The organism is Acinetobacter sp. TYF_19 (assembly GCF_043105125.1).
GTDB lineage: Bacteria > Pseudomonadota > Gammaproteobacteria > Pseudomonadales > Moraxellaceae > Acinetobacter > Acinetobacter johnsonii.
Map to the genome: position 1 here is coordinate 115,343 of NZ_JBICLH010000087.1, position 44,557 is coordinate 159,899.

Sequence of the window (44,557 nt, forward strand, 5' to 3'; positions counted from 1 at the left end):
TTGCTTTGATGCTAATCTGCGTGATTTCAACATCAAGAACGTCTGCAATGCTTTGGCGCATCGCTAAATTATGCGGTGCCAACTTCGGTCGTTCGCATGCCACAGTAATGTCTGCATTATTTAACTGATAACCACGATCTAGAATGAGCTGATAGACATGTTTGAGTAATACTCGACTGTCTGCTCCTTTAAAGCGAGGATCGGTATCAGGAAAATGCTGACCAATATCCCCTAAAGCCAACGCACCCAATAATGCATCTGTTAAAGCATGCAAAACCACATCACCATCTGAATGTGCTTTTAAGCCGTGTGTATGTGGAATTTGAATACCTGCCAGTGTGACAAATTCACCCTCTTCAAAAGCATGTACATCAAGTCCCTGTCCAATTCGAATATGTGCAACCATGCTCAGTTTCCTTTAAGAAATAAATGATTGAAATCTTGTATTCACGCTTTCTCTTTCGCTATAGTTACAAGCAGCGCAACATAGTGAAAGTATAAGCGATCATGCTGTTGAAAACCGACATAAAACTTATGAAAAAATTTAGTATTTTAGTGTGTCTAAGTTGTCTTTGTACCAGCTTTAGTTATGCTCAAGTCATTGACTGTGATGATCCGACTTCATCTAGCCTTAAAAAGATCTGTAGCGATCAATTCAAAGATATTCGACAAAAATTAGACACGCAATCCATGACTGCTTTTTTAATCAGTGATGCGCCGCAGCGTTTATTGGTCGATACCCATCAGCTATGGTTAAACCGCCTACAGCAATGTAAATCCTTAGCTTGCTATCAGCAGCAGATGGATTTTAGAATTGATGATCTCAACTTCTATACATCGTTAAATCAAAGTTTGACGCAACACTATTTAAAATTTGAACATGGGGTCATTGCCAAGCAACCTGTGCACCTACAAGTTCATCAGCTATCCAAAGATAAAATTAAGATCGAAGGTATTGCATATCGTAGCCCCAATAACCGCATAGAAACCCAGACCATTTCATTTTTGGCCTACACTACACCCGATCAAAAGCAAAACATTACCGATAATGAAAACAACTGCCACTACCAGTTCAACTTTCAAAAAGCCATTCTTTCTGTAAAAAGTGAAAGTAAAGCATGTAATCGTTTTGTCGGTGTGTACCGTGTTTATGACTAATCTACCAATCAAATCAAAATAATGAACATCGGGAGGTTGAAAGCCGTGCAAGTACTCAAGCAATGCTGCAACCTCCTAGAACAGAAAAAATTGACCATTGCCTTTATCGAAAGTGCCAGTTCAGGTTATCTATCCAGTCAGTTTTCGATTTATAAACATAGCGGAGCAGACATTTTACTCGGTGGACTGGTCAGTTATGACCCCAGTATCAAATATGAAATTTTAAAGATTGATCCTGCACTTATTCAACAATTTACAGCGGAGTCGAGTGAAGTCACTGAGGCTATGGCGCTTCAGGGTCATCGACTATTTCGTCATGCCGATATTAATGTCTCGTGTACGGGGCTACTCAAACCTGGTGGAAGTGCGACGCCTGAGAAACCTGAAGGCACCTTTTACATTGCCATTCATTATCAAAACACTTTAAGCACTTACCATTATTTACTACTGGGCAGTGCGCTCGAGCGACTTGATCAACTTACGAAAAACGTAGCTCAAATGGTCATTCAACGTGTTCAAAATACTTAAATCTTTACACTAAATTTGATTTTTCTACATTTAGAGCCTTTAAACTGAACCATAATCAATAAAAATGTGAAGCGCCTCATGATGATGAAAATAATCCCTCCTTTACTTTTCAGCACCTTACTTTTTTCAAGCCACAGTTTTGCAACTGTAGGGGGACCACAAAATATTGAAGTTTTAGGACTCGACCAAGCTGATCAAAAAATATATGTGATGCGACATTACTTAGATGGTCGGGGTCGTTTGCCACAATTGTATTATTATCAACTCAACAGCAAAACCCCCTCCAAACTGATTGAAGTGAAATCTTTATATATCAATCCAAAAACTCAAAAAATTGACTATGATCAAGACAGTCAGAAGTTTGACCGTGACATTGCAAAAATAAAAAAACGACTCAAAGCTTTAACGCCGATTCCGCCAAAGCAGGTTAAAATTCAAGTCATCAGTAAAAAGGCTTCAAAAGAACCTTCTTGGTATGATCCTAAACTCTCCATCCTGAAATTTAGCTATCAATATCAAGTGAAATACAGCAATTTGAAAAGTCCCGTACACAAAGCAGTGGACTATAAAAATGGGCTGCGCATTTCACAAACTTATAAAGTTCCTCATCAACAAAAAGCACTGGTGACAGTTCAATATCTCGGGATTCCTTTTGAAACAGGTTATAACATTGAAGACCCTGTACTTCTCACCCGATAAAAAATAAGGTCTAAAATTATGAAAGTAGAGCCTTTTGTCTGAGGGCATTAGATTTTGGCCAAAGCCCCCTATATCCTTTCTATTGCTAGTTATTGCGGGTCAGAGCCTATATAATCTGCATTTGCACAGAATTAGGAATGTCTATACTTAGTTCCACTTGATGTATTGACCGAAACAATTTAGTAGCACCACTTGCTAGATGCATAAATTAATTCAACAACATTGAAAACTCATCATTTTCTAAATTACTTACGTATTAATATTCAAATCTTCTAATTGTTGGGATACTGTACAACCAAGTATGAAAAAGCTTGTTTTTTTAAAAAATCTTCGCTAGTATTCATTTCGCTTGAACTTGTTGATATATAACAAATTCAAGATATTAGGGCCTATAGCTCAGTTGGTTAGAGCAGCGGACTCATAATCCGTTGGTCCACAGTTCAAGTCTGTGTGGGCCCACCATATAAAACAACCACTTAGGTGCATTAATCCTAGGTGGTTTTTTATTGGCTATTTTTATATAAACATTTTGAATTCAAGTATTAGTCGTTTCTGCTTATTTAAAAAAAGATTCGAAATTTTCATTTAAGCAATCCTTTCTAATCTTCATCATTCTCAGAATCACGACCTAATTTATCTTTGCTTTAGATTTTCCTGTCAAATCTTATTTTCAGGCATTTTCTATGATAACTGTAACAAATTCTTTGCCTAAACTTGCAGCTATAGATTCAAATGATATGAGTCAAGCCATCATGACTGATCGTGCCCCATTGTTTCTATACCCTCCTACAGAAACCTATACTGTAATCACTTAGCCTCACTACTCACAAAAATATGGCTAAGTTAAGCATTGAATAACTGTGAACATAACATCCAACACGCTATATATGACTAGTAAGTATAAATTTTAAGCATCCAAACATGATGCTCTAACAAAGTATCTCATTTAGAATAAGAGCTATTAACGATTATAGATGATTGAAAATTAAATTTTTAAGTCAATCAAGCTATTTATAGCTAGCATCAAAAATCAGTGCATTTATACATTATTACGGCTTTGTTGCATAAATATGTAAGCATCTGATTTAAATAAATTTAATTTTGGATCAAAAAATAATCAAAACTTTTAAAATCATATAGTTATGAAATCTTTGTGCAACAAAGCCCATTATTACCACTAAATACTGATTTCCTTTTTCTTACGAAACTCAATGAAAAATTCAACAACCGACCACAGAACAACCAAACCGAAAAGGACAAATGCCCATAAAAAAGTCGAAAGATAAGCCATTTTAACAATCCTGAGCTTTGTTAAACCAAAGTTAAAGTGTGAAAATGCACACTTTAATCTTAGACCAAAGTCTAATCTGTCATTTAGATTATGAATAGTGGTATTTTCATTTTCAGCATATTTATTTTCTATTTGATTAGATTTAAAACATCTTAGTATTCAATTCTTGCCCTCTCCTTGTTCAACTGATGAGGATTCAAAACGATTCATAAAAGTAGCAAGTGCAATCAAGTAGGACTTGACTCAAAGCGTAAACAAGCAGACATTACCCTCTTTAAAAAACACTTGTATTTTTATGCTCATGTTAAAAAAATTCATTGGTGAGTCTGTGTTTAAACTCGCAGGCTGGAAATATCATGTACAACCAAACGTTTTGGAAGATAAGCAAGTCATTATTGGTTTTGAACATACTTCTATGTTGGATGCTGTCTTGTCACTGGCGATTTTTCAAATCTACGATATGAAAATCCATACTCTGATTAAAAAAGAATTATTTAAAGGGCCAATGAAGCCCATACTCGAAGCCATTGGTGGCATCGCGGTCGATCGCAAGTCAAATAAAGACATTGTGTCTCAAATGGTTGAGCACTTTACCCAAAATAAAAAATTCAATTTAGTGATTGCACCAGAAGCAACACGTGCCAAAACAGGTGAAGTACGCAAACCTATTCGTACTGGGTTTTGGCATATTGCTAAAGCAGCAAATGTGCCTATTGTACTGATGTACGCGAATTCAAAAACTAAGCAAGGCGGTATTTTTGGAAAAATCTACCCAACAGATCTAGATCATGACTTAGCGCTTATTAAAGCACTTTATAAAGAGCATGTTGGTTTAGATATTGAGATTCCAGAACCTAAAACTGCTGCACAATAAGATCGTTTAATTAACCTAAAAGAATCTGAAGACGTTATTCTTTTAGGTCTCTGTGGGTATTTCCCAACAGTTAATTTTTAAAGTGAACTTTCTTTATAAGGTAAATTTGAAATAACTGTATTTATTTCAAACAATTTTAATTCTTTTTTTGTTTGTTCAGGCGATTTTCAGAAAAACACCTACTTTCGCATAAAAAAGTGCTTATGGTAGAATTTGCACAATTTGATAGGCACAAAGCCAATCTACAAGGAGCATATTTCGCATGGCGGGTCATTCCAAGTGGGCCAATATTAAGCATCGTAAAGCAAAACAAGATGCTAGCCGTGGTAAACTTTTTACCAAATTTATTCGTGAATTAACAACTGCTGCAAAGCTTGGCGGTGGTGATGCTGCAAGCAACCCACGTCTTCGTGCAGTTGTAGAAAAAGCGCTTTCTGTAAATATGACACGTGACGTCATCAACCGTGCAATCCAACGTGGTGCTGGTGGCGAAGATAACGATGATTTAAAAGAAATTACTTACGAAGGTTATGGTGTTGGTGGTGTTGCAGTTATTGTAGAAACCATGACTGACAACTTAAACCGTACTGTACCGGATGTCCGTCACTGTTTCTCAAAAACAGATGGTAACTTAGGCACAAACGGTTCAGTTGCTTTCTTGTTCACAAAACGTGGTGAGATCACTTTTGAAGATGTATCTTTAGAAGATCAAATCATGGACGTGGCACTTGAAGCAGGTGCTGAAGATATCGAAGTCGATGAAGATGAAATCTTAGTCATTACTACACCTGAATCTTTTGGTGATGTGCAAGATGCTTTGACTGCTGCAGGTTTAAAATCGGACAATGCTGAAGTGGTCATGAGCCCTTCAACTAAAGCCGAAATCACCGATATCGATCAAGCCAAAAAGATTATGAAAATGATTGATATGCTTGAAGATTTAGATGATGTACAAAACGTATATACCAACGTTGAATTCTCTGACGCGGTATTGGCAGAATTAGACGCCTAATCTACAGCTTTATAAAAATGCGTTCTCAAACATAACTTTGAGAGCGCATTTTTTATGGCTGATTGAATACACTTTCAATAAATTTTGCTTTTTTGCAACGATATTTATCCATGCTTAAATGCTGGCTGTCTTGTTTTAATTGGTTATACGCCGTCACTAATTTTTGATTTTCCAACAAACGATCACGAAAGATCAAAAAACTTTGCCACCGAGCGTTTTTCACGACCAATTGAATAGTAACATCATCCTGCTGTAGCACCTCTAACATACACAGCTGATGTACTCTTATTGTCGCTGATAATATGCAAACTTTTGAAAGTAGGAAGCCTAATACTCATTAGACTCATACAAGTTCAGCGTGACTTAGACTTTGCTCAACAAACCACTACAGTTAAAAACGTTATATTCTTTAATCACAAAGCTTGAGTGCAGTGCCACCACATGTTCGATTTTACCAATGCGTTTGAGTAAAATATCACTATAGTTTTCCATATCTCTTGCCACAACTTCAACGATAAAGTCTGCCGACTGCCCTGTCACTAAAAAGGCATTGGTCACTTCAGGAATATTTTCTAGCTCTTCTAAAAACTTGGAAAAAGTGTCGGTATCGTGCTTGCTCAAAGATACTTGGAGTAAAACATGTAGACTAAAACCGAGCTTTTGATAGTTAATATCACGCTTAACTTTGGTCATAATGTCGTTATCAATGAGGTGCTTAATACGACGATGTACTGAACTGACCGATAGATTAATACGCTCTGATAATTCGTTTAGATTGATATCTTCATTACTTAAAATTTCTAAAATTTGCTTATCAAAACGATCTAATTCCATTATTTAACTCTCATGACAACTTATGTTTATAGGTGTTTATTTTATATTAAGCATTTCAAATGAAAGATAAAGATTATTTGCATATTTTTTTCATTTATTTTCAAATTCATAAAAATATATCAATCATTTAAATAAAAAATTGCTATAATTTTTTATAAAAATTACAAATAGACTGAGAAACTTTCTATTCAACACCCCACATCATTTTCTTTAAATAGCAGACAAAGGCTTGATGTATAACGTCCGCCTTTGCCTATTTGACTACAGCTGATCCTAAATGCCACGCCAGTCGACTCGAGCATTGCGCTCGGTTTGATAGACTCTTAAAACATACTGCCCCAAGGGTAAATTGGTTAAATAGGTTTTATAAGCACTAAACTCTTCAGATAGACTTTCCTCATGGTCTTTTTCCCATGGTGTCCCTTTAATCTCCAGTACAGGCGCCAACATCGAACACACAGCAATATCCGCCAAACCTAAACGATCCCCGACAAAGTAGCGTCCATGATTAGCAATTAACTTCTCATTCAATACTTCAATTAACCGCTGCATTTCGGCTTTGGAATGCTCTATTTTTTCTGCACTCAACTCATAGCCTTTCGACATCAACGTTTTCATTAAAGGTTTGGTGTATTTTTCAAATTTACGTAAATACCCCTTTTCACCCAACATAATCTGTAGCGATTGATCGTTATCGGACAATGCATGGGCCAACCCCCAACGACGCACATGCAATCCCAAATCATTGGCTAACGCATTAATATCTAAAGCCTCTTTACGAAGCTGTGCTTCATTACGTAACAGTCGATGTTCTGGATAACGCTCATCAAGATATAGCGCAATCTCGGTAGTATCAGCGACCCATTTGTCCTGATCACGCAAAATAGGCAGTTTATTTTGCCCTGTCTTTAACTGTGCAAAAGCCCGGTGAACCCCAGGCACCACATTTTGTGCAACAAAATCTAGCTCTTTATGATCGAGCAACCAGCGAGCTTTCTCACAAAAATGAGATAAAGGAAACTGGTATAAAGTTCTCATAAATGCTCCCCATTTATTTTTCTATTTTGGCTTTTCAGAAAAGCCATCTATTTCAGTTGGATACTTTAGTCACTGTAATTAGGATTTACAATGTACTTTTTACTCAAAACTGCCTAGCAAATGTTCAACAGCCTTTATCAAATTTATACGTTTTTTTCTCTACAATATCTCAAATCTTGATAAGCAAGGCTTTAATCATACTATTCACCCCTTCGTTAAATTAGTTATTCCTTATTTTTCAAATTCTTAACATATCATCTAAATGATTAAACTTAGCATATTTTATTTTTAACTTTTTAGCTGCTAAGTAATTCAAAATCCTTCATTTAATCATTCAAGCAATCCCAAGTAGCGTATAGGCATTAAGTAAAGGTGCTTTTCTGTCTCATACACTCTCTAAAAATATTCACGTGATACAAAATGATCAGGATGCGATTAATGCAGCCTATCATGTCGCTGACTTTGCCTTAGAAGGTCGAGATCAACGTGATCAGAACCGTCAGCTTCCATTTGCTGAAATCGAATTATTCAGCAAAAAAGGCTTAGGCGGTATTCGTATTCCTCAAGCTTTTGGAGGCGCATTTGTTTCCAATAAAACTTTAGCTCAGGTTTTTCGCATTATTAATAAAGCCGACTCAAGTGTCGGTCAAATTCCACAAAACCAAATTGCGCTACTCAACATGATTGATATTTTAGGTAGCGAACAACAAAAACAGTTTATTTTTAATGAAATATTAAACGGCAAACGCCTTGCCAATGGCGGCCCCGAACGAAATACCAAAGACACTAAAACCCTGAGTACGACATTAAGTATTGAAAATGGTCGTTACTATGTCGATGGTGAAAAGTTCTACTCTACAGGCAGTAGCTTTGCTCATTGGTTAGCCATTAAAGCCATCCACCCTGAAGGATATGTGGTACTGACGCTTGTTGATGCCACAGCACAAGGCATTGAAGTCATCGATAACTGGAACGGTTTTGGTCAGCGTACAACTTCAAGCGGCACAGTAAAATTACAACGGGTTGAAGTCGATCCACTACTTATCTTTGATGAGCGGAAACTGGCTGAAGATATCAATTATCGCGGTGCTTTCTCGCAGTTAATGCAAGTTGCAATTGATGTCGGTATTGCAGAAGCCGCATTTGAAGACACTTTGTCAGCAGTGAAAAAAGCCCGACCAATTGTCGATGCGCAGGTTGAGAAAGCCAGTTTTGAACATTACACCTTACAAGAAGTCGGCAAATCCGCAGTCCTGTTAGATGCCGCTATCCTACTGCTCGATAAAGCTGCTGAATATTTAGTTGAGCTCGACCAACTGAGCGTTGTCAGTGCCGAACAAGCAGCTAAAGCCTCCATTCTAGTCGCCGAAGCTAAGGTCTATGCCAATGATGCTGCACTACAAATTTCTGAAAAACTCCTAGAGCTTGGCGGCAGTCGTTCGAGCCTAAGCCAACATAATTTAGATCAACATTGGCGCAATGCACGTGTGCATACCTTACACGACCCGATCCGCTGGAAGCTGCATGCACTGGGTAACTACTATTTGAACAACACTTTCCCTGCTCGCCACGCTTGGATTTAAGGAGAACATCATGACTTCATTTCAACCTATTCTTCCACTTCAATCCCAAAACGCGGCATATGCACATATTATTCAAAGCGATGCCGAAGCCTTAGAGATTGCCAAAAATTTGGCTGAGCAGTTTAAACATCAGGCTATCCAACGTGATGCTGAACGTATTTTGCCTTTTGAGGAAATCGAAGCCTATAGCCAATCTGGGCTCTGGGCGATTACTGTACCGAAGGAATTCGGAGGTGCAGATGTTTCAAGCTATACGGTCGCGCAAATTATCGCACTAATGAGTGGCGTAGATGGTTCGATTGGACAAATTCCCCAGAACCATTTCTATGCCTTAGAGGTTTTACGTAACAACGGCACTGAACAACAAAAGCGTAAACTCTATGCAGAAGTGCTAAAAGGTGCACGTTTTGGTAATGCCTTGGCAGAGTTTAAAACTAAAAACGCAACACAAAAACAAACTGCACTCAGCCAAACTGAACAAGGCTATGTGGTCAATGGTGAAAAGTTTTATTGCACAGGCAGTCTGTTTGCAGACCGCATCCCCACTTTAGTCAAAGATGCCGATGACAAAGAGTTTCTTGTCTTTATCCCACGGAGTAGCCAAGGACTCGAACTGATAGATGATTGGTCTGGTTTTGGTCAACGCACCACAGGCAGCGGTACAGTCAAATTCAATCATGTTGCTGTAGATGCAGAAGATATTGTTCTTTTCGATACCGCTTTTTCTAGACCGACTCTGGTTGGGCCTTTTGCGCAAATTATGCATGCTGCAATTGAAACGGGTATCGCGCGTGCTGCTTTTGAGGAAACACTGGTTCGTGTGCGTCAGGCTCGGCCATGGATTGACTCTGCTGTTGAACAGGCAACTGATGACCCTTTAACACAGTTTGAACTAGGACGCGTGGTTGCCGATGTGCGTGCCAGTGAAGTCCTACTCAAACAAGCGGCTCGTTCAATCGATGCAGCACGTCCCCAACCAACCATAGAGAACATTGCAAAAGCTTCTCTCGATGTAGCGAAAGTTCGTGCACATAGCACAGAAACCGCATTAAAAGCCGCTTCGAAATTGATTGAACTGGCAGGCAGTCGTGGTAGTCAGCGTGAAGATGGCCTAGACCGTTTTTGGCGTAATGCCCGTGTTCACACGCTACATGATGCGTCACGTTGGAAATATTACTTCATTGCCAATTATCTTCTTAACGGTGTACTTCCGCCACGCAGAGGGACATTGTAATGACACTATCATCTCAAAATAAAAACACGAAACAAATCATCCTGAATGCCTTTGATATGAATAGCGTAGGTCATATCAATCATAGTTTGTGGACACACCCACGCGATGAGTCGCATCGTTTTAATGAGCTCAGCTATTGGACCGATTTGGCGCAAACTTTAGAGCAAGGTTTATTTGATGGTTTGTTTATCGCCGACATTACGGGTGTCTACGATGTTTATCAAAATGGTCTGGATTTAACCCTAAAAGAGTCAATTCAACTTCCAAGCCATGACCCAAGTACACTCGTTTCTGCAATGGCTGCCGTTACACAGCACTTAGGGTTTGGCGTCACTGTGAACTTGAGCTATGAGTCGCCTTATCAGTTTGCACGGCGCTTTGCAAGCCTTGACCATTTAACCCACGGTCGTATTGGTTGGAACATTGTCACGGGTTACTTAGACAGCGCAGAACGATTAATTGGTCAAAAGGGTTTAAAAGATCACGACTTGCGTTATGAACAAGCTGAAGAGTTTATCGAACTTTGCTATAAATTTTGGGAAGGTTCTTGGGAAGACGATGCCGTCCAAAAAGATAAATTAAACCGTGTCTTTACCGATCCTTCAAAAGTTCATGCCATACAGCATCAAGGCAAATTCTTCCAAAGTCAGGGCATTTTTCAGGTTTCCCCATCTATACAGCGGACACCTGTACTTTATCAAGCGGGCGCTTCAAGTAAAGGCTTAGCCTTCGCAACTCAACATGCTGAAGCCATGTTTATTGGTGCTGACACGCCTGAAAAACTGAAACAGCAAGTCGATAAGATTCGTGCGCTTGCATTAAGCCATGGGCGTGATGAACAAGCCATTAAACTCTTTGTTGGCATTAGTGTAGTGACTGCAGAAACGGATGAACTCGCACAAGAAAAACTCGCCGAATATATTCGCTATGCCAGTCCAGAAGCAGGTTTGGCGCATTTTTCAAGTTCAGTTGGAATAGATTTAGCACAGTTTGCAGATGATGAAGCGATTCCTTATAAACAAACCAATAGCATTGCCTCGGTCAATAACAAATTTAAAGAGCAAAAAGTTACGCGAGCTGATTTAAAAGCCCAACATGTACTCGGTGGACGCTATCCACTGATCGTCGGGAGTGGAAAAACCGTAGCAGAAAAACTCATTCAGCTCATAGATGAAACTGGCGTAGATGGCTTTAATCTCACACGAACCGTTGCCCCAGAGTCAAATCAAGACTTTATTCGTTGGGTCATCCCAGAATTACAAGAGCGTGGCCGTTATAAAACCGCCTATGAAACAGGTAGTTTACGCCACAAATTATTCGCTCAAGGTGACCGACTGGCCGCAAACCACCCAGTACAGCAGTATCGATGTCAAAGCTCGTCCACTCATACTCAAACACAGCAAAAACAAACCGCATAAATTTTAAAATACGAGAAATATCATGGCTCAAACTGCAAAAACAAAATTTACCATTATTGGGGTAATTGTCGCCGCTATCGTCATTGTACTGGTGGCGTGGTCTTATCATAAAAAATCGAGTAACTCTGAACTGGTGATTGGGATCAGCCCACCCTTTGCCAATCCCTTAAAGGTGGCTGTGGAAGAAGCAAAACAGCAAGGTATCAACGTCAAACTGGTGGAGTTTTCGGATTGGAATACCCCCAATATCACGCTCAACCATGGTGATATTGATGCCAACTATTTTCAGCATCAGCCCTTCTTAGATAACGCCATCAAAGAAACCCAATTTAAACTGAAAGCACTGGATAAAGGCGTCACCACACACGTCGGTTTATATTCAAAAAAATATGACTCGATTGATGCAATTCCTGAAAATGCACGTACAGTTATTCCAAATGATCCAGTAAATCAAGGTCGTGCGCTTTTACTGTTACAACAGGCTAAATTGATTAGCTTAAAAGACCCTAACAATCATCTATCTAACCTGCAAGACATTGTGAGCAATCCTAAAAAGCTCCAGTTTATTGAAGTTGAAGGTCCACAAACTGCACGTGCCGTTGATGATGCTGACTTGGTCTTTAGCTATCCACATTATTTACGTCTTGCAAAAACCATCGACCCAAATGATGCACTGATCTTAGATGACAACACCAATACCCTGTATTCGATTTTATTTGTGGTGCGTGACGACTACCAACAGCAACATCCAGAGAAAGCAGCGCAACTTGAAAAATTTATCAAGATCTATCAAACATCAGACAAAGTTAAACAGACTTTGAATAGTGAAATTGGTGAAAAACTTTGGTTCCCAGGTTGGAAGTGAGTATAAGCCATGACGCAATCTTTCACTCAAAATCGAAAAAAATGGCTGATTGGCTTAAGCGTCATCGTGGCAATTTTTGCTCTAGCGGGTTACCGCTATAGCAAAAGCCATGCACAAGATGATGTCTTAACAATTGGTATTAGCCCACCTTATGCCGAACTGCTGCAAAGCGTGGCAGATGATGTAAAAAAGCAAGGCATTCAAGTCAAACTGGTTGAATTCTCGGACTGGCATGCGCCAAATGTTGCTGTGCAAAATGGTGACATTGATGCCAACTTTTTTCAGCAAAGTGTCTTTCTACGAAATGCGATTCGCGAAACAAATTATGATCTGCATGCATTCGCTACTGGAACAGGGAGTCATGTCGGACTGTATTCAAAAAAATATAAGTCCTTAGATGCACTACCAACTCAAGCACGTGTGGTCATCCCCAATGACCCTGTAAACTCGGCACGTGCTCTGATTTTACTGCATCGTGCGGGTTTGATTCAGCTCAAAGACATTAACAATGAACTGTCTACCGTAAACGATATTGTGAGCAATCCTAAACAACTTCAGTTTATTGAAGTAGAAGGCCCACAAACTGCCCATGCGTTTAATGATGCCGATTTAATTTTTGGCTTCCCGCATTATTTAAAAATGGCCAAGGTCACAGATCCGCATCATGCCCTTTTTCTTGATCCGATAGACAAGAAATACGCCATCATATTTGTGACACGTAAAGACTATCCAGACCAAAACCAAAAACTTGCGGCCTTTGTGCAAGCATTTCAAAACTCAAAACACGTTCAAGAAATTTTAGATCGTGATTTTGGCCAAGGTCTGTGGTTTGAAGGCTGGAAATAAGGAGAAAAAGAATGGTCAGCTTTGGTTCTCATGTGGATTTTTCAATTCCACATATCAAAATTCGTAACTTAAACAAACACTATGCAGTACAAGGTCAAACTGTACATGCACTCAAAAATATTGACCTAGACATCCCGACAGGGAAAGTGTTTGGCATTATTGGCAAAAGTGGTGCAGGTAAATCTTCCCTGCTCCGCACCTTAAATGGTTTAGAAAGTATCAGTGAAGGTCATATCCATATTCATCAACAAGACTTGGCGGCATTGAGCCATGCTGAGCTGATTCAGCTCCGCCAACGCATTGGTATGATTTTCCAGCATTTCAATTTAATGTCTGCCAAAACAGTCTATGAAAATGTCGCACTGCCTCTCAAAGTGGCCAATTATCCCAAACAAGACATCGAACAACGTGTCAACGAAGTTTTACAATTGGTCGGGCTGAGTGATAAGACTCAGCACTACCCATCACAACTGTCTGGCGGCCAAATGCAGCGTGTCGGCATTGCCCGTGCATTGGTTCACCATCCTGAAATTTTACTCTGTGATGAAGCGACATCTGCACTTGATCCAGAAAGCACCTCTGTAGTGTTGTCGCTACTCAAAGAGATTAATCAAAAGCTGGGTATCACCATTGTATTGATTACCCATGAAATGCAAGTGATTCGGGAAATCTGCGATCAGGTCGTGGTCATTGATGGCGGTGAAATTGTGGAATCAGGAGAAGTTTGGTCTGTGTTTTCTCAACCCCAGCAAGGCATTACCCAAGAACTACTGAATCTAGAACAACTCGATTTGCCCTTTCGCTTGAATGCTGAACCTACGCAGCTCGATACACATGCCATTTTCAAAATTAGCTCGACTTCAGATGCGCATCATCCCCCTGACTTAAAACAGATATTGGATCATTTCCCACAAACTGTGCATTTGTATCAAAGTCAGGTCGACACCATCCAAAACCATTTAATTGGAACATTGGTTATTGCTGTCCCCACACTAGGCTTAGAAATTCAATCGCTACTACAAAAACTAAAAGCGCATGTGACACATGTAGAGGTACTTGGCTATGCACGACCAACTCATTGATTTATTACTGACAGGCACCATCGATACCTTAATCATGGTCGGCGCATCCGCATTTTTTGCCTTGCTCATTGGTCTTCCAATGGCAGTGGTTCTAGTCAGCACCTCTGAGCATGGCATTTATCCCTCTAAAAGTATTAACCATAGCTTAGGCTGGTTAGTGAATATCACTCGTTCCGTTCCCTTCCTGATTTTGATGGTGGCCCTGATTCCACTCACACGTTGGATTGTAGGCACCAGTTATGGTATTTGGGCAGCAGTTGTCCCTTTAACCTTGGCTGCAACACCTTTTTTTGCACGAATTGCAGAAGTCAGTTTACGCGAAGTGGATCAAGGGTTGATTGAGGCTGCACAAGCCATCGGCTGTAACCGTACTCAAATCATTTGGCATGTATTGTTACCTGAAGCTCTTCCTGGAATTGTCGCAGGTTTTACCGTAACCATTGTGACCATGATTAACTCCTCTGCCATTGCAGGCGCAATTGGTGCTGGAGGTTTAGGTGATATCGCCTATCGTTATGGTTATCAGCGTTTTGATATGCAGATCATGTTGGCCGTGATTGTCGTGCTCGTGATTTTGGTGATGTGTGTGCAAGCGATTGGAGACAATCTGGCAACTCAACTCGATAAGAGGAAAGTTTAATCCCATCTCCACATAAAGTAGAGCACTATACTGTCCACTTAAGTTTTTTAGCCCCTCCTTTTTCTAAGGAGGGTGTTTCAGTATGAAATTCACTACCCAGTTATAATCACCTTTGCTTTATGACAGCAATCTAATCAACTGAATCAACATTGTTTTTCTTTCAAATTCACATAGAAAATATAGCTCTCAATATACAGATAGAAATGAATAAGCTATAACGTATACTCAAGCCAAAATAAGAATAACCATCTCAATATGCATCATTCCTCCTAAAATTAAAGTACTCGCTTTCGACATCTTTGGAACTGTCGTGGACTGGCATTATTCAATCGTTCAAGAAGTGGAACATCTAGCCTTGAACATATCGATGCCAACCAATTTGCATTAGACTGGCGAGCAGGCTATCGACCTGCAATGGATCAGGTTTTGTCAGGTCAGCAGCCGTGGACCTCCATTGATGATATTCACCGTCTCATTTTGGATGAGCTTTTAGCGAAATATCAAATCTCCACACTGACCGAAGCTCAAAAAATGGATTTAAACTTTATTTGGCATCGTCTCAACCCTTGGCCAGATACAGTCGCAGCACTCAATCAATTAAAACAAGATTATATTATTTGCACCCTTTCAAATGGCAACATTCGCTTATTGATCGATCTCGCAAAGTACGCAAAATTGCCTTGGGACACTATTTTCTCTGCTGAAAATTTCAAAGCCTACAAACCCTCTCCCAAAACATATTTAGGTGTCGCAGACTTTCTCAATATTGCACCGAATCAAGTGATGATGGTTGCCACTCATCAAGATGACCTTGCCGCAGCGCGTAGCTGTGGACTTCTGACAGCTTATATTGAACGCCCCTTTGAGTATGGTGCAGCTCAATTGAAAGACTCTAGTCCTTGCATAGACAATGATCTACATGCAACTGACCTCTTAAATCTGGTTTCTTTATTAAAAGAAAAGGCTTAAAAGGCTCGTACATAGGGCTTAAATGAGGAAGTTCTGCCCACAACATGATTTACAAATTTGATTCTTCTCCCCTGACACCTGACTTTGTCATGGCTTTCATGTAAAATCACTGGCAATTTTTATATAACACGTTGTGAGTTATTTCATGGGTTTTAATTGCGGTATTGTCGGCTTGCCGAACGTTGGTAAATCTACACTTTTCAATGCATTGACTAAAGCTGCTATTGCTGCTGAAAACTTCCCATTCTGTACCATTGAACCAAACACAGGCATCGTTCCTGTGCCAGATCCACGTTTAGACAAACTTACCGCTATTGTAAAACCTCAACGTGTGATTCCAACGACGATGGAATTCGTGGACATTGCAGGTTTAGTTGCGGGTGCATCTAAAGGTGAAGGCTTGGGGAACCAATTTCTTGCAAACATCCGTGAAACGGATGCGATTGCTCACGTTGTACGTTGTTTTGAAGATGAAAACGTCATTCACGTTAACGGTAAAATTGACCCGCTTGATGACATCGCAACTATCAATACGGAACTTGCACTTGCTGACTTAGAAACTGTGACAAAAGCAGTGACTCGTTTAGCAAAATCTGCAAAAGGTGGCGACAAAGAAGCGCTTGCAACCAAAGCGGTTTTAGACAAAATTTTACCTTTACTTGATGAAGGCAAACCTGCTCGTGCAGCTGACCTAGATGATGACGAACGTAAATTGGTTCGTGGTTTTGGATTAATGACTTTAAAACCAACCATGTATATTGCGAACGTTGCAGAAGATGGTTTTGAAAATAACCCGCATTTAGATGCTGTGAAAAAACTTGCAGCTGAAGAAAATGCAATCGTAGTTCCGCTTTGCAACCAAATCGAAGCCGAGATTTCACTGCTTGAAGATGAAGACCGTGCTGAGTTCCTTGAAGCTTTAGGCATGGAAGAGCCAGGTCTAAACGTGGTAATTCGCGCAGGCTACGGTCTTTTAGGTTTACAGACTTACTTCACAGCAGGTGTACAAGAAGTTCGTGCTTGGACCGTTAAAGTGGGTGCAACCGCACCACAAGCGGCCGGCGTGATCCACACTGACTTCGAAAAAGGCTTTATCCGTGCTGAATGTGTTGCTTATAACGACTTCGTTCAATACAACGGTGAAGCAGGCGCGAAAGAAGCAGGTAAATGGCGTTTAGAAGGTAAAACGTACATCGTTCAAGACGGTGATGTTCTACACTTCCGCTTTAACGTATAAGTCGTTCCGAGTATAAAAAAACCCGATACCCATCGGGTTTTTTTATAAGCTTAAATCAAGCTTAAAAATAGCATTAAATAACATATGAACACCTGATCCGTTTGGATCTCACACAATATTCTAACTTCTATTCTTTTACATTATCGCTAATTTAATCACAGGCACTAATGCCTTCATTGAACAAACGAAAATGAAAAAGATCAGCACATTTATTGCAGCAGGTTTATTCACAACGCTTAGCGCTACAGCATTTGCATGCCCACAAGGAGCAACACTGTCGGGTGGTACAGGTGCAAATCATAAAGGTGGTAAGTGCGTCGCAACCATGAACGTGACGAAACATGATCAGGCAATGAAACAAGCCAAAACGGCCAAACACGATCAAGCCATGAAACAGGATAAAATGGTGAAACATGATTCAATGAAAGCCAATGATGTGACCAATAAATCCCATAAAGATGCTCATGCTTCAAACCCGAATACACCCAAAGCTCAACCAGATATACATAAAGTCGCGAAGACATCTTAAAACAGCATAAAAAAAAGCCAGTGAAATTCACTGGCTTTTTTATCGATAAAATAATTCAGTTAATGTTATGCCACAGATACATGCTTGTTATCCATTGCAGCACGCTGTTTACGCGCTTCATCTAACATGCGTTGTTCAATGTCTTTTCTAAAACCAAGCATAAACACCATTTCCGCCAAAACAAATAATGGACCGATGGCTAGGCCAATCACATCATCCATAAAGGCCGGTTTTTTCTTCTCATAGAAATGCCCGACAAACTGGAACGCCCAGCCAACGACAAAAATACCAATACTGAGACCTAACCAAAGCCCCAAATCAAACTGTGCAATTTTATACGCCAATGGATAAGCCATGGCATAGATCACTAGCATGATCACACCAAAAATTCGATCTAAGCTTAAGTAGTAAACAATACTCGCTAATATCAAAACCATCGCCAAGGTAATTTCAAAACTGCCAATAGTCATGCCAGCTCTTGCGGTTAAACACATAATTGAAAACACAATCAGCGGAATACCAACAAAGTGGGTCACGATATTTTTATGATCAAGATGATAAGCTGCATACTGACTTAATAATTTTTCTAATTTACTCATACTGTATTTCCTTATTGCATGATATTGATCACGATATAGAATAACTTTAAAGGAAAACAGCCCATCAAGTTGTCGTCGACCTGACAAGTTGCTCGATCAATCACGAAAGGACGCGGAATGCTGGAAGTTCAACATCAACAACAGTTACTCAATAACAATTGGTTCGCCAAACTACCACAAGCCTATCAACAGTATATTGTGCAACATGCCAAATATATTGACGTTGCAAAAGACCAAGCTGTTTTTCGCTCTGGGGATTTATTTGATGGCATCTATGCAGTCTTGAATGGTGCCATTCGCTTAGGTCATGTCGACATTGAAGGTAAAGAAGCAGTTGCAGCAATTGCTGAACCGATTATGTGGTTTGGAGAAATTTCATTAATAGATCAGCAACCGCGTTCGCACGATGCGATTGCTATTCAAAAAAGCACCCTGCTCCATCTACCTAAACGCGATGTTGAGGAATTTATCCAAGCCACCCCAGAATTTTGGTTTCATATTGCACAGCTTGCTTCGCAGAAGTTACGTCTCGCCTTTTTAGAACTAATCGCAATCCAAAGTCAAAATATCAGTCAACGACTGGCTCAACGCTTACTGTTTATTTTAAGCGGTTATGGCAACCATATATCGATTACCAATGATGAAATTCATTTATCACAGGAGCAACTGGCTCAAATGCTGATGTGTTCACGCCAAACCATCAACCAAGAACTTCAAAACTTAGAAAAACAAGGAATACTGGCAATTGCGTTTAAAAAGATTAAGATTTTAGATCCTGCAAAGCTGCATAGAATTGCACATAGCTCAGAATAAGTAATCAAATGTGCCCCTTAATAGTCCAACTCACAGTGATGAACCATATAAAATATTGCTACACGGCCTAACGTCTTGGCTATTTATCTCCCCGACTTGAAACTGCTGTCACCGTGTTTGACAGGCAGCTAATGCAAACATTGCAACAGCTAAATTTTTTAGATTAACTCTCAAAATTCGACTCAATTCCGATATTTTACTGCATTGGGATAATTTACTATTTTTACTATATTATTCATTAAAGCTACAACCATAAAAAAGCGAGTTTTAAAACTCGCTTTTAATCATGCTATATCGGTCTTAGACACCCACTTTTTTAGGGTCAGTATTGCCTAAACTGGGGTTATCAATTGCGCCCCGACATTGTGCTTTATCACGCTCATAATCGCTCTGTTTCTGTGCAACACTCGAAGAACCGTCTAAGGTCTCACGTGCCCACACTTCTAAGCTGGTCAAGGCTTTACGACACAGTGCGTATTTTCCTTCGGTCACTGAGTCTGTCATTTTGACATTAATACGCCAGTCCGTACTGAGTTTACGTGCAGGATGACGGACTTTAGCTTCAATCTGATCCAATTGCTTGTTATAGACCAAACCATCGACTTCATTGATAAACACCCAAGCACGCTGGGCATATTCCGTAGCGTCATTGGTAATTTTTGGCGCAGCCTTAATTTCTACTTTTTGTTCAGGAGCTTGCTCTGACTGCCCACAAGCTTGCAAAAGTAAACTGCATACAATTATAGCAGTCAGACCTAAAGTACGTAATTCGAGCTTCAACATAGTTAAACGCCTCAACAAACAATTGGGCACTATGCTAGTGAATTCAGTTACAATACACAATCAATTTTGACCTATTGATAAAGTCTTCTTCAAGGTGTGTTGTGTCCGAACTTAATCCCACTCCTGCGCAAGCTGCTGGCTTTTGGCAAGGGGCTAAGGATAGCCAAGCGATTATCTTTACCTATCTGCCTGTTTCTTTTGCCTTTGGTGTATCCGCAACCCAGTTTGGCTTTAGTGCATGGGAGGCTTTATTTTTATCCTGCTCAATGTATGCAGGGGCCAGTCAGTTTTTAGTGGTTGCCCTATTGGGTAGTGGAACATCTATTTGGATGACTGCCCTCACTGTGATTGCCTTAGATATTCGTCACTTACTCTATGGCCCTGCGCTACAAAACTTAATTCAAGATAAACTGAACTTAAAAAAAACCGCTATTTGGTCATGGGGGCTAACCGACGAAGTCTTTGCCTCAGGCATGATTAAACTGTCACAACGTCGTCAAGAGTGGTCTGAGTCTTGGATGCTCGGTTTAAGCCTGTTTAGTTGGCTCGCATGGGCTACAGGTTCTTTTCTGGGTGGAATGTTTGCAGACCAAGTCAGTCATTTACCCCAGTTTTTACAAGCCGCTCTAGACTTTCTATTACCAGCACTGTTCTTAAGTTTCTTATTGGCAGCTTTTGAAAAGAAACACACTTTTGTGGTGGCTGTGACCATTCTTGTATCTGCCATTGCCTGCTATTTTATTGACTTATCTGCTGCGATTTTTATTGGTATCAGTTCGGGTATATTTGCAGGTTTGTTTAAACACTATGTACTGAAAAAACCAGACCCTGAACATATGGGAGATCAAGCATGAATATCGAAATTATCTTGGTCGGCATTGTAGTGGGTATTGCAAATTTTGCTTCACGCTTTGGCCCATTCTTCGTCATTCAAAAGTTCCAACAAGGTTCACAAAAGCGCGGTGCCTTATGGTTAAAAATTGCATTAGGTTCGATTGGTATTGCCGCGATCAGTTCGATGCTCGTGGTTGCCACCTTGCCACCACTGTTAGATACACCCAATAAAAGTTTTGCCATGTTGGTCGGCTTCATCGTATTAGCTGGACTTTATTTCAAGTTTAAGCAAATTGTCCCTGCTACTCTCACCGCAGCACTGAGCTATGGTTTGGTTTATACCTATATTCCTATGCCTTTTTAACCCATATCTTGCATCCATCAAAACCTGATGTGCTATTTGAAGCGCTCAGCTATGCAAGTCATTTCCAGCTTGATTGGAAAAGTTTATTTAGCAACATTTTGCATGAAAATTTTGACTTTGGAATACACCGCTTTATAAAAAAAATTGTTGGACAATATCATTAATTTATGTGAATGAACCCTGAACGCTTTTAAGAGTTCTGCTATGCTAAAAGCCCATAAAATCAAGCATGGATGATTTACATGAGCGTTACTATTGGTACTCCACTTCAGCCTTCAGCATTTAAAGTTCTGCTATTGGGTTCTGGAGAGCTTGGGAAAGAAGTTGTGATTTCTTTACAACGTTTAGGTGTAGAAGTTCATGCTGCTGACCGTTACGATCATGCTCCTGCAATGCAAGTGGCACACTATGCCTATACCTTAAATATGGCAGATGCGACTGCGCTTAAACAACTCATTCAGGACGTTAAGCCGAATTTAATTGTCCCTGAAATTGAAGCCATTGCGACACAAGTATTGGTTGAAATCGAACAAGAAAATATTGCCACAGTCATCCCCTCTGCAAAAGCGGTCAATTTAACCATGAACCGTGAAGGCATCCGTCGTTTAGCTGCGGAAGAACTGGGCTTACCGACATCGGCTTACCGTTTTGCAGATACTTTAGAATCTTTCCGTGCTGCATGTGATGACATTGGTTATCCAAACTTTGTTAAACCAGTCATGTCCTCTTCTGGCAAAGGCCAATCACGCGTAAAAGAATTCTCAGAAGTAGATGCTGCGTGGGAATATGCGCAAACAGGTGGTCGTGTAAATCAAGGGACAGTCATTGTAGAATCACAAATTGATTTTGATTTTGAAATTACACTATTAACAGTACGTTCAAAAAACCCAGAAACAGGTGAAATTGAAACTTCGTACTGCGACCCAATTGGTCATCGCCAAGACGCGGGTGACTATGTGGAAAGCTGGCAGCCTCAAGCCATGACACCAGCAGCCCTTGACGAAGCAAAGCGTATTGCCAATAAAGTCACCATCGCATTAGGTGGCTGCGGTATTTTCGGTGTAGAACTCTTTGTCAAAGGCGATAAAGTGTGGTTTAGTGAAGTATCGCCACGCCCACATGACACAGGTCTTGTGACACTTGCCTCTCAGTTCCAAAGTGAATTTGAACTACACGCACGTGCGATTTTGGGTCTACCTGTAAATACAGCACGTCATAGCATTGCAGCGAGTGCCGTCATCTATGCAGGCGTAGATGATAATAACTTATCTTTTTCTGGCTTAAATCTTGCTTTGGCAAACCCAAATACTGATTTACGCATTTTTGGAAAACCAGAAGGCTTTACACGTCGCCGTATGGGCGTTGCGACAGCACGTGCTGAAACAACCGACCAAGCGCGTGAACTGGCGGCCGAAGCTGCTGGACTAGTGAGCGTTCATCAAAATTAAGCGTTGTTAAAATATACGGATACGGTTCATGATCAATACTTCTCCACTGCTTAACTATGTCAGCAGCAATCACGACATCAAAGCGATTAATCAATGGCGTAGTGATGTCGAAAATCAATTACAAGAAAGTTTTGATCATGGCCAATCCATTCGTGATGTCATTTTAACGCGTTCAAATATGATCGATGAAGCACTTATTTTCCTATGGAAATATGCAAAACTCGATCAGACAGACTTAAGTTTATTTGCTGTCGGTGGCTATGGTCGCCGGGAGATGCTGCCTTACTCAGATGTAGACATCATGATCTTGTCTGAAGATGAGTTTAGCGAAGAACAAGAGAAAATCATTTCAGTCTTTATTTCCTCACTTTGGGATGTCGGCAATTTCAAGCCCGGCATTAGTGTACGTACCATTGCCAACTGTGTTGAACAAGCAACCTCCGACTTAACAGTTGCCACAGCCCTCATTGAGTCCCGTTTAATTACAGGCAATGAACACTTAGCCAAATGGCCGCGACGCATTGTTTCGCAAACATGGACAGATAAAACCTTCTATGATGCAAAAATGGAAGAACAGGCCAAACGCTATGCACAGCATAACTTTACGGAAAGTAATCTAGAACCCGATATTAAAAACGCGCCGGGTGGCATTCGGGACATTAACCAAATTGGTTGGATTGCTAAGCGGCATTTCCGCGTAAACCGTATTTATGACTTGGTGCACTTAGGCTTTATTTCAGAGTTTGAGTTGGGGGTATTAGAAGAAGCCGAAAGCTTCCTCTGGGAAATTCGTCATCACCTACACCGCCTCACTAAACGTGATGAAAACCGTTTACTGTTCGACTATCAACGTGACATTGCCGCAAAGTTTGGCTATGTGCGTGAAGAAGGTAAATCACCGAATTACCCAATTGAACAATTCATGAAGCGTTATTATCGAAGCGCTCAACAAGTCACCACGCTGAATGAAATGCTGTTGGCTTATTTCAATGAATCTGTGATTACCCCACGCCTGCCGAACTATGAGCGTAACATTGAAGAAATCAATGAAAATTTTAAACTGGTCGACGGCAAACTAGCGGTTCAACACCATAAAATTTTCTCTGAAAATCCAAGCGCTATTTTAGAAATTTTCTATATATTGGCCAATCGACCTGAAATTACAGGCATCCGAGCACGAACGCTACGTTTGTTGATTTTGGCGGCTAAACGCATTGACAAAAAATACAGAGATAATCCAGCGCATCAAGCCCTGTTTATGGCCATCATTCGCTCACCCCATCGTTTATATGAAACCATGGTGGCAATGAAACGTTATGGCGTTTTAGGTAACTATATTCCTGCGTTTGGGCAGATTATGGGGTTGATGCAGTATGACTTGTTCCATATCTATACCGTGGATGCACATACTTTATTATTACTGCGCAACTTAAACCGTTTCAAAGAACCTGAGTTTGCCAAGGACTTCCCTGTTGTGAGTTCGGTGTTCCAACGTCTGGCACGTCGTGACATTGTCTATTTGGCTGCCATTTTCCATGATATCGCCAAAGGCCGTGGCGGAGACCATAGTGAGTTAGGTGCAACCGATGCGATTGAATTCTGTCGTAGTCATGGTTTTACCGAACGTGAATGCAACCTTGTCGCATGGCTCATCCAAAACCATTTACTCATGTCCGTCACTTCTCAAAAGAAAGATATTTCTGACCCCGATGTAGTTAAAGCTTTTGCTGAGAAAATGGGTGATATGGAACATCTCGACTATCTATATACGTTGACAGTTTCGGATATCAATGCGACCAATCCTTCACTTTGGAATACGTGGCGCGCTTCTCTCATGCGTCAGCTCTATACCCATGCACGTGACGTGATTCGCTCAGGTTTAGGCCGTCCTGTGGACTATCAAATGCTCATCGAGGACACTAAGTTTTCTGCCAGCGAACAACTGGTCGAAGAGTTTGCACTAGATGATGTCGAAAAAGTCTGGCAAGAACTGGGGGATGAATATTTCCTCAAAGAGTCTGCCGATGAAATTGCTTGGCACACACGTGCTATTTTACAACACGGTGATAACCCTGAACCGCTGGTTTTGATGCGCGCACAGCGTAAATTTGCTCAAGATGCGGTACAAATCTTTATTTATACCCAAGATCAGCCCAATCTGTTTGCAACAACGGTTGCTATTCTCGATCGTATGAACTTGGACGTACAAGATGCGCGTATTATTACCGCGACCAAAGCATTTAGCTTAGACACTTATGTCGTTCTTGACCGTTTTGGTACGCTGCTAACCGACCCTGAACGTGAAGCAAAAGTGCTATCAGCATTAAAAGATGCCTTAGCCAATTCAGATAAATACCCTGGGCTCATGCAACGTCGCATCCCTCGTCAGCTACGCCATTTCGACATTGAAAACACCGTTGATATTACGCTGAATGAAGCACTGCAACAAAACATGGTTGAAATTGCAACACTTGACCATCCCGGCTTACTTGCCAAAGTAGGCGGGTTGTTTATGATGCAAGGTCTAGATATTCACTCTGCTAAAATTGCCACCCTAGGTGAGCGTGCCGAAGATATTTTCTTTGTCACCAAAAAAGATGGGCAACCCATGACCGAAACTGAAGCTGAAACTTTTGCTGTACAACTAAAATCAGCCTTAGATGAAGCCTCTAGTCAGGTCTGTGGTCAACATTAACAATAAACACTGGTATTTTGTTTCATGAACTCGAGTTTATCCCTTTTACACCCTTATCCTTTTGAAAAGTTGAATAAACTATTTCAGGATATTACTCCCGCAGACTTACCCCTCATTCCACTCTCGATTGGTGAGCCTAAGCATCCTGCACCCGAGTTTGTGAAACAAGCCATTATCGAGAATTTTCAGCATTTATCGACCTACCCAAACAGTAAAGGTATACCCGAATTACGCACCAGTATTGCAAACTGGCTAACCCGTCGTTTTCAACTCAATCAGATTAGTGCAGAAAACAATATATTGCCTGTTTCGGGCACACGTGAAGCAATTTTCTCTTTTGTGCAGGCATTGGTAAATCGTGAAGATGCGCCTTATGTGGTTATGCCTAACCCGTTCTACCAAATTTATGAAGGTGCCGCTTTACTTGCTGGAGCAAAACCGTATTTTGTAAATTGCACCGAAGAAAATGGTTATCTCGGTGACTTTAATGCTGTGCCTGCTGAAGTCTGGGAGAAAACAGCTCTGTTATTTGTCTGTACACCGGGCAATCCAACTGGTGCGGTGTTATCAAAAGAACAATTCAAAAAATTAATCGCACTTTCAGACCAATATGGTTTTGTGATTGCATCGGATGAATGCTATTCAGAGCTTTGGTTTGATACTGCACCTGTGGGCCTACTCGAAGTTTGTGCTGAAATAGGCCGAGACGACTACAAAAACTGTGTCGTATTCCACTCACTGTCTAAACGCTCAAACTTACCGGGTATGCGTTCTGGCTTTGTCGCGGGTGATGCAGCTTTACTCAAGCCTTATTTACAATACCGTACCTATCATGGTGCGGCGATGCCTGTACAGCACCAATTTGCTTCGATTGCAGCATGGGATGACGAAGCGCATGTTGAAGAAAACCGTGTGCAATATCGTGCAAAATTTGATTTATTTCAAAAGGAATTAGGCCATATACTGCCCCTACAAAAACCAGATGCAGGCTTTTACTACTGGTTAAAAGTAGATAATGACGAAACTTTTGCAAAAATGCTCATGGAAAAAGCACATGTCAAAGTACTTCCAGGACGTTACTTGTCACGCGATACTGAGCAAGGCAACCCAGGCGAAAACCATGTGCGTCTTGCGCTAGTTGCAGATCTTGCACAGTGTGAGCAGGTGATTAAACGCTTAAAAGCGATTTTGTAAACAAGCTCATCTAAAAAAAGAAAACCTCCTATAATGGAGGTTTTCTTGTCTTTATTCGATTAAAAATCAAATGATGCACTAAGCATAAATGTCCGCGGTAAACCAGCAACTAAATAGCCATTATTAGTGTTGCTTGTATTGTTAATATTGTCATATAGACCAACAGAACCCCAATAATCCTGATCAAATACATTATTCACAAGGAAGTTAAATGTTGTTGGGGTTTGACCAAACTGAGTTCTATAACTTGCACCTAAATCAAGCGTAGTCCAATCCTTAACTTTCAAATTATTGTCCAAACTTGCATAAGTTGAACCTGTATAAGTCAATTGGGCATTTAAAGAAATATCTTGCGGGAGTGGTAATTTCCAATTTGTGCCTAGGTTCGCCTGAAACTTTGGAACCCCTACTTCATAATTTCCATCATAAGTAGCTGAGCCAGTATTCTCTTGCGTCGCATGCATCCACGTTACACCACCTAAAACAGTCAAGGAGTCTGTAAGCTTTCCATAACTGCTCAGTTCTACCCCCCGATGAACGTATTCACCAGAATCACTAAATACACCATTTTGCATAATGCCACGTTGTTTATTAATATCAAATAAACTTAATGTCACCCCAAGATGGTCATTTTCATATTTGGCACCTACTTCTTTCTGTTCAGCCACAAACGGTTTAATCGATGTGGTCACACCACCAGTTGTATTTGTTAGACCTTTCGCTAAAGATTCAATGTAGTTGACATAAACTGAAACTTCTGGAGTAATTTTATAGGTTACTCCAAGTGCAGGCGTCCATTTACTCTCATCATATGCCCCTGTTTTCACTTGAGAATAATTATATGTATCTTGCAGAATCTGCTGATAACGCGCACCCAACATGATAATTAATTTATCATCTAATGCAGTCAGATTATCCCCAATAGCAACACTTCTTAAGCGCGTCCGAGTGGTCAATTTCGGACTATCCATATCTCCACCTGAGAATGCTGGTGTTAAAGCAGCAGGTCGGTCATGTTGAATAGGATGATAAATATTAGAGTTCAATGGATTCCCTGAATCCATAAAATAGGCATTTCTCGTATTTAGTTGAAATGCTGATCCAGAAACAACTAAATTATGTTTAATTGAACCTGTATCGAACTTTCCACGTACCCCAACCTCACCTGTATTGACCATGTCTACACGAGCATTGTCAAAACGGTAGAGTGTACTAGCACCCGTTGAAGCATTTCTTAATGTGTAGCTTGCCAGTGAGTTTTGTTCTTCGCCATGACGGAAACCATATGCTGCATATGCAGTTAGTGCATCATTAAAATCATATTCCGCACGGTAACTTCCAAAAACATTCTCTTCATTTGAATAAGACCATTTTTGAGCATAATTACTAGAACTATCAATAGCCTTTGGTACCAACGTTAACCCAGCACCCAATGTTACATTTGGTCGCGTTGCATTTAAGCGATTGTTGCTATAGCCCATATCACCCGAAAGGCGTAGGCCCTCACCACTATAATCTAGTCCAATAGCAGCAAGCCCTAATGATTTCTTTTCATCATCAACAGACGTATTTCCATCATGGTAGGCGGTGTTTACTCGTACTCCAAATTGCTGATCTTCACCAAAACGTCGTGAAATATCATTTGAGATATAGCCACCATTAAAATCTGTACCTACAGTTACCCGATTTAATGGCTCATTTCCTGCTCGTTTTGGTAGAAGATTGATTGCTCCACCGATCCCACCATTACTTGGCATAGCACCGTTTAAAAACGATGAGGCACCCTTTAATACTTCCACACGCTCAAAAAGTTCTGTTGGAATATATTGACGCGGTAATATTGAATATAAACCATTATAAGCAGTGTCATCTGACCCTAAGTTAAAACCACGGATATAGTAGTTTTCTTGAAAATTACCATATCCTCGCCCAACACGTACACTCGGATCTGCTTTTAGCACATCCCCAACACTCTTTGCTTGACGCTCTTGAATATATTGATTGGTATAGCTAGTTAAATTAAATGGCGTATCAAGATTTTTTTGATTCCCAAAAATCCCAACTCGGCCGCCACTTGCAACCTGACCACCAGCGAAAGCTTCCATTAAACCATTTGCAGAAGCATCGGCACTTGCAACTATACGGATCGTTTCCAAAGCTGTAACATTACTCGCCTGAGATGATGAGTCGGATTCAACGACTACTGGAGCTTCGGCAGCATATGAAATACTGTACCCAGATACACATGCCATCATTAACACCAATGGTTTCAGCTTAACCATTTCCTACCCTTTTTCATCAATCTAAAATTCGAGCCTGATAGTAAATGAGAATTGATCTTAGTCAAACTGATTTAATTCTCATTTAAATTGTAAATTCAAATGAGAATTAATTATTTCATTGTTATAACTTATGACATCAGACAACTGATTGACTTTTACTTTAAGATTCTCATATTACTAGTCCATCTAATAGCAAAACGATCGCAAAAGAGGCAAAGCAGCACCCTGACATCTTATAAAGCCAATTGAGTCGCTGAGTTAAAAAATGATTCCAGTGCTTCCAACTCAATAACTTAAGCACCAGCAGATTCCATATCAGAACCACAGTCACCATCCAGAGACTCATTAAAAGCAAAGTATAAAAATCAAATTTTGAATAAACCAGCAATATCAAACTACTATAGAACATCATATTTTTAGGGTTCAGCAAACTTGACTGTAAACCTTGAGTAAAACATAGAATTTTAGTTTGATGAGGTGTGGAATCATGTGCTTGAACATCAACATTTTCATGATACTTATAGCGAAAACAATGCATAGACAAATACAACAAATACGCAATACCTAATCCGCGTAGCAACATCAGAACAGAAGCATGAATATGCCCAAGCCACCCCAGTAAAGTAAAAATTAGCGCTAGAATAAAAACATTCCCAGCTACAATACCGAAAACTGTATATCGTGCCCTTCGTTGACCACTGTTTAATGCCGTCATCAGTATCAGGAAAAAATCAGGCCCAGGAGAAAGCAAAGCCACAAAATGCGTCACAGCAATAACAATAAAAAGCTCCATCACTTGTCTCTCTTTAAAAGTGAGACAAGCCTAACGACGGATTAAGATCAACTCTTGGATAAAATTGCGCGATGTTGCTTTTGATAGAGCTTAGGCGTGGTGCCCGTTAAACTTTTAAAAACACGATGAAAATGACTTTGGTCACTAAAGCCCAGCATATAACTCAGTTGCGCTATATCCATGCCTTGTTTTAAAAAGATGCGTGCATCATTAATTTTATGATTCAATTGATAAGCGTGCGGCGTCATGCCTAAAGATGATTTAAATAACCGAATAATGGCATACCGACTCAATTGGACTTCTTGCGACATTTGCTCTAATGATAAAAACACGTCAGCATCCTGAATCATCGATAAAAGCTGTTTAAACTCTTGCTGTGCATAGTGTTGAGGAGCAAGCAATTCTAGTTGAATATATGGAAATAAAAGCTCAGTAAGTGTTGTGATTAAGGTTTGTTCTTTTTCCCAATAAGACAGTGCAGTCTCAAATAATTGACTGTTAAGACAACTAAAGTATTGATACATCTTTGGCTGTTTATACAACACAGGTTTGAACTGCGGAATGTCATGACAAGTATATTCATGTCCAGTTTCTTGTAATAACTGGTTCAACCAACCTGCATCTAAATGCATCATTTGGTAGCTCCAAACCTGATCTGGAATAGGATTACACGCATGTTCTACATGTGCAGGAACCAATACCAAGGTACCCGCGTCTATTTGTTGCGTTCCACCAAAATGACTAGTGAAAATACTGTTGCCTTGATCCACCGCTCCAATTGAAAATGTCGGATGACTATGGGCTTTATAACAAGCACGACTTGCACATGCCCGACGTGTTTCCACATAAGGCATGCGCAGATCACTCCAAAATTCAACTGAAGCGCCTTGCTCTTTCATCACTGACGATACATCAACAGATTATTGTTGTAATGCTTTTTCAATATCTGCCTGAATGGCTTCAGGCTTGGTGGTTGGCGCATAACGATTAATTACTTTGCCATCTTTACCAATCAAGAATTTTGTAAAATTCCACTTAATGCCGCTGCCGAGAATCCCTTTGCTGTTATTGGTTAAATAACGGAATATGGCGTGGGCTTCAGGGCCTTTAACATCAACTTTGGAAAACATGGGAAAAGTCACCCCATAGTTTTTCTGACAATACGTTCCTATTTGCTCATTGCTACCCGGATCTTGCCCCCCAAACTGATTACAAGGGAAACCTAACACCTCAAACCCTTGTGCATGATATTGCTCATAAATTTTTTCTAATCCCGCAAATTGTGGTGTAAAACCACATTTACTGGCCGTATTGACGATGAGCAGCACTTCGCCCTCATAGTCAGCAAAGGATTTATTTTTTCCATCTAACAATTCCGCTTCAAACTGATAAATGTTGGTCATGGATAAGTATCCTCATCACTTTTTTCTTGTGTTTCTAGTTCTAATGAAGCCGAGTTTACACAGTAACGTAAACCTGTAGGCTCAGGTCCATCTGTAAAAACATGGCCTAAATGAGCATCACAGTGATGACATACAATTTCAGTACGCACCATGCCATGTGTTGTATCTTGATGCTCTTCTATCACAGTCGTATTGAGTGGCTTATAAAAACTTGGCCAGCCGCAACCACTGTCATATTTATTTTCAGAATTAAATAATGGCGTACCACAGCAGCGACATACATAAGTCCCTGCTTGTTTAGTATTCCAATATTTCCCCGTAAAGGCTGGTTCCGTCCCCTTTTGTCGCGTAATGCGAAATTCGTCAGGTGATAACTCTCTTTGCCATTCTCGGTCTGTTTTATTGAGTTTTCCCATGATTACGTCCCTTTCTATCTTGCTATTTAAAATAGGATAATCCTATATTTACGTGATTCATCTTAAAATTTCTAGTGTTTAGTTCACAATTTACAAAAGACCTATAATTCCAATAAAAGCAAAAAGAAAGCATTCTATAAAAATGGTAAGCAATTTATTTTCTTTAATGCTTTTTTGTGAGCAAATTTAATGTTAGTCTTATTGACATTCTTGCTCAGGATTAAAAAATGTCGCAAAAAAAGAGCGTTATTTTTAAACATCTACTGCCTGTGATTAAACAATATCAGCAGGTGGGATTTACGCATGAAAAAATTGTTGCTTTACTCAGAGATGAACATGATCTCGATTTGGTGACAACTGAAACATTTAAAAGCTATTTATACCGTTATGCAAAAGTGACCTCCACTCTTTCCGAGAACATCAAAATGCCGAACACTCTCCACACCCCACGCGAAATAAAAAAATCGTCTAAGCTCGAGCATGTTTGCTACGACATCCGTGGACCAGTGTTGCGAGCGGCCAATGAAATGGAAGAAGCCGGCCATAAGATTATCAAACTCAATATTGGTAACCCTGCACCGTTTGGTTTTGAAGCTCCTCAAGAGATTATTAATGATGTAGCATTAAACCTGCCAAATGCAGTGGGCTATACCGACTCAAAAGGGATTTTCCCTGCGCGTAAAGCCATCTGTCAGTACTATCAGCAAAAAGGCATCTTAGATATGCATGTCAATGACGTGTATATCGGCAATGGTGTCTCTGAATTGATCGTAATGGCCATGCAAGGCTTGTTAGATGATGGTGACGAGATGCTCGTGCCAATGCCTGACTACCCCCTTTGGACGGCTGCGGTAAATCTTTCAGGTGGCACAGCCATTCATTATAAATGTGATGAAGAAAACTTTTGGTATCCCGATATTGCGGATATGGAGAGTAAAATCACACCACGTACCCGCGGTATCGTGATTATTAATCCAAACAACCCAACAGGTGCAGTTTATCCACGCCATGTACTTGAGCAAATCGTCGCATTGGCTAAAAAGCATGATTTGATTTTGTTTGCAGATGAAATTTACGACAAAATCGTTTATGACGGTATTGAACATGTTTCTGTCGCAGCATTAGCTGGTGACCAACTCTGTATCTCTTTCAATGGTTTATCTAAAGCATACCGTATTGCGGGTTACCGTTCAGGCTGGATGGCCATCACAGGCGATAAGTCTCGTGCAGTCGACTATATTGAAGGTTTGGACATGCTGGCTTCTATGCGTTTGTGTGCCAACCACCAAGCGCAGTATGCCATTCAAACTGCTTTAGGCGGCTACCAGTCAATCAATGATTTAATTCGTCCAGGCGGTCGTTTATACGAACAGCGTAATATCGCTTGGCAAATGTTGAATGATATTCCGGGTGTATCTTGTGTTAAACCTGAAGGCGCAATGTATTGCTTCCCGAAATTGGACCCAGAAATCTATCCCGTTCAGGATGATGAAAAACTAATGCTTGATCTACTTCGTACGGAAAAAGTACTTCTGGTTCAAGGCACAGGCTTTAACTGGCCTACACCAGATCATTTCCGTGTGGTATTCCTCCCTGCTGAAAATGAACTACGTGAAGCCATTACCCGTGTAGGTCGTTTCCTTGCGAAAATGCGTTAATTGATCACTTAAAAAACCGTACTTTATGTACGGTTTTTTTATTTACAAAACTGTAATACATCACTTTTCAAGTTTGGCATAAGTTTAAAAGAAGCAGCCATTTTGCTGTGATTCCATTGAGATGATGGGGAGTCGCTTATGGGGACAATTGCGGTAACATCCTGGAAATACAATGCTTCTTCACGCTATTTAAAAATTTTCTATGCCGATGGTTCAGGCGAGTTGTATCATCCCGTGCCTGAATTTGTTTATAACAATTTAGTTCGATGTAATAATAAAACAGCCTTTGTTCATAAATATTTAGAATATGATTTGCACTTTACACGCTTAAGTATTCATTAATTTTTCAAGCACAAACAATCAGGATTTATCCTGATTGTTTTCCATGATCTCTCGTCACTAACAACAAACCTGCGCCAATCGCCAGTGTAGACAGACTAAACTGCTTTTCTTGCTGAATAAGTGCTATAAAATCTGCAACTTGATCCGCATGCGATAGAACATTATCAACCACCAAAACTCCGCGTGAAACACACATCAGTCGTTTCAAATCTGGCCAATAGTCGACATAAGCATCTCGCTCAGCATCTAGCAATATAAAATCAAAGATGGCTTGCGACTGCTTCAGATATTCGGCTGCGTCCCCCACCCAAAACTCAACATCATTGGATAAATTGAAATCCGCAAGATGACTAGCAGCTTGCTGACTTCTGTCAGTATCAATTTCCAAAGTGGTTAATAGAGCATTCACTTGCTGTGCTGCATAAGCTAGCCATAATGTTGAGTAACCTGTTGATGTACCTATTTCTAATATCTGCTCAGGCTGCTGAATATGAAGCAGTTGCACCAAAAATTGTGCAGACTCGGGTTCAATATTGCGAAAGCGTGCAATACGATCTGTTTGCGTACTGTCATGTTCTTGAAAGCGATGATATAAGGCCGATACTTTACTCAAAAATTCTGCATGCATCATCAAATCCCCTCTACTTTACTTAGCTTCGTTTATACTTCTTGAATCAGTTTAAAGCGCTTAACCTCGCGGTCATCCTCTAACATTACCGTTTCAGTAAACATGGCAAGTGGACGTACCCAAATCGAGTAATCACCATATAAACACTGATAAACCACCAGTTTTTCTTCAGTTTCACTATGCGTCGCTACATGTAAAACTTGATACAGTTGCCCTTTATAATGCTGATAGATACCACACTGTAATTGCATCACTTGCTTCCCTATTTTTTAATTGTCTTGATCATACCTAATTTATACGGCTTAAACTGCAAATCACTTGAAAAATCATTTAAATCCCCCATATAGCTTTATGAAATGATTGAAGAAAATATCTTTAAATCTATAAAACCGATTACCAAAATAAAAACAAACTGTTTTATCTATTTCTAGATTTGCTCTATGATTCTTCTATCAAATAAATTTATAGACTGCTTTGGAGAGCTTAACAATGTTAGATCAAAATACTTCAGCTCAATTAAAAACACTTCTTGAACGCCTAGAAGGTCCGATTGAATTGGTTGCGACTTTGAATGGTTCTGAGAAATCAGACAAAATCAAAGAATTGGTTGAAGAAGTTGCAGCACTGTCTCCACTGGTGACTGCACGTTTTGATGGTCAAAACTCACGTGCACCTAGCTTTGGTGTGGCAAAAGCCGGTGAAGAGCCGCGTGTCTTCTTTGCGGGTTTGCCGATGGGACATGAGTTTACCTCTTTGATTTTGGCATTGTTACAAACCTCAGGTTATGCACCCAAAGTATCAGATGAAGTTTTAGCTTCAATCAAAGGTTTAGGTATCCAGTCTGACTTTGACGTCTTTGTCTCTTTAAGCTGTCATAACTGTCCAGACGTGGTGCAAGCCTTAAACCTGATTGCCATTTACAATCCGGGCACGACAGCCACCATGATTGATGGTGCATTCTTCCAAGACGAAGTTGAAGAACGCAAAATCATGGCTGTACCGATGGTGTTCCAAGACAATAACCATATCGGTCAAGGCCGTATGACCTTGGAAGAGATTGTTGCCAAACTGGATACCAATTCCGCAGCTAAAGAAGCTGAAAAACTCAATGCCAAAGCTGCTTTTGATGTTTTAGTGATTGGTGGTGGTCCTGCAGGAAATACCTCTGCTATCTATGCAGCGCGTAAAGGCATTAAAACCGGGATCGTGGCTGAACGTATGGGTGGTCAAGTCATGGATACCATGGACATTGAAAACTATACCTCGATTCAAAAGACCCAAGGGCCAAAGTTTGCTGCTGAAATGGAAGCACATGTACGTGAGTACGGTGTGGACATCATGAACTTACAACGTGTTTCTCACATCAAAGGTGCAGATGAGACCGCGAATGGTTTGGTTGAAGTCACTTTAGAAAATGGTGCGAAGCTTGAATCTAAAACAGTCATCCTTTCAACAGGTGCACGTTGGAGAGAAATGAATGTACCGGGTGAAGCAGAATACCGTACTCGTGGTGTTGCTTACTGTCCACACTGTGATGGCCCACTGTTTAAAGGCAAACGTGTTGCCGTAATTGGCGGGGGGAACTCAGGTGTCGAAGCTGCGATTGATCTTGCTGGGATTGTGGAACATGTAACTTTGGTTGAGTTTGATACCAAACTACGTGCTGACCAAGTGTTGCAAGACAAATTGCATAGTCTGCCTAACACCACAGTGATCCTGAACGCACTATCGACCGAAGTTGTGGGTGATGGTTCACAAGTGACGGCATTGAAATATAAAGATCGTGCAACCGATGTAGAACATACGGTAGAGCTTGCAGGAATCTTTGTACAAATTGGTTTATTGCCAAACACCGATTTCTTAAAAGAGACTGCTGTTGAGCTTTCAAACCGTGGTGAGATTGTGATTAATGATCGCAATGAAACCAATGTCAAAGGTGTATTTGCCGCAGGTGACTGTACGACTGTGCCATACAAGCAAATCATCATTGCCACAGGTGAAGGCGCGAAAGCATCTCTGTCTGCTTTTGATTACATTATTCGTTCTGGCGTGTAATCCTCTCAGACGCTTCTCTGCTAAAGGCTTATAGGCAACTCAGCTTATAAGCCTTTTTATCACGCTGTTTTTTATAAAAAATTACATTTTTTTAACAATAATGCAGTCTGCTTTACATTCAAAGTAGATTATATTTTGCCCAACCCCTACTTTTGGGTATAAAACGAAAAGGATATGAAAATGAATAAATTACTTATTGCTTTAGGTCTTGCTGCTGCTGTTGTTTTAGTGGGTTGTTCAAAAGAAAAAGCACCTGAAACAGGTGCAACGACAGGTGAACACCTTGAAAATGCTGCTGAACAAGCAGGTCATGATATTAACAAAGCTGCAAGTGAAGCCGTATCTGACACTCAAAAAGCTGCAGATGAAGCATCTGCAAAAATTGGTGCTGCCGCTGACGAAACTGCTGCGAAAACTGAAGCTGCTGCTGAAGATGTTAAAAATGCCTCTAAAGAAGCAACAGCTCATGTTGCTGGTGCAGTAGAACAAGGCGCTGCTGATGTGAAAGAAAAAGCGCAATAATATTTCTAAACTCAAAAAAGCCTCCCACTCGGAGGCTTTTTTATGGGCTGTGCTATAGTAGATGAAACGTGCATTATTAAATAAATCATAACTTTAAAATTTGAGGATGATCTATCGTCATGTCCTATTCTCACCATGTTGAACCTCATTTAATTCATCGTACTGGTTGGCTACGTGCAGCGGTATTGGGTGCCAATGACGGCATCATTTCAGTGACCAGTTTGATTATGGGGATGGCGGCCAGTGGCGCAACTAGCCATACCTTACTCATCACATGTATTGCAGGGCTCATTTCAGGTGCGAGCTCTATGGCTGCGGGCGAGTATATTTCGGTGAAGTCTCAATCAGATATTGAAGAAGCCGACTTAAAACATGAAGCTAGGGAATTAGATAAAAACCCGCACTTAGAACTTAAAGAACTGACGCAAATTTATATACAACGTGGACTAGAACCTGAACTAGCGCATGAAGTTGCAGTACAACTCAGCGCACATGATGCACTGTCTGCACATGCTCGTGATGAAATAGGCATCCATGAAAATACCAGTGCTAAACCACTTGAAGCCGCGGGTTCTTCTGCCCTCGCCTTTTCACTAGGTGCTCTGTTTCCTATGCTGGCAATTCTATTAAGCCCTCAAGGTTATCTGACTCAGTCAGTTGCTCTTACAGGGGTACTATCGTTATTTGGCTTAGGGGCTTTATCGAGCTACTTTTCTGGGACATCTATGTGGACAGGCGCATTTCGTGTGACGCTATGGGGGATTTTTGCGATGCTGTTTGCCAGTTGGATTGGCTCCCTGTTTAATGTGCATGTTTAACGTCAACAACAGGATAAGCGTTAACAATCTACCTATTAAAAATGCAGAAAGCCCATGAATTGAATGGGCTTTTTACTATTTACAGCATCATTCATCATCGACTCTAAACTTACACATTTTTCTCTGAGCCACTACTCAGATGCACTATTACTGATGGTTGCGCTTCAAGTCTACAGGTGAGAAAGCTTAGCCTCGAATTAGTATGAATTGTTTAACGTCTGTTCTTCTTCATCATAGCAGCCCAAAACGTCATAGAAATGATGAACCAACTCCTCCCTGCTTACATCTCGCTAGATTGTTTTTTCATTCATATAACGCCAGTAGCGTTTAGGAACATATTGCACATGTATTTTGATATTTTTTCTTGCCTCGATGTTGATACTTTTAAAATAATCTTTCCATAACTGGTCATACAGCAGCTCATCATCATCTAATTCAACACTAAAGGACTGGCTGTGTCCGACTTTGTGTGCATGATCAATTTGATCCACATCCATCTTCACCTGATGCACAGCTGTCAAATCATAATAAATTCCAAAATTTCTTCTTTCATCATAAATCAACCATCTTTGGTCTTGATATCGGTTTCTAAAATGCCGTTCTATCAGTGGTAAAACATTAAAATCTGGCTGTACCAAACTTAGAAACAATCCATCCTGACATTTTTTAAAGCGGACAAAAGCTTCCATACGATGCTTTTCCCTGCCCACTTGTTTGGCCCACTGCGAAACAGCCAATACATCCGTATGCGCATAGTTATGATCTACCGCATGTGTATTTTTAAACACATAGATACAGAAATTAAAAAGATGTTGATGTGCCTGTTCCTGCTCAGACAGAAAGCAATAATAAAAAGATCGCAGACTCTCAGCTGTGATTTTTTGTTTTAATCCCCGCCAAACTCGCTCTGCGTGTTCATCATTTGAAGCAACCTCAATACACTCATCAAACAAGCTGGCTTGGGAATTGTTAGATGCAAGCTTGACGTCAAAATCTTTAAACTGAAAGCTCCTATACACACAACTCAGCAACCCAGTCATGCTTTGATCAAAGCAATATATCGACATACTAAAAACCAAAGCCCAGTTGAGGTGAAAGCTGTTTTTGATATTTAGATTGCCCCGATTGCAAAATGTGCTGCCGAATCTGGTTCGCTTGTTGTTCTTTTTTAAACTTTGGCGTATCTGCACAGCGAATAAAATGCTGTGCCCGATTGTAAGCAATGCCCATACGCTTTAGTTGATCGATATAAATCTGCCCAAAACGACGAGCTTGCACAATTTTTTTAGCCGATTGAACACCTATCCCCGGAACACGTAAAATCATACGATAGTCTGCATGTTGAATATCAACAGGAAAATGCTCAGGGTTACGTAGTGCCCAACTTAGCTTCGGGTCGATGTCCAAATCTAAATTCGGATGCTGATCATTCACAATTTCCTGCGCATCAAAACCATAGAAACGCATGAGCCAATCCGATTGGTACAGCCGATTTTCTCTTAATAATGGCGGTGCAGAACCTACAACAGGAAGCATTTTTTCCTGTTCATTGATTGGGATATAACCTGAAAAATACACCCGTTTGAGCTGATACACTTTGTAATGATGATCTGCCATTAAAATAATATCTTTGTCTGTTTCTTGATGTGCGCCCACCACCATCTGAGTGGTTTGTCCCGCTGGTACAAACTTCGGCACATGCTGAATCACACGCCGCTCATCAGTCAACTGAATTAAGCGATCGCGTACAATACCTAAATCCTTTTGTACTTCTGCATGCGATTTTTCTGGTGCAAACTGTTTTAAACCAACTTCTGTCGGCATTTCCAAGTTAATACTCATGCGGTCTACATATAAGCCCACCTCGGTAATAATTTCTTGGGAGGCACCTGGTATCGTTTTTAGGTGAATATAACCATTAAAATTTTCTTCAAGGCGTAACTTTTTCACCACTTGTAGCATTCGCTCCATAGTGAAATCAGCTGATTTAAAAATACCTGAACTGAGAAATAAACCTTCAATATAATTGCGGCGGTAAAAGTTGATGGTTAAATCCACCACTTCTTGTACAGTAAAAGCGGCTCGCTTGACATCGTTAGAGCGTCTAGAAACACAGTACGAACAATCAAAAATACAGACATTTGAAAATAGAATTTTAAGCAATGAAACACAGCGACCATCTTCTGTATAACTATGACAGATACCGTTTCCTGTATTCCCCAAACCTTTGCCTTTGTTTTTACGATTGCTACCACTGGACGAACAGGACACGTCATATTTAGCTGCATCAGCTAAAATCTGTAGCTTTTCACGGATACGATCGGTCATGACGGTCCTCAGTAAAATCTAAAAATAAAAGTATAAAAAATTTCAGACTAAAAGCATTACCAATACACATACCCAACGACATGGATTGTCGCTAAAAACCGAAAAATAAACGTGATTGCTTTTAGATATTTTTCGAGAAAATACTGAATATTATTTGCCAATTTTGCAGTGCTTGGGCAAAGTGTCTATATGTAAAAGGAGCAAGTACATGTCTTTATTATTAGAACGCCTTGAAATTAAACATCCTATCTTCCTTGCACCGATGGCTGGTGTTTCCACACCAGAGCTTGCGGCGGAGGTTTCAAATCAAGGCGGGCTAGGCTCACTTGGATTAGGTGCAAACACCGCAGAAACCGCACGTAGCCAAATTTTAAAAACCCAAGCACTGACCGAACAACCTTTTCAAGTTAATTTTTTCTGTCATCAAAGTGTCGAACTTGATCCAGCTATCGCACAAACATGGATTGATTTTGTAAGACCTCATTTTGAACAATACGATGCAGCCCCCCCCACGCAACTGCACTGTATTTATCCTAGCTTTTTGGACAATGATGACTTTTTAAATGTTGTACTTGAAACTCGCCCTAAAGCCGTCAGTTTTCACTTCGGTATTCCCCATCCGCACCAAATACAGGCGCTAAAAGACGCTGGCATTTTAACCATGGTTTCTGCAACCAACTTAGCGGAAGCACGGGCCATTGAAGCAGCAGGAATTGATTTTATTATTGCTCAAGGCATAGAAGCAGGTGGACACCGCGGGATTTTTAATGAACATTTTGATAGTGCAATACGTACGGTCGACCTCGTACAATTACTGACGCAGCACTGTCGGTGCCCGATTATTGCTGCGGGTGGCATTATGAATGGTACACAGGCTCAGCAGATGTTAAGCCTCGGCGCGAGTGCGGTACAGTTGGGGACAGCTTTCGTACAATGCAAAACGTCGAATGCCAATGATGCCTACCGTCATGCACTTTTCCATGAGCACATCACACAAATAAGTGCCAGTATTTCAGGTCGCCCAGCTCGCGGCTTACTGGGTCACTGGCATACCCAGATTGATCTACCGAACCGCCCTGCTGTTGCTGCATATCCCTACTGTTATGATCTTGGAAAACAATTACATGCCGCAGCAAGTAAACAAGGCGATCAAGGCTTTGGTGCATTTTGGGCAGGTACGAATGTTTCGCAAATTCGTGCCATGGAAGCACCTGACTTAATTAACCAATTGTTGGTTGAAATGCAACAAGTCAGTTATTAAGGGCTTTGTTGCACAAAGATTTCATAACTATATGATTTTAAAAGTTTTGATTATTTTTTGATCCAAAATTAAATCTATTTAAATCAGATGCTTACATATTTATGCAACAAAGCCGTTATTAAGTCTCATTATTCACTCAAAGCTCCATACGTGGAGCTTTGTTTATTTGGTTTCTAACAAATTGACCTGTTCAACCTGTACGTCATTCATGGTTTCACCATGTATGAGTAATTGGTCAAAGTAGTCAGCGACCACTTTAAATTGTTCAGTTGTACTTTCCACTTTGTACATGTTCTGGCGAAATTCATTACTTGAACGTAAACCTTTGGTGTACCAAGCAATATGTTTACGTGCAATTCGGCAGCCAGAGTATTCCCCGTAAAATGTGTACAGTTCAGCAAGATGTCCAAGTAGAACTTCTTTTACTTCTTGAATGCTTGGTGCTGCCAAATGTTCACCTGTCTCCAAATAATGTGCGATTTCACGAAAAATCCATGGACGCCCTTGCGCAGCGCGACCAATCATAATTGCATCTGCACCAGTATAATCGAGTACATATTTGGCTTTTTCTGGACTATCAATATCCCCATTGGCAACCACTGGTATACGAATGAGCTGTTTAGCCTCTTTAATTAAATCATAACGAGCCGTGTTCAAATACATGTCTTCACGGGTGCGCCCATGCAACGCCAACGCGGCAATACCCGCCTCTTCAGCACGTTTCGCTACACGTAAGATATTTTCATGACCATTCAAAAAACCCAAACGAGTTTTAAGTGTGACAGGTACATCAACTGCAGCCACAACTTCATCCAAAATTCGAGCCACCAAGTCTTCATCTTTTAAAAGTGCAGAACCCGCCAGCTTATTACAGACTTTCTTGGCAGGACACCCCATATTAATGTCCACAATTTGAGCACCATTTGAGACCTGATATCGTGCAGCTTCCGCTAACTCTTTGGGATCTGATCCTGCAATTTGTGCTGAAATAGGCGCCAATTCACCATCAAAATTAGCACGATATAAGCTTTTTTTACTCATCCGTAACGTTTGGTCTGATGTCATCATTTCACTGACAGCATGCCCTGCACCAAAGTATTTGCACAGAGACCTAAATGGACGGTCAGTTACGCCTGCCATCGGAGCGACCCAAAGTTTCTTACCTATTGGTTTATCAAACAATTCTTTAATTACATTGTTTTGACTCAATTTCTTTAACCTCGTTTAACTTCTTTGAATCGCTTTTTATTGACTTCTAGCAGCTTCCTATTTGCACCGCTTAAAAGTTATGGTGCAAATCACATGGGTACGGTTACTAAACGTCAATAAAAGATGGAACTATACGTTATCGTGCTCAAGTACGTGTGCAACGAGAAAGCTACCCTATTTATAAAGTCTCAAAAACTTTTAGCAAAAAATCATTAGCAGACGAATGGATTAAACGTACTGAAGCTGAAATAGAGCTGAATCCAAAAAAGATGCTCAATCCTCAAGAGAAGTTAAAGCATGCAACTTTGGCTGACTTTATTAAGAGATACCTTGAAGAGGCAGATAATTTTGCTCGAACAAAAACATGGTCACTAAATAACATCGCTAGTTTAGAGATTTCAGAGAAAAATATCTATTCATTAACTCGCCAAGATTTTGCTGATTTTGCAATTACTCGACGTAAAGGTGATCCTTTAAAAGGTACTGAAGGGGTTGCTCCTTCCACAGCATTAAAAGATTTAGGCCATATTAAGGCAGTGTTGATCCATGTTGAACATGTTTGGGGTGAGCCTTTAGAAGAAGTCGTTGTTGAATATGACAAAGCGCTAACAGGTTTACGAAAATCAAGAATCGTCACTAAGTCTAAGACTCGTGACCGATTACCAACCTTTGAAGAGCTTCAGGCATTAACAACGCATTTTTACAAAAACTGGAAGCATAAACTAAATCTGTACCTATGCATCTGATCATTTGGTTTGCAATCTACTCAGGACGTCAGGAAGATGAAATTTGTTCTTTGCGATTAGCTGATTACGATCGTCACAATACACAATGGTTGGTTCGAGATGCTAAATACCCCGAAGGGTCTGAGGGTAACCATAAGTACGCGCACCTTGAAACTAAAGCAATCGATTTAGTAAATAAATTCTTGGATAAAGAAACCAGATTAAGAATGTTAGACCTTGGGCGTAGTGAAGCATTACTGGTACCAATAAATACAGCTACGGTTTCAACTTACTTTACAAGAGCATGCTCTCATCTTGGTATTGAGGGGTTACGCTTTCATGACTTAAGGCACGAGGCTGCAACGCGATATGCTGAAGATGGATTTTCTATTCCAAAACTTCAAACCATTACTCTTCATGAGTCTTGGAACACATTATAAAGGTATGTGAATCTCAAAAAACGAGGTGAATATAGATTAGATTTTGCTGAAGCTATGGCAAATGCTGAATCTGACTATGGTAATCATTATAAAGAATGGAATAAGAAACAACGTAATCTTTCAGAGATGGATGTATTCGAAGCGCACGACTTAAGCCAGAATAGCGAAATTAAAGTACCTTTCACATTTATTTACACTCAGCTTAATCAATTTATTGAGCATCATAAACAAAGCAAATTTTTTATTCGAAAGCATGTAAAAAAATTACAAACCCCTCACCCTTTTTTATGGAACACAGACAAGCAGGAATTCTATATTTCTGAAATTCAAATTGCATGGGAAGATTGGTTTGTGGAAAATGGCGATGTCAATTGGTTTGAACTTCCAGCTGAGTCTTCTCATTTTAGCTTTAAGCAAAATAAGGTGATTCTACTTTATAAAAATCGTGTATTAGAGTTTGATCAAGAATTAAATGCATGGCTGGACATTTCAGATAATTATTATTTTGATGATCATTACCATATTGAAAAAACAACTACAACAAGAGGAAATAATGCTCAAGATTAGTAAATTCATAACGATTCTAGTCGTATTTTTTTCAATATCAAATTTAGCACAAGCTAAACAAACACTTTACTTTCCTAAAAATGATTTAGGATGGGAGGATTTTGATATTGATTATATTTCACACAATAAGTTGGGTGAAAAGACATCAAATAGCGAATTTGATAGGAGAATTAAAGCCCAAATTGTTAAATTTAAATCACATCACGAAGGGGCTTTGTTGCACAAAGATTGGAAATGCAAAGCGCCCCTAATTGAGCCAAATTTAAGGCGTAATTTGGGTAAGTGGTCGACCTAATTCCGTAAATCTGTTGAGGACTGCTACACGTGCATGAATCTCATTGACTTGGCTATCAAAACGCCTTGCTCTGAGTTTATCTCCTAATAATTTAATGCAGTGCATCTTAGTTTCAACCAAACTTCACCGATGATAGCCTGATTTTTCCATAGTGTCCTGCCTGAGAAGCACTGCCTCCAAGATTAACTGTTCGAAGTAATTCATTTCGATCTAGCGAGCTGCTCTTTGTATCTTTCCAAGGTTTCGCA

44 protein-coding genes, 1 tRNA gene and 2 pseudogenes (1 of these 47 only partly in view) are annotated in these 44,557 nt (G+C 40.2%); 30 read left to right on the forward strand and 17 right to left on the reverse strand.

Features of this window, described 5'->3' with window-relative positions:
- On the reverse strand, nt 1-406 hold the 5' portion of the coding sequence (gene ispF, locus ACF8FD_RS15210) for a 2-C-methyl-D-erythritol 2,4-cyclodiphosphate synthase (protein WP_004979990.1). It extends 83 nt beyond the left edge of the window; only the first 406 of its 489 coding nucleotides appear in the window; its start codon is at nt 404-406; its stop codon lies off the left edge, out of view.
- 101 nt (nt 407-507) lie between these two features.
- Between ispF and ACF8FD_RS15215 the strand changes: the two genes are divergently transcribed.
- The 6 genes from ACF8FD_RS15215 (at nt 508) to ACF8FD_RS15240 (ending at nt 5,562) form a co-directional block, all read left to right on the forward strand.
- Complete coding sequence (locus ACF8FD_RS15215) at nt 508-1,158, forward strand: hypothetical protein (RefSeq protein WP_058869513.1); 651 nt, start codon at nt 508-510, stop codon at nt 1,156-1,158.
- A gap of 45 nt (nt 1,159-1,203) precedes the next feature.
- Nucleotides 1,204-1,686, forward strand: a complete 483-nt coding sequence (locus ACF8FD_RS15220) for a CinA family protein (protein ID WP_392453548.1) — start codon at nt 1,204-1,206, stop codon at nt 1,684-1,686.
- 78 nt (nt 1,687-1,764) lie between these two features.
- Nucleotides 1,765-2,385, forward strand: coding sequence for a hypothetical protein (locus ACF8FD_RS15225; protein ID WP_058869512.1), 621 nt, complete (start codon nt 1,765-1,767; stop codon nt 2,383-2,385).
- Nucleotides 2,386-2,770: 385 nt separating this feature from the next.
- Nucleotides 2,771-2,847: transfer RNA gene (locus ACF8FD_RS15230), tRNA-Ile, on the forward strand.
- A 1,130-nt stretch (nt 2,848-3,977) separates the two neighbouring features.
- Nucleotides 3,978-4,550 carry a 1-acyl-sn-glycerol-3-phosphate acyltransferase gene (locus tag ACF8FD_RS15235; protein WP_058869548.1) on the forward strand — a complete coding sequence of 191 codons (573 nt, stop codon included), beginning with the start codon at nt 3,978-3,980 and terminating at the stop codon, nt 4,548-4,550.
- Between the two features lie 262 nt (nt 4,551-4,812).
- Entirely contained in the window at nt 4,813-5,562 is a 750-nt protein-coding gene (locus ACF8FD_RS15240) for a YebC/PmpR family DNA-binding transcriptional regulator (RefSeq protein WP_004693421.1), read from the forward strand.
- Between the two features lie 52 nt (nt 5,563-5,614).
- On the opposite strand, the gene ACF8FD_RS15245 is transcribed toward ACF8FD_RS15240, so the two are convergent.
- The 3 genes from ACF8FD_RS15245 to ACF8FD_RS15255 form a co-directional block, all read right to left on the reverse strand.
- Entirely contained in the window at nt 5,615-5,830 is a 216-nt protein-coding gene (locus ACF8FD_RS15245; RefSeq protein ID WP_234304881.1) for a GrpB family protein, read from the reverse strand.
- 95 nt (nt 5,831-5,925) lie between these two features.
- Entirely contained in the window at nt 5,926-6,396 is a 471-nt protein-coding gene (locus ACF8FD_RS15250; protein WP_004693423.1) for an Lrp/AsnC family transcriptional regulator, read from the reverse strand.
- A 273-nt stretch (nt 6,397-6,669) separates the two neighbouring features.
- Nucleotides 6,670-7,434 carry a glutathione S-transferase family protein gene (locus ACF8FD_RS15255; RefSeq protein WP_234304880.1) on the reverse strand — a complete coding sequence of 255 codons (765 nt, stop codon included), beginning with the start codon at nt 7,432-7,434 and terminating at the stop codon, nt 6,670-6,672.
- 380 nt (nt 7,435-7,814) lie between these two features.
- On the opposite strand from ACF8FD_RS15255, the gene ACF8FD_RS15260 reads away from it, so the two are divergent.
- From ACF8FD_RS15260 to ACF8FD_RS15305, 10 genes are all read left to right on the forward strand, one after another.
- Nucleotides 7,815-9,017 carry an SfnB family sulfur acquisition oxidoreductase gene (locus ACF8FD_RS15260; RefSeq protein ID WP_279678881.1) on the forward strand — a complete coding sequence of 401 codons (1,203 nt, stop codon included), beginning with the start codon at nt 7,815-7,817 and terminating at the stop codon, nt 9,015-9,017.
- Nucleotides 9,018-9,027: 10 nt separating this feature from the next.
- Complete coding sequence (locus ACF8FD_RS15265) at nt 9,028-10,251, forward strand: SfnB family sulfur acquisition oxidoreductase (protein WP_279678872.1); 1,224 nt, start codon at nt 9,028-9,030, stop codon at nt 10,249-10,251.
- On the forward strand, nt 10,251-11,669 hold the full coding sequence (locus tag ACF8FD_RS15270) for an LLM class flavin-dependent oxidoreductase (RefSeq protein WP_279678873.1): 1,419 nt from the start codon (nt 10,251-10,253) through the stop codon (nt 11,667-11,669). Before ACF8FD_RS15265 ends, ACF8FD_RS15270 begins: the two co-directional genes overlap by 1 nt.
- A 22-nt stretch (nt 11,670-11,691) precedes the next feature.
- Entirely contained in the window at nt 11,692-12,534 is an 843-nt protein-coding gene (locus ACF8FD_RS15275) for a MetQ/NlpA family ABC transporter substrate-binding protein (protein ID WP_148826202.1), read from the forward strand.
- 9 nt (nt 12,535-12,543) lie between these two features.
- A complete protein-coding gene (locus tag ACF8FD_RS15280) occupies nt 12,544-13,380 on the forward strand; it encodes a MetQ/NlpA family ABC transporter substrate-binding protein (RefSeq protein ID WP_392453549.1) in 837 nt (278 codons plus the stop codon).
- A gap of 11 nt (nt 13,381-13,391) precedes the next feature.
- Nucleotides 13,392-14,462: a methionine ABC transporter ATP-binding protein gene (locus ACF8FD_RS15285; protein ID WP_392453550.1), complete on the forward strand. Its 1,071-nt coding sequence runs from the start codon at nt 13,392-13,394 to the stop codon at nt 14,460-14,462.
- Nucleotides 14,443-15,102, forward strand: a complete 660-nt coding sequence (locus ACF8FD_RS15290; RefSeq protein ID WP_392453551.1) for a methionine ABC transporter permease — start codon at nt 14,443-14,445, stop codon at nt 15,100-15,102. Before ACF8FD_RS15285 ends, ACF8FD_RS15290 begins: the two co-directional genes overlap by 20 nt.
- Before the next feature lie 414 nt (nt 15,103-15,516).
- On the forward strand, nt 15,517-16,071 hold the full coding sequence (locus ACF8FD_RS15295) for a haloacid dehalogenase type II (RefSeq protein ID WP_392453552.1): 555 nt from the start codon (nt 15,517-15,519) through the stop codon (nt 16,069-16,071).
- Between the two features lie 145 nt (nt 16,072-16,216).
- The gene (gene ychF / locus ACF8FD_RS15300; protein WP_004693442.1) at nt 16,217-17,308 is read left to right on the forward strand and encodes a redox-regulated ATPase YchF; all 1,092 of its coding nucleotides are present in this window, start codon (nt 16,217-16,219) and stop codon (nt 17,306-17,308) included.
- A 190-nt stretch (nt 17,309-17,498) separates the two neighbouring features.
- On the forward strand, nt 17,499-17,837 hold the full coding sequence (locus ACF8FD_RS15305) for a hypothetical protein (protein ID WP_078426512.1): 339 nt from the start codon (nt 17,499-17,501) through the stop codon (nt 17,835-17,837).
- A 65-nt stretch (nt 17,838-17,902) separates the two neighbouring features.
- Here the strand turns inward: ACF8FD_RS15305 and ACF8FD_RS15310 are convergent, their stop codons facing one another.
- A complete protein-coding gene (locus tag ACF8FD_RS15310; RefSeq protein WP_178928938.1) occupies nt 17,903-18,436 on the reverse strand; it encodes a DUF962 domain-containing protein in 534 nt (177 codons plus the stop codon).
- Between the two features lie 117 nt (nt 18,437-18,553).
- Between ACF8FD_RS15310 and ACF8FD_RS15315 the strand changes: the two genes are divergently transcribed.
- Complete coding sequence (locus ACF8FD_RS15315) at nt 18,554-19,249, forward strand: Crp/Fnr family transcriptional regulator (RefSeq protein WP_392453553.1); 696 nt, start codon at nt 18,554-18,556, stop codon at nt 19,247-19,249.
- A 300-nt stretch (nt 19,250-19,549) separates the two neighbouring features.
- Here ACF8FD_RS15315 and ACF8FD_RS15320 read toward each other — a convergent pair whose 3' ends face one another.
- On the reverse strand, nt 19,550-20,032 hold the full coding sequence (locus ACF8FD_RS15320; protein WP_078426509.1) for a hypothetical protein: 483 nt from the start codon (nt 20,030-20,032) through the stop codon (nt 19,550-19,552).
- 101 nt (nt 20,033-20,133) lie between these two features.
- Here ACF8FD_RS15320 and ACF8FD_RS15325 point away from each other — a divergent pair, with 101 nt between their 5' ends.
- The 5 genes from ACF8FD_RS15325 to dapC all read left to right on the forward strand — a co-directional run bounded on the left by ACF8FD_RS15325 (nt 20,134) and on the right by dapC (nt 26,567).
- Nucleotides 20,134-20,886 (forward strand): AzlC family ABC transporter permease, encoded by a 753-nt coding sequence (locus ACF8FD_RS15325; protein ID WP_004693451.1) that lies wholly within the window; start codon nt 20,134-20,136, stop codon nt 20,884-20,886.
- A complete protein-coding gene (ygaH, locus tag ACF8FD_RS15330) occupies nt 20,883-21,230 on the forward strand; it encodes an L-valine transporter subunit YgaH (RefSeq protein WP_004980107.1) in 348 nt (115 codons plus the stop codon). The genes ACF8FD_RS15325 and ygaH overlap by 4 nt, the downstream gene beginning before the upstream one ends.
- A 233-nt stretch (nt 21,231-21,463) precedes the next feature.
- Complete coding sequence (gene purT / locus ACF8FD_RS15335; protein ID WP_392453554.1) at nt 21,464-22,678, forward strand: formate-dependent phosphoribosylglycinamide formyltransferase; 1,215 nt, start codon at nt 21,464-21,466, stop codon at nt 22,676-22,678.
- Nucleotides 22,679-22,706: 28 nt separating this feature from the next.
- Complete coding sequence (glnD, locus tag ACF8FD_RS15340) at nt 22,707-25,373, forward strand: [protein-PII] uridylyltransferase (protein WP_392453555.1); 2,667 nt, start codon at nt 22,707-22,709, stop codon at nt 25,371-25,373.
- Nucleotides 25,374-25,397: 24 nt separating this feature from the next.
- Nucleotides 25,398-26,567, forward strand: a complete 1,170-nt coding sequence (dapC, locus tag ACF8FD_RS15345; RefSeq protein WP_058869494.1) for a succinyldiaminopimelate transaminase — start codon at nt 25,398-25,400, stop codon at nt 26,565-26,567.
- Nucleotides 26,568-26,626: 59 nt separating this feature from the next.
- Here dapC and ACF8FD_RS15350 read toward each other — a convergent pair whose 3' ends face one another.
- The 5 genes from ACF8FD_RS15350 to msrB all read right to left on the reverse strand — a co-directional run bounded on the left by ACF8FD_RS15350 (nt 26,627) and on the right by msrB (nt 31,461).
- Nucleotides 26,627-28,849, reverse strand: a complete 2,223-nt coding sequence (locus ACF8FD_RS15350) for a TonB-dependent receptor (RefSeq protein ID WP_392453556.1) — start codon at nt 28,847-28,849, stop codon at nt 26,627-26,629.
- 169 nt (nt 28,850-29,018) lie between these two features.
- Complete coding sequence (locus ACF8FD_RS15355) at nt 29,019-29,642, reverse strand: LysE family translocator (protein ID WP_392453563.1); 624 nt, start codon at nt 29,640-29,642, stop codon at nt 29,019-29,021.
- A gap of 47 nt (nt 29,643-29,689) precedes the next feature.
- Nucleotides 29,690-30,541 carry an AraC family transcriptional regulator gene (locus ACF8FD_RS15360; protein WP_392453564.1) on the reverse strand — a complete coding sequence of 284 codons (852 nt, stop codon included), beginning with the start codon at nt 30,539-30,541 and terminating at the stop codon, nt 29,690-29,692.
- Nucleotides 30,542-30,562: 21 nt separating this feature from the next.
- A complete protein-coding gene (locus ACF8FD_RS15365; protein ID WP_004980122.1) occupies nt 30,563-31,045 on the reverse strand; it encodes a glutathione peroxidase in 483 nt (160 codons plus the stop codon).
- A complete protein-coding gene (gene msrB, locus ACF8FD_RS15370; RefSeq protein WP_005399615.1) occupies nt 31,042-31,461 on the reverse strand; it encodes a peptide-methionine (R)-S-oxide reductase MsrB in 420 nt (139 codons plus the stop codon). Before msrB ends, ACF8FD_RS15365 begins: the two co-directional genes overlap by 4 nt.
- 227 nt (nt 31,462-31,688) lie before the next feature.
- Between msrB and ACF8FD_RS15375 the strand changes: the two genes are divergently transcribed.
- Nucleotides 31,689-33,119 (forward strand): pyridoxal phosphate-dependent aminotransferase, encoded by a 1,431-nt coding sequence (locus tag ACF8FD_RS15375; RefSeq protein WP_392453557.1) that lies wholly within the window; start codon nt 31,689-31,691, stop codon nt 33,117-33,119.
- Nucleotides 33,120-33,257: 138 nt separating this feature from the next.
- Nucleotides 33,258-33,461 (forward strand): KTSC domain-containing protein, encoded by a 204-nt coding sequence (locus ACF8FD_RS15380; RefSeq protein ID WP_086209342.1) that lies wholly within the window; start codon nt 33,258-33,260, stop codon nt 33,459-33,461.
- Between the two features lie 25 nt (nt 33,462-33,486).
- On the opposite strand, the gene ACF8FD_RS15385 is transcribed toward ACF8FD_RS15380, so the two are convergent.
- Together ACF8FD_RS15385 and ACF8FD_RS15390 are read right to left on the reverse strand one after the other, a co-directional pair.
- Nucleotides 33,487-34,092: an O-methyltransferase gene (locus ACF8FD_RS15385; RefSeq protein ID WP_392453558.1), complete on the reverse strand. Its 606-nt coding sequence runs from the start codon at nt 34,090-34,092 to the stop codon at nt 33,487-33,489.
- Between the two features lie 29 nt (nt 34,093-34,121).
- Entirely contained in the window at nt 34,122-34,340 is a 219-nt protein-coding gene (locus ACF8FD_RS15390; RefSeq protein ID WP_392453559.1) for a DUF1653 domain-containing protein, read from the reverse strand.
- 238 nt (nt 34,341-34,578) lie between these two features.
- Here ACF8FD_RS15390 and ahpF point away from each other — a divergent pair, with 238 nt between their 5' ends.
- The 3 genes from ahpF to ACF8FD_RS15405 all read left to right on the forward strand — a co-directional run bounded on the left by ahpF (nt 34,579) and on the right by ACF8FD_RS15405 (nt 37,484).
- The gene (ahpF, locus tag ACF8FD_RS15395; RefSeq protein WP_392453560.1) at nt 34,579-36,144 is read left to right on the forward strand and encodes an alkyl hydroperoxide reductase subunit F; all 1,566 of its coding nucleotides are present in this window, start codon (nt 34,579-34,581) and stop codon (nt 36,142-36,144) included.
- Nucleotides 36,145-36,324: 180 nt separating this feature from the next.
- Nucleotides 36,325-36,666 carry a hypothetical protein gene (locus tag ACF8FD_RS15400; RefSeq protein ID WP_234304864.1) on the forward strand — a complete coding sequence of 114 codons (342 nt, stop codon included), beginning with the start codon at nt 36,325-36,327 and terminating at the stop codon, nt 36,664-36,666.
- Between the two features lie 119 nt (nt 36,667-36,785).
- Nucleotides 36,786-37,484, forward strand: coding sequence for a VIT family protein (locus tag ACF8FD_RS15405; protein ID WP_062032668.1), 699 nt, complete (start codon nt 36,786-36,788; stop codon nt 37,482-37,484).
- Between the two features lie 290 nt (nt 37,485-37,774).
- Here ACF8FD_RS15405 and ACF8FD_RS15410 read toward each other — a convergent pair whose 3' ends face one another.
- Nucleotides 37,775-38,551 carry a TIGR03915 family putative DNA repair protein gene (locus tag ACF8FD_RS15410; RefSeq protein ID WP_234305091.1) on the reverse strand — a complete coding sequence of 259 codons (777 nt, stop codon included), beginning with the start codon at nt 38,549-38,551 and terminating at the stop codon, nt 37,775-37,777.
- A 1-nt stretch (nt 38,552) separates the two neighbouring features.
- On the reverse strand, nt 38,553-39,812 hold the full coding sequence (locus ACF8FD_RS15415; RefSeq protein ID WP_392453561.1) for a putative DNA modification/repair radical SAM protein: 1,260 nt from the start codon (nt 39,810-39,812) through the stop codon (nt 38,553-38,555).
- A gap of 208 nt (nt 39,813-40,020) precedes the next feature.
- On the opposite strand from ACF8FD_RS15415, the gene ACF8FD_RS15420 reads away from it, so the two are divergent.
- Complete coding sequence (locus ACF8FD_RS15420; RefSeq protein ID WP_058869485.1) at nt 40,021-41,073, forward strand: nitronate monooxygenase family protein; 1,053 nt, start codon at nt 40,021-40,023, stop codon at nt 41,071-41,073.
- Between the two features lie 162 nt (nt 41,074-41,235).
- Here the strand turns inward: ACF8FD_RS15420 and dusB are convergent, their stop codons facing one another.
- Entirely contained in the window at nt 41,236-42,255 is a 1,020-nt protein-coding gene (gene dusB, locus ACF8FD_RS15425) for a tRNA dihydrouridine synthase DusB (RefSeq protein WP_262470896.1), read from the reverse strand.
- Nucleotides 42,256-42,375: 120 nt separating this feature from the next.
- Between dusB and ACF8FD_RS15430 the strand changes: the two are divergent.
- Both ACF8FD_RS15430 and ACF8FD_RS15435 read left to right on the forward strand, forming a co-directional pair.
- A pseudogene (locus ACF8FD_RS15430) lies at nt 42,376-44,014 on the forward strand (tyrosine-type recombinase/integrase).
- On the forward strand, nt 44,001-44,309 hold the full coding sequence (locus tag ACF8FD_RS15435; RefSeq protein ID WP_234304861.1) for a hypothetical protein: 309 nt from the start codon (nt 44,001-44,003) through the stop codon (nt 44,307-44,309). Before ACF8FD_RS15430 ends, ACF8FD_RS15435 begins: the two are co-directional and overlap by 14 nt.
- Here ACF8FD_RS15435 and ACF8FD_RS15440 read toward each other — a convergent pair.
- Nucleotides 44,277-44,557: pseudogene (locus tag ACF8FD_RS15440) on the reverse strand (IS5/IS1182 family transposase); the annotation flags it as partial. The gene ACF8FD_RS15435 and the pseudogene ACF8FD_RS15440 sit on opposite strands and share 33 nt — an antisense overlap.

Coding starts and splice junctions, on each gene's coding strand:
- ACF8FD_RS15315 (WP_392453553.1), top strand. CDS start 18,554: ATGCTGGAAGTTCAACATCAACAACAGTTACTCAATAACAATTGGTTC.
- ACF8FD_RS15310 (WP_178928938.1), bottom strand. CDS start 18,436: ATGAGTAAATTAGAAAAATTATTAAGTCAGTATGCAGCTTATCATCTT.
- ACF8FD_RS15400 (WP_234304864.1), top strand. CDS start 36,325: ATGAATAAATTACTTATTGCTTTAGGTCTTGCTGCTGCTGTTGTTTTA.
- ACF8FD_RS15380 (WP_086209342.1), top strand. CDS start 33,258: ATGGGGACAATTGCGGTAACATCCTGGAAATACAATGCTTCTTCACGC.
- purT (WP_392453554.1), top strand. CDS start 21,464: ATGATTTACATGAGCGTTACTATTGGTACTCCACTTCAGCCTTCAGCA.
- ACF8FD_RS15270 (WP_279678873.1), top strand. CDS start 10,251: ATGACACTATCATCTCAAAATAAAAACACGAAACAAATCATCCTGAAT.
- ACF8FD_RS15390 (WP_392453559.1), bottom strand. CDS start 34,340: ATGCAATTACAGTGTGGTATCTATCAGCATTATAAAGGGCAACTGTAT.
- ACF8FD_RS15285 (WP_392453550.1), top strand. CDS start 13,392: ATGGTCAGCTTTGGTTCTCATGTGGATTTTTCAATTCCACATATCAAA.
- ACF8FD_RS15305 (WP_078426512.1), top strand. CDS start 17,499: ATGAAAAAGATCAGCACATTTATTGCAGCAGGTTTATTCACAACGCTT.
- ACF8FD_RS15280 (WP_392453549.1), top strand. CDS start 12,544: ATGACGCAATCTTTCACTCAAAATCGAAAAAAATGGCTGATTGGCTTA.
- ACF8FD_RS15355 (WP_392453563.1), bottom strand. CDS start 29,642: ATGGAGCTTTTTATTGTTATTGCTGTGACGCATTTTGTGGCTTTGCTT.
- ACF8FD_RS15420 (WP_058869485.1), top strand. CDS start 40,021: ATGTCTTTATTATTAGAACGCCTTGAAATTAAACATCCTATCTTCCTT.
- ACF8FD_RS15410 (WP_234305091.1), bottom strand. CDS start 38,551: ATGTCGATATATTGCTTTGATCAAAGCATGACTGGGTTGCTGAGTTGT.
- ACF8FD_RS15275 (WP_148826202.1), top strand. CDS start 11,692: ATGGCTCAAACTGCAAAAACAAAATTTACCATTATTGGGGTAATTGTC.
- ychF (WP_004693442.1), top strand. CDS start 16,217: ATGGGTTTTAATTGCGGTATTGTCGGCTTGCCGAACGTTGGTAAATCT.
- ACF8FD_RS15320 (WP_078426509.1), bottom strand. CDS start 20,032: ATGTTGAAGCTCGAATTACGTACTTTAGGTCTGACTGCTATAATTGTA.
- ahpF (WP_392453560.1), top strand. CDS start 34,579: ATGTTAGATCAAAATACTTCAGCTCAATTAAAAACACTTCTTGAACGC.
- ACF8FD_RS15385 (WP_392453558.1), bottom strand. CDS start 34,092: ATGATGCATGCAGAATTTTTGAGTAAAGTATCGGCCTTATATCATCGC.
- ACF8FD_RS15235 (WP_058869548.1), top strand. CDS start 3,978: ATGTTAAAAAAATTCATTGGTGAGTCTGTGTTTAAACTCGCAGGCTGG.
- ACF8FD_RS15350 (WP_392453556.1), bottom strand. CDS start 28,849: ATGGTTAAGCTGAAACCATTGGTGTTAATGATGGCATGTGTATCTGGG.
- ACF8FD_RS15250 (WP_004693423.1), bottom strand. CDS start 6,396: ATGGAATTAGATCGTTTTGATAAGCAAATTTTAGAAATTTTAAGTAAT.
- ACF8FD_RS15215 (WP_058869513.1), top strand. CDS start 508: ATGCTGTTGAAAACCGACATAAAACTTATGAAAAAATTTAGTATTTTA.
- ACF8FD_RS15255 (WP_234304880.1), bottom strand. CDS start 7,434: ATGAGAACTTTATACCAGTTTCCTTTATCTCATTTTTGTGAGAAAGCT.
- ACF8FD_RS15295 (WP_392453552.1), top strand. CDS start 15,517: ATGGATCAGGTTTTGTCAGGTCAGCAGCCGTGGACCTCCATTGATGAT.
- ACF8FD_RS15290 (WP_392453551.1), top strand. CDS start 14,443: ATGCACGACCAACTCATTGATTTATTACTGACAGGCACCATCGATACC.
- ACF8FD_RS15240 (WP_004693421.1), top strand. CDS start 4,813: ATGGCGGGTCATTCCAAGTGGGCCAATATTAAGCATCGTAAAGCAAAA.
- dapC (WP_058869494.1), top strand. CDS start 25,398: ATGAACTCGAGTTTATCCCTTTTACACCCTTATCCTTTTGAAAAGTTG.
- ygaH (WP_004980107.1), top strand. CDS start 20,883: ATGAATATCGAAATTATCTTGGTCGGCATTGTAGTGGGTATTGCAAAT.
- glnD (WP_392453555.1), top strand. CDS start 22,707: ATGATCAATACTTCTCCACTGCTTAACTATGTCAGCAGCAATCACGAC.
- ACF8FD_RS15415 (WP_392453561.1), bottom strand. CDS start 39,812: ATGACCGATCGTATCCGTGAAAAGCTACAGATTTTAGCTGATGCAGCT.
- ACF8FD_RS15365 (WP_004980122.1), bottom strand. CDS start 31,045: ATGACCAACATTTATCAGTTTGAAGCGGAATTGTTAGATGGAAAAAAT.
- ACF8FD_RS15360 (WP_392453564.1), bottom strand. CDS start 30,541: ATGAAAGAGCAAGGCGCTTCAGTTGAATTTTGGAGTGATCTGCGCATG.
- ACF8FD_RS15375 (WP_392453557.1), top strand. CDS start 31,689: ATGTCGCAAAAAAAGAGCGTTATTTTTAAACATCTACTGCCTGTGATT.
- ACF8FD_RS15405 (WP_062032668.1), top strand. CDS start 36,786: ATGTCCTATTCTCACCATGTTGAACCTCATTTAATTCATCGTACTGGT.
- ACF8FD_RS15265 (WP_279678872.1), top strand. CDS start 9,028: ATGACTTCATTTCAACCTATTCTTCCACTTCAATCCCAAAACGCGGCA.
- msrB (WP_005399615.1), bottom strand. CDS start 31,461: ATGGGAAAACTCAATAAAACAGACCGAGAATGGCAAAGAGAGTTATCA.
- ACF8FD_RS15435 (WP_234304861.1), top strand. CDS start 44,001: ATGCTCAAGATTAGTAAATTCATAACGATTCTAGTCGTATTTTTTTCA.
- ACF8FD_RS15245 (WP_234304881.1), bottom strand. CDS start 5,830: ATGTTAGAGGTGCTACAGCAGGATGATGTTACTATTCAATTGGTCGTG.
- ACF8FD_RS15225 (WP_058869512.1), top strand. CDS start 1,765: ATGATGATGAAAATAATCCCTCCTTTACTTTTCAGCACCTTACTTTTT.